The following is a 54335-nucleotide window of genomic DNA, read 5'->3' as shown; positions in this document are numbered from 1 at the left end:
CATAGATATGGCTCATATCAAACGGCATGCCGTTAGCGTTTACCGGCAGCGCAGCCAGACCGGAGGAGAGAATGTGGCGTGGGTTCATCCCGCCCATAATGGCATTCACTACCGGATCCTTAGCCGACGCTTCCTGATAAGAAAGCGGCGCTCCCTCAAGGTTCAGCGCAACTGCATAAGCAAGCATTTCGATATGACCCAGCTCTTCCGTAGCGGTTGACATCAGCAGATCCCTGATACGTGCATCGCCGCGTGCGCCCATCGCCTGGAAAAAATATTGCATCGCTACGCGGATTTCGCCTTCAACGCCGCCGATAGCCTGTTGCAATAACATCGCAAACTCAGGATCGGGCTTCTCTACCCGTACCGGAAACTGCATCTTTGATGAGTGATGGAACATATAATCCTCCTCTCTCGCTTGTCAGGTTGAAATACCCGATCAAGCCTGGAAGGTGTTTATATATAAATCAAATAAGGATAATAAACATTATCATTTAAATGCTAATGCCCCGTCATTAATCCCTCTTTTACAACGGATTTATACTTTCTCTTTTTTTTCTGCTAATTGCCGATGTTCGCGTCTTATCGTCACTTTTTTTTGCTTTCCACCTCTTTTGATCACGGCTCCATCGGTTGATTACCCGGCGCAAAAAATTAAGGAATATCCTGGTAAATGGTCTGGCTTAGCTGATGCTTTTGCGCATAAAAATTAGCGAAACGGCCTGCCTGCACCTGGTACTCTTTGCGGTTCGTTCTATGCTCGAAGAGAGGCTGTTATTCACGCCCGCTAAATCAGGACAACGACATTGACGCAGGATATAACAAGATGAATATCGCATGTTTAGGATGGGGTTCGCTGCTGTGGAAACCGGGAGCGCTGCCTGTCAGCGGTGACTGGCACGCTGATGGCCCCGCTTTACCCATTGAGTTTTCCCGCGTAGGCGACAACGGCGAACTGGCTACGGCGGTTTGCCTTAACGCACCCCTGGTTCCGGTTTTTTGGGCATGGCTGGCCGTTGATACGCTGGAACAGGCCTGTGAGGCGCTACGCCAGCGTGAACAGATCCCGCAGGAGCGAAAAGATGGCGTCGGCGTCCTGCTTATTCAGGCTTCCGCCATGGGACCACTGGCAGAATGGGCGCGGGCTCGCCAGACAGACGCCCTTATCTGGACAGCACTTCCACCGCGTATCGCCCAGTGCGAAGGGTTGATTCCCGGCATCGACGATGCCATTGCTTATCTTAGCGAACTGGAAGGCGAAAAGCGGGAACATGCACGCCACTATCTCGAACAGGTGCCGGCACAGCTGGATACGCCCTATCGTCGGGCGATAAAACAGCGTCTGGGCTGGGGACGATAAGCCGCACCTGCCGCCCGTAACTTAACCGCAGGCACCCGCATACAGACCGCCGCCCGACGGCAGTTTGCCGGTGCCGTGGAAGCGGCCTCATACCACAGGGAGCGTGCTCATCGTTGAAAATCAAACAAAACCATCGATCCGCTACCTTCTGCTTGACCTGTTGCGCCGTCTTTGCACAATAGCGCGGCTTTGGGCGACTGCGCCTGCATAATAAAAATAACTGGAAGGAAGCTAATATGGGCATCACACGTCGCGATTTTCTCAATGGCGTCGCCATTACCGTTGCTGCCGGGCTAACGCCGATGCAAATTCTGCGTGCATCGCCACTAACGGCGCAAAAAACGCTTTATTATCCACCTGCCCTGACCGGCCTGCGCGGTAACCATCCCGGCTCCTTTGAACATGCGCATCAGCTGGGGCGCGATGGCAAAGGCTTCGATTTTGCTAACGTGTCGGTAGAGGAAAAATACGATCTGGTAGTGGTCGGTGCCGGGATCAGCGGTCTGGCCGCCGCCTGTTTCTGGCAGCAGCTGAAAGGTAAGGATCAGCGGATCCTGCTGATTGATAACCACGATGATTTTGGCGGTCACGCCAAACGTAACGAGCTGGACAGCGGCAATGCTACCCTGCTCGGCTACGGCGGCAGCGAATCGCTACAGTCGCCGCGATCTAACTTTAGCGCGGTCGCGATGGGCCTGCTGAAATCACTCGGCGTCAGCGTTGACGGGCTGGAACAGGCGTTTGATAAAACATTTTATCCCGATTTGAACCTGAGCCGCGGCGTCTATTTTGATAAACGAAACTTCGGCGTCGATAAGCTGGTCAGCGGCGATCCGGGCCGGATGGTGGCGGATGACATTCCACGCGATCGGCTGAACGGGCGCTCTTATCAGGCCTTTATCAACGATTTTCCGCTGCCGGAAAGCGATCGCCAGGCGCTGATTGCGCTACACACCATCGATAAAGACTATCTGCCCGATCTTAGCGTGGAAGAAAAAGTTGAGTGGCTCGATACCCACAGCTATAGCCAGTTTCTGCGCGATAAGGTTGGCCTGAGTGAAATGGCGATCCGCTATTTTCAGCAGACCACCAGCGATTTTCAGGCGGTTGGCATTGACGCCACCTCATGCAGCGACGCGCGCATTTGCGATCTGCCGGGCCTGAACGGTATGAAGCTGCCGCCGCTGGATGCGGAATCGCTGGCGGATCTGGAAGATCCCTACGTTTTTCACTTCCCGGACGGCAACGCTTCGCTGGCGCGTCTGATGGTGCGCCATTTGATCCCGCAGGTCGCCCCGGCAGGCAAAGATATGCAGGATATCGTGCTGGCGACGTTCGATTACTCGCAGCTCGATCGTCCCTCCTGGCCGGTCAGACTGCGCCTGAGCAGCACCGGGCTGCACGTTGCTAACGTCAGCGATGGCGTAGAGGTGTGCTATATGACCGGCGACAGGCTGCACAAAGTCCATGCCGGTCAGGTAGTAATGGCGGGATACAATATGATGATCCCCTACCTGGTGCCGGAAATGTCGCAGCAGCAACAGGAGGCGCTGAAGCAAAACGTCAAGGCACCGCTGGTCTACAGCAAAGTACTGATCCGTAACTGGCAGCCGTTTATTCAGCTCGGCGTGCATGAGGTCTACTGCCCAACCGCACCCTACTGCCGCGTGAAGCTCGATTATCCGGTCGATCTGGGCGGCTATCGACATCCACGCGATCCGAGCCAGCCGATAGGCCTGCATATGGTTTCCGTACCGACGCTGCCCGGCAGCGGCCTGAGCCCGCGCGAACAGGCACGAAAAGGTCGCGCGCAGCTACTCGGCACCTCTTTTGAGCAGCACGAACGGCTGATCCGGGAACAGTTACAGGGCATGCTGGGCGCGGCCGGCTTCAATCACCAGCGCGATATCCTGGCGATTACCGTTAACCGCTGGTCACATGGCTACTCTTACTTCCTCAACGGGTTGTTTGACGATGAGGATGAGGCGCAAAAAATTATCACTACCGCACGTCAGCCGATAGGCAATATCACTATCGCTAATTCCGATTCTGACTGGAGCCCCTACGCTAACTCCGCTATCGATCAGGCCTGGCGTGCGGTTAACGAACTGGTAAATAGTCATGCGAAGGAGGAAGCATGAGGCTGCGTTTATCCTCCCTCGGCCTGCTGCTGGCGTTAGCCGGCAGCGCCCAGGCCATGTCGCAGGGCGAATATGTTGCACGCGCCGCCGACTGCGTTGCCTGCCACAGCGCGGAAAATGGCGCGCCGCTGGCGGGTGGCGTAGCGTTTTCCACGCCCGTTGGCGCGGTCTATGCCACCAATATCACCCCGGACAGGGAATATGGCATCGGCAATTACAGCTTTGAAGATTTCGATCGCGCCATGCGCCAGGGCATAGCAAAGGATGGGCATCATCTCTACCCCGCTATGCCTTATACCGCCTATGCCAAAATGAGCGAGACGGATATGCGCGCGCTTTATCAATGGCTGATGCATGAGGTGCCTGCGCAGCCGGTTGCCAACCGTGACAGCGACATTCCCTGGCCGCTGTCGATGCGCTGGCCGCTGGCGCTGTGGAAGCAGTTGTTCCATCGTGATGAGGGCTGGCAACCGCAGACGCAGCAGAGCGAACGGTGGAACCGCGGCGCTTATCTGGTGGAAGGGCCGGGCCACTGCGGTAGCTGCCATACGCCGCGCGGCTGGGCCATGCAGGAGCAGGCGCTGGATAACGGTGACGCACGTTACCTGAGCGGCGCCGAACTTGACGGCTGGTATGCCCCTTCGCTGCGCGGCCTGCCGCCTGAAGAGACGGTAAGCCTGTTGAAAACCGGCCACAGCGCGCACAGCGCCATTGCCGGGCCAATGGGCGAAGTAGTGCAGCACAGTACGCAATATCTTACCGATGAGGATTTGCAGGCGATCGCCGTTTATCTGCGCAGCCTGCCCGCCACCGCACCGGGAGTTGCTGGCGCACCGGCGGCCAGCGTGATGCAGGCGGGCCAGCAAACCTATGCAATGTACTGCTCTACCTGCCACGGCGCTAAAGGCGAAGGTGTACCGAACGTGATCCCGGCGCTTTCCGGTAATATCGCGCTGACGGCGGACAATCCGCTGACCGCGCTGCGCGTGGTACTGGACGGAGCGCAGACGCCAGTCACCGCTGAACATATGACGCAGACGATGCCGGGTTACGGCTGGACGTTAAGCGACCGGCAGGCTGCTGATTTAATGAGCTACCTGCGCGGTAGCTGGGGCAATCAGGCAGCGCCGGTTACGGCGCAGCAGGTTGAGCAAGCACGACAGCTAAACGTGCAGCATCGCTAAGCTGCCGCTAAAAAACGCCTCCGGGGATAGCATAAGCTATCCCCATTTTTGCGATCACTGGCTTATAGCAACGCTATACCGTAGCCGATCAGAAGCGCAGCGTGAGGCCGGCATAGGCACCGTAGTTATCCCGGTCTCCCTTGCGCAGCTGGTGGTTCAGGGTGCTGTTCAGCTCAGCCCTCTCGCCCACCTTCAGCTGCACGCCGAACTTGCTTTCAAGGCTGTTTTTCGCCTGGTTGTCCGCCAGCGCCGCGCCGTCAAAATCGAGCGAGTTGTTCAGCCCGCTCCTGACGAAGTGGCTTTCCACGAACGCGTTGAGCCGCACGTTTTTGCCCGGCAACGCCTCTTTTTTACCGCTGGCCACACGCAGCCCCACCCGGCTCACCGCGCCACCCTTACTTCCCGCGCTTACCTCCATGCCGTTGCTGTCCCGCACGTTGCCCGCTGAGAGGCGGTGATAGGTCAGCTGCGCCTGCGGCGTGACGGTAAAGCCGCCGTCTTCCAGGTTGCCGCCGTTAAACGCAAAGGTGTAGCCACTTTCCACCGAGCTGCTCACGATGCGGCTGTGGTACTTCTCGCTGGCCTGCGCCTGCCCTTTTATTTCACTGGTAAAGTAGCCTGCCTGCACCCATACGTCGGTGTATAAGCCATGGCCTGACTCCGCATCGCTGAACCAGGTGCCGTACAGCCCGCTGCTGTAGCCCGATACCTCGCCGCGCGCCTTCGTTCCCGTCGCCCTGCTGGCGATATCGGCGCGGCTGTTGCCCATGGTGTTCATAAAGCCGAGGTGCACGTCGCCGGAGAGCCATTGCGTGCGCTTCAGATCGCCGCCAATGCGCATCACGTCGCTGCGCGTCTTGTTATTCAGCGTGCCAAAAACCGGATTGGAATAGCGCGTGCTGCCGGAGTACTGCACCCAGACCGGGGAGTAGAGCGCGTCCTGCTGCCAGGCGAGGTTGTTCAGCATGGCGAACGCCTGCGCTTTCTTCGCGATGTTCTGCGAGGTGGCCAGTTTGCGCGTCAGCCCGTTCGTCATGCTGCCCGCCTGCGCCGGAGAGCTTTGCCGGTCAGCCAACGAGTGCGACATCATCGCCGTCATCGCCGCCTGGTTTGCCAGCCAGGCCCCCGTCGCCGGGTTGTAGAGCTTCTTCTCGTTGCTGCCGTAGCAGGTCATGCCGCCGGTGCAGCTGCTGGTCAGGTACCAGTCGCCCTCTTTTATACCCAGGATATATTCATATTTCGAGGCGACAACCGGATGGAGCAGCCGGAAGGCGTCTTTGCTGGAATATTTTTTATCGTTCACCTGTACCAGCAGGAAGCCGTCTCCAGCGGTCTGCTTCGCCTGCAAACGGCTCCTGGCCGTGGGTACGATATCAATCCAGGTAGGTAAACCATGCGATAACTGTGTTCTATCCACAACAAGCCGGTCGGTCAGGCGATCGAACACATTAGCGGCGCTGGCGGTGGTTAAGTCGGTATTTAAGCGTAAAATTCCGCCCCCAGATTTATACTCTGTCTTTTTATCCGGGAAAAAATACGTGGCACCGGTAATGCGCAGCACGTCACCGGCACCAACGTTATTGCGACCAAATCCGTTGGCAGACGCCGGGTTATTAGTGGTTAAGTCAATTACGCTGTCGGCCTCCGCATAAAAATAATTTAATCCCCGGAAGATCCCGTCACTGCTATCACGCATATTGTCAGAAAAACGAATGGTGCCATAATTCTGAAAGGTTGAGTAACCTTCCGTTGCCCTTATATAACTCCAGTCTTCATTTTCGTCAATACTGTTAATTTCATGGGTGGCATTGGGATAAAAATCCATCCAGGCCTGTTGCTGCTTACCCAATGCATTAATACTCTCCAGCTCAAAAACTCCGTTTTTTAGATTATAAAATTTAGTTCCAACAGCGCTAACCGAGATATTCCCAGTAATAATCCCCGCATTTTGCAAGTTAAACCATATTCTATTGTAAACGTAGGGGGAAATTTTTGTCAAAACATCCGCATAGTTTACTCCATCAACCGGCTCCCAGGGTTTTCCAATACTTTCATGCTGGACATTAGTAACAGTAATCGCCTGGTTATTTAAAGCAGAAATCGCCCCTGAGTTACTAATAGAAAAATAACTGTCATTTTCTGCAAGCGCGTATCTGCCGTTTATTATCTTGATGCCAGCTCCATCCTTCAGGCCGCCAATAACTTCTGATTTATCGCCTAAATGAATATTCATCCATGCCATATCAATCGATGTTCTCCCCGCAAAGTCATCGATATTAATTGCTGATGCACCATCTCCAATTGCTATTATTTCACCTTCATTCTTAACATCATAATTAATAGCTGACAAAGTCAACTTTACACCATCAGAACTATCACCTGATGTATAAATAGATCCTTTATTCTCAATAAGAAAATCCCCATACGCATAACCTTCTCGCCCCTTATAATAAATACCGTGCGAAGTATTTCCATTGGTTCTAATCAAATTATTATTTTTTACACTAGAAAACCCATCCTGTTTTAACTTATATAAGTATATAGCTGCAAAATCAGATTGTTGACTAGAAATTTCCCCATCATTAACAATCTCCACGTTACCACCTGATTCCGCCTGAATTGCAAACCCACCCTGATTAATTAAAACCTTTCCGTTATTAACAATCGAAGCCTGGCTACTCGATGTATCACTTTCATAAGAAATCCCCACCACATGCCCCCAACGTCTGGCTGCATCAATATTATCCAGGATCACTCCGTTATTAGTAATAGTAGTGATTTTATTTTTACTAAGATAACTAACGATTCCTTTGCCACCTGATTCTACCATTATAGTTCCGTCATTAATTATGGAAACCTCTCCAGATTCAGGATAATAGTTCGCCCAATCGCTCTTTATGCCCGAAGCTTCATTACGGGCAATGATACTCCCTTTATTTTCAATGAAAATATTTTTATCGCCGGTATTTTTCACTAAAATCGCTGATGATGTCATACCAGAAACATCAATTAAACCATCGTTTCCTATATATGAATAACAGTCTTGTTCTTTACAGGAAATTCTATTTTTAGAAGGCCCCGCTAATGTTATGCCGTTTGATATCAATCCTGCTCCTGAAATGATCACTCCATTATTAATAATAGATTCAATGCCATATCCTATATTAGAAAAAATACCTGTTCCGCCACCACTTTTGATAAGTATCTTTACGTTATTCCCGGTTGTTATGGTAGTGTTACCTTTACCTTCATTCAAAACAGCCAATCCCGCCGACAAATCTTGATATCCATTTACAAATCGATTCAACACTTTACTTTCAATCTCTACAAGACTATTACCGGTTACTGAAATCGACAGGTTCTTATCTTTTAAATCACTCCCATTAATCACTCCATATGCTAAATAATCTTGGTAATTATCATGGTATTCTGAGTCATCATATAATTTAAGATTTGATGTTTTAATATTAATATCATGAAGTTTGATATTGTTTCCTACAGAACTATTAGACTTATCATAGTAAAGTATACCAGCCGTCGGCTTATCCTCAGATGCGGAATTTAGCGTCATATAACTCAGCGAGAGATCGCCGCTGCCGTTATAAATGATATTGGCCCGCCAGTTATCCGGATCAAACAGGTTATCGCTAATGCTTGCGTGTGCAAGCGTTGAGTGGATGACAGTCGCCAGAATAGTAAGAGGTACTGGATTAACGCGCTTTTTCATAATAATTTCCCTATTCCACTTGATAAGTGAAACTTAACATTACCATGCAAAAAACGACATATTCGATCAATAAACAGCCAATAGCAGATCTAAATCACATAATAACCAAAAAGAAGATAAAATTTATTTAATAAAATATATTGCTAGCTTTTAATTAATTAGCAGGATTAGTTAAGATTCAATACTAATTACAAAGGATAGTGTTTGTTGCTCAGAAGAGATGTTCTGCGCCAATAAAACCAACAACAGCAGGCTGTTATAAATTACGGATAAGTGATGATTCTGCAGCAGATTTTTATAATTACACGATTTATATACAGATAGTTTGCTTTTTCCCCTCTATTTATTATCGCCGCCGTGCCCTCGCTTTCCATTTTATCTATATTGCCTTGTAGCCTTTGATTCATACTGCCAACAAAGCGAATGCGTATCCCCGGAAGGCATTAGCAGTAGATATTATTTTTTGTCGTTTCCTGGCAATTTTATGCTGCAACCCTCGTGAATTGGCTAACAAAAAGCTCCCCAATTTCAGCAATAAAATTTTATAATCGGCTGAAACGAGGAGAAGTTATGCACCGTAATGTTACATCTGAAAGCCGTTTGTTTGATGAGATTCAGCGAGGAGCGCTGATATCTATTCCCATTGTTATTGGATTTATCCCGTTTGGCCTGTTGCTTGGCGCCCAGGCAGCGCAAAAGAGTTTTTCTTTTTTCTCGCTGACCATGATGACCGGCCTGAATTTTGCCGGTGGCTCAGAGTTTGCGGCTATTGCACTCTGGACCTCGCCGCCGCATATCCTCACCATCGTGCTGATTAGCCTGCTGATTAACAGCCGCCATTTATTGATGGGCGCGGCGATGACGCCGCTGCTTGCCCCGCTTCCGCCACGTAAAGCGTTATTAGCGCTGTTCTTTATGTGCGATGAGTGTTGGGCAATGAGCATGAATGATGCGGCCCGCCGCCGTGAACAGGGTAAGCCCGCGTTCAGCGGCGGCTTCTATGCTGGCGTGGCAGCAACGCTATGGTTCTGTTGGGTGCTCTCTACCGGCATTGGCGTTATTATCGGGCCGGTATTGGGAGATATCACGCGCTGGGGCTTCGATATGGCTTTCCCCGCCGTGTTTCTGGTGCTGCTGAAAGGGATGTGGAAAGGTGCACGGGCGGCGCTGCCGTGGCTGGTCAGCCTGATCTGCGCAGCCACCACCTGGCACTTTGTTCCGGGCGCTGCCTACGTACCGGCAGGCGCGCTTTCCGGCGTCGCGGCAATTCTTTTACTTAACAGGAAAGCATCATGAGCCTGACCGTTTTGACCATTGTGCTGATGGCGCTGACCACTTACCTGACGCGCATTGCCGGTTATCTGCTGCTGCGCGATCGCACGCTAAGCCCGCGCATTAAAGCGGTAATGGAGGCGGCTCCCGGCTGTGTGTTAATTACCGTTATCGCCCCGCATTTCGCCAGCGGTAATCCAGCCGATCTGCTGGCAATGGCCATTTCCCTGCTGGCCGCTATGCGTTTTTCATTGCTGCCGGTAGTGGCGATCAGCGTCATTTCTGCCGCCCTGCTACGCCACCTGCTCTGAACATAGCGGGCCAATGTAGCCCGCTGCGCCCGTTATCCCAGCGGAAGCTCCGATGTTTGCTTGATAGTCTGCATCGGCAGCTCCGTTTTCAGGCTTTGTACGCCGCTGATACGCGCCAGATGATCGATCTGAAACTGGCGATAGGCGTTCAGATCGGCGGCAACCACACGCAGCAGAAAATCACAGTCGCCAACCATCAGATGACACTCCACCACCTGCGGCAACGCACTCACTTTACGGGCAAAATTATCGACGGTTTCCGCATCCTGGCTACGCAGCCAGACGCGCACAAATACCGTCATGTCCAACCCCATCGCCACTGGATTAAGGATGGCGACGTAACGCGCAATCGCTCCGCTTTCCTCCAGCTGCTTTACCCGGCGCAGGCAGGGCGACGGCGACAGGCCCACCTTTTCCGCCAGCACATTATTGGGAATGCGCCCATCTTTTTGCAGCTCCCGCAGTATCCGAAAATCCAGTTCGTCCATCTTGATCATCCAGTATTACGCTTTCTTAAAGGCTGAATAAATTATGCCCGGAAAATCTCAGGTTGCACATGAATCTGACCTTATTTTCCCGCCGCTTCCATCGGCGTATAGGAATAAGCTGTGCTTTACTTAACATCATGTCTCAGCCACGAAAATAATAATGAATATTAGCAAAAAAATTTCCGGCGCTTTTGTACTGCAATCCTCACTCGGCAAGACGATGGCTATCTTTATGCTGCTGTTGCTGACGGCGGTGCTGATTGTCAGCGCCTGGACGCTGGATCGCTCATGGCAGCGAAAACTGCACGATACCGAAAGCGATGCGGTTAACCTGTCGGTATCGCAGGCGCGCCAGGCTGAAGATACGTTTCTGCAAACGGAACTTGTGCTGCGCGCCATGCAGCGAGAAATTCCTGACGGTGGTCCGAATAGCCTCGATAAAAATACAGTTAACGCGATACTGGCAGAGATGAAAAGTAACCTGCCGCAACTGAACGGCCTGTTTATTTATGACGCACAGGGCAACTGGATCGCCACCTCGGCATCGCACGTGCCTGGCGCAATGAATAACAGTGACCGGGAATACTTTATCTATCATCGCCAGAATCGGCACGGCGGCGTACACATTGGTCATGTTATTCGTAGCCGCACCACCGGCGATCTGGTCATTCCGGTTTCGCTGCGCCTGAATGACGCCGCCGGAGGGTTCACCGGCGTGGCGCTGGCTACGGTACGCGTCGATTCTTTTCGTCGCTTCTACAGCTATTTTGAGTTAGGCGATGGCGATCTGCTGGCGCTGCTGCTGGATGACGGCACTACGCTTTACGTGCGCCCTTTCCCCGATGCCTTTATTAATCGCAGTCTCTCCGCCAGCCCGCTGTTTACCACGCAGCTGATGCGTTCGGATCGTGGGAAAGGTACATGGCGCTCGGCGCTGGATAATAAAGAGCGCATTTTCGGCTATGCACGCTCCGGCCAGTATCCGCTGATTGTGGCGGCGGGCTTTGATAAATCAGAGCTGTGGACGCAGTGGCTGCATGACAGTCTGCCCGATCTGGTATTAAACGGTACGCTACTGCTGATTATTATTCTGATTGGTACTGTGGTACTGCGTCAGGTACGTACTAATGTAGAGAACCAGATTGAGCTTACCGCGCTGCGCGATGAGCTGACCACTATCAATCAGACGTTACAGGCGATGGCCCTGCTGGATGGCCTGACCGGCCTGGCGAATCGGCGACAGTTTGATATTTTCCTGATGCAAAGCCTGAAACGTTCAGCGCTCAGCGGTAAATCAATGGCGCTGATTATGCTGGATATCGATTACTTCAAGCTTTACAACGATACCTACGGTCACGTTGCCGGTGATAACTGTCTGCGGCGTGTCGGGGAAACGTTAAAAAATATTCCGGTACGACAAACGGATTTGATCGCCCGCTACGGCGGCGAAGAGTTTGCCATTATTCTGCCGGACGCCACACTGGAAGTGGCACAACGTATAGCTGAAAGTGCCGTTGATGCAGTGCGCGCTATTGCCATGCCCCATGGGAGTACCCGCCTGGCGACGGGAACCGTTACTATCAGCGCGGGAGGCTTTGCTCTGATCGCCAACGGCGAGGCGCAGGACGCCCAGCAGCTTAAGGAAGGAGCAGACCGGGCGCTTTATCAGGCTAAAAATAACGGCCGTAACCAGGCAGTGGTGATGCCTCCCGGCTGAGTCGGAGCGCTAAATGTTTTTACGCCGCGCTCCAAACCAAATTTTACACCATCGCGTAAAGCAGCGCTGACAGCGTGGCGAGGCCGCCAAGCAGAATACTCAATGCCCGCCCACCGCGTAAAAACGCAAGTGCGGGTTTGTTGTAAATCAGCCAGGCTGGAATCAGGAACAGAATAATCGCGATAAGTGGGCCGCAGAATGCTTCAATCAGCGTAATCACGTTTGGATTGGTATAAACGATTAGCGAGGTAACCACATACATCGACAGTACCGCCGCTGCCTGGCTAAGCTTGCGCCCTCTTTCACTGCGACAGTTAAACAGCCGCACGGTAAAGTCGCTAAAGGTTTCCGTTACCGACAGCGAAACGCCCAGAAAAGACTTCGTCATCCCGACAATAGCGATAAACGGCGCGATATAAAACAATATTCCGCTGTTATCTGGCGAGGAGATAATCGACAGCACGTTCAGGTTTTTCTCTTTTGCCTCGGCAAAAATATCGTGCGGCATACTAAGTACGCAGCTCAACACAAAGAAAATAATGCTAAGAAAAATAGCCAGATAAGCAATGCGGATAACGCGAAATGCACGCGGCGCGTCACCTTGTTCCTGATAGTGCGCGGCCAGCGGCGAAATAATCGGCGCACAGCAGAAAGAGAAGGTAATAAGCGGCAGCGTTAGCCAGATATTTTTAAACGTGGTCGCAGCGGGCGTATTTGGCAAAGCATGCAGCGCGTCGGCAACATTTTCCCAGCGCCAGTGTGGGATCTGCACTACAGCAATAGCAATAATGGCAATGGCAAACGGCAGTGCCAGTACACTCATGGTGCCAACCACCCTGTCACGTCCTTTGCTCAGGATACCGAACAACACCACCATACAGATTAACGTCAGCAATCCCTGATTGACGCTGGCAAAATGTAGCCGCTCAATTAAGAAATTATCCAGCGCGCTGACCAGCGAAATACCGTAAACCAGCATCACCGGATAAAAGGCGATGCAGTAAAGCAACGTCATGATGCGATCGCCGCGTGGTCCAAACCAGGTGCTTAACGCCGGTAGCCGCTGACGATCGGGCTCGCTCATATAAATTCGCCCCAGCACCAGATGCGGTAACAGCGAGAGCGGCAGCCCCAGCAACAGCATAATGATAAAAATAATCGGCCCACGGGCACCGATCTCAATCGGCAGGAAAAGCGTCCCCGCACCAACCGTCGTGCCATACAAACCCAGCGTCCAGATAGTATCCTGGAGCTTCCAACCCTGCTGTTTCATAAAAATCCTACAAATAAAAAATCAGTCACTTATTAACATTTACAGGTCATGCCTCTCTGATTTACGCCTTCCATCGGGACACAGCCGGATGAATCAGCCCAACACCACAACAACGGCAGAAACAATCGAGGTAGAGAAACGTCTGTACGGGGATTTTATCAGAAAAAACGGTACGGAACCGGAGACGATGAATAGCCGCCGGGTAAAGAGATTAACTGATTCGACAAATTTGAAACGGGCAGCAGGATTCGAACCCGCATCTTCAGCCGGTACGGCTGGCGTAATCACCGCTTATACCACGCCCGTATCGATACATTACACCCTGCCCAGAGAGGTGATTAACGGGTTTTAGCCTATAAGCCAGCAAAGCAGGATGCGCGCGTTAAAGGCAGGCGACAGCTGGCGCAGATAGCGCCATGATGTGTTTTGCAGGTACGTGAAAATCGGGTGAAGATAAATTTATGGTTGCCACAGCCGGGACAGCAGAATTTAAGGGGTTGCATAGTTACCTCATGGTGAAAAGCCTCGTAAAAAAATCTGATGTGCTTTAAGCCTACCCCAGCCCTCAGCTTTAACAAGCACAGACGCTAATTAAACCTTTTCCATACTGGCAAATAGCGGACAGCCTTCTGGCATCAGCCAACGGTGCCTGTCTATACCGCTCTGGCTGTTTAGGATTTATCTTAATAAATAAGAGATTTATGCAGCTGCTGTGGCAAACTTATTAACTGTGCGTAGGCTGATAGTTCGGTTTACTGCAATCGGGAGGCTTCATGCCCTCTGTTCAACTGCATATTAAAGATCATCCGGAGTATGCCTTTACCGGCAACTATTCCACGACGCAGGCCAATACTGAAGGCACACAACCATGCAGCCAGTTTGAAATTCAAAAGGCAACACAGCCCGTAGAAGCTTTTCAGGATCTCATTCAGGGCGATACCGTCACTTTTGTCTCTGCCAGCGGCGAAGCGGAGGAGATGGTGCTAAGCGAAGAAACGGCTGCGCATATTGTTTTTATCTCACGCCGTTAGCAGCCAGGTTTGCTGGCGTAGTGAAAGAACCTCCGCAACCTTTATTAGCGTTGCGGATAAAACTATCGGCACTGTCCGGTTATGCCATCGCGCCCGTTGGGGCAGACATCTGTTGCAGGAATGAGAGAGGTAATGCCCCATGAGCAACCCGACAGCATCAAACACATCGCTACTATTACAACCTTTTTCATACGCCCCCTTCTGATGCGCTTGCTCACCGCTATTACCTGGCATCCATTATAGGCGTTGTTGCCACCGCAGCTATTGAGCATTTGCATTTATGCAGGTTAACGCATTTTTTTGAAAATCCACCAGCAGCTATCAACGAGCTGATACCCTGTGCTGTGGCAATAAGGGTAACCACAGCCCTCCCTTTATCGGTACGAAAAGAATAACCAGGGTCAGTACCTCTTTTCCAAAAGGATGAAAAAGAAATTTAAAATAAGGGCATTTACCGATAGTTAAAAAACCTATAGCTAAATAATGTAACATAACGCAAAACAGCCTGACATATATTATGTCAGGCTGTTTTATTTAATTTTAGCTCAGTGCTTATGCTGATTTAGCTGCCAGACGCTCAGAAATCGCAGTCAGGATAGAGCTGGCAATGCTCAGGCCAATGGTTTTATAGGTCAGGCCAATCTGCTCGCCGGGCTGCGTAGCATTTTCCAGGGCCTTATTAGCGCTATCGAGTTTAGCATTAATATTTGTTAACGCCGTATTTATCCCTTTAAGCGCATCTGCAATTCCGGCACCACTTACCATGTGAACTTCTTGAGCGTTAAGCGTTTTCATATGTCATCCTTAATGATTAGCGATTTAACTTCGTCTTTTCCCAAATGGGAGACCAGATAGTAATTTTAATAATCTCACCGTGTCAAATCACTATATTATTAAATAGCATAAAATGCACAAAAACCACGAAAAGAAAAAACAGGCTTTTCAACTATATAAAGTTGCTCAGAGATTATTCCAACTGTCAATTACCCCCAACAGAATGGAATTATTAATTTACCCGATAAAGGACTGCACAAAAAATATCCCTCTCGTCAAGTATCATATTATGTCCTTCCTGTGTAATATCACCATCATTTTATCATTACATTAATAGTTAACTATCTGATAAAAGCAATAACCGTTAATTAGTGATGTTATAAATACACCCAATACCGCTATTTATTAGTACAAAAATAATACGCAACTGGAAATTTAACAACACACTCATTATTTATATATTAATAAATTAACGCCAGAGAGTGAGCGACGTAACCAAAGCAACCTTACAGTACTGGTTGATTCGCTTTATGCTGGTTTCCTGTAATCGCCTCAGGACGCCCATATTTTTGTTGTTGAGTAAAACCCCAGTAAGCGGCTTTACTGCTAAGCTTGTGAAGATACAGGTTTGAGTTACTTTCGTCAGTTAGCAGGGCAGCGCCCCTGTACTTGATTAAGGGCTAAACATGCTTACTTTATTAAAAAGTGGTAGCAAATTAAGTGCTTTTATACTGGTTGGTGTACTGGCTGGCTGCTCATCAAAAGTCACTGAAAAGAGCCAATATTCCGGTTTCCTCGACGACTACTCTACATTAAGGCCAGAGAAAACATCCCAGGGCCAGCAGACGCTGCGTTGGGTTTCACCCGCCTGGCGGCAGAATAGCTATCACAACGTCTATTTTGCTCCCGTTGTTTATTATCCCAACCCAGAGCCCAACGAGCGGGTCAGTGCAGCTACGCTGGAACAAATTCGGGCATATACGGAGCAACAGCTTAAAAATGCCGTCGGGCAAAAATTTACTCTGCTGCCACAGCCGCAGCCAGGCAGCCTTATCATTAAAGCGGCCATCACGGCAGTAACGGCAGAAAATAAAAGTATGCAGTTTTATGAGGTAGTGCCGGTGGCCGCCGTTGTCGCCAGCACGATGGCCGCTACCGGGCATCGTACACAAAATGCCGTGCTGTTTCTTGAAGCTGAAGCTATTGATGCAACAACGCATGAACCGGTTATTAAAGTTGTACGTAAAGGGTATGGCAAAAGTGTGCCTAACAGTACGACGCCCGTCACTTTAGCAGAGGTAAAACAGGCAATTGATGAGATGGTTACTGATACGATAGCGTTTCCAACATATTAGTTTTTTCTTACCCACATCAGAGCGCTAACGACCGTAATCAACAACATCCGGATTGAGCGACATAACGTTTCTGTAGTCCTTATCGGTACAGAGATAAGGACGTTCAGGAATTATCCCAGCGCATATGTTGTATTACTATGCGATAACCGTCCAGGCTGAGGTTTTGGTGCTTCCTGGTGGCATTTCTTTAGCACCAGCCGCCTGCATAAAGCATAAAAAACTCAAAAAATGCGGAACCAATAGCGTTCCGCTCATTATTTTACTTCAGACGTTTTTTATTCCCGAAAACCCCTTAATAAAGCAATGATAAATTATTGTATTAACTCAGCTAATTTATTATACTCTTTGCCTGGAAGATTAACTTTCGTGACTGGTTACTGAAATAATCATGAAAATATTCGTTATTAACCTGGAAGGATCATCCGAAAGGCGACTAAAAATGCAGAGACAGATGGATGCTCTCAATTTGTCTTTTGAATTTATTAAAGCGGTTGACGGTAGGTTGATGTCCGATAAGGAGATTACGCAGGTAACCAGTATCCCTAACTACGCTTTTTTGCCGGGTGAAATAGGCTGCGCGCTGAGTCATCAGCTCATATATAAAAAAATGACACATGAGAATATTGATACTGCTTTAATTTTAGAAGATGATGTTGTCCTGAGTGAGGATATCTGCGCGATCCTGAAAAACCTCAATTTAAGTAATTATCGTCCTGAGGTAATTTTACTTAGCCGAGTTAATAAGCATCTGCAAAAATCCATCAGGCCTATAACCAAAGAATATTCACTACATAAAACGCATCAGGCAACAACAGCGCACAGTTACTTAATTAATAAATCAGCGGCGGAATCGTTACTCAATAATCTTTATCCCGTCTGGATGACAGCAGATAAGTGGACACTTTTTGAAGAACTGTCTTTCTTACGCGTTTACTCGGTTATTCCTCATCCAGTGGCCCTTTCTGATGAATCAAATGATTCGACGATAAATATGAACAAGGGTAACTCTGATTTTAATAAAAAGAAGAGAGAAATATGGCAGCAATTAATGTCGAAGCGCCCGATCAAAGCAAAGATAAAACATCGTTATCGACGAGCTATTGTTCCCCTGTTCAATAAAATCGTCGATCAGGGCAAAGGATAATCATACGATTTTGTGTTAGTACCAGCGCCAGAGAAAGCGCCTTTTGCACCTGCCGCACTGTTTAACACGCACCGTATAACGTTGTGATAGCCCCTAACCATCCAGCGCATCAAAACATGGCTGAGTACGATTGCTGCTGGTTTGCAGTTACTGGCAGATAAGCAATGAAAAAATCTGATAAAACCCGTCGTTCAAAATGCGGCAATAAAAAAGCGGAACCAAACGCGTTCCGCTTATCCTTTCGCAACAGCTATTACATATTGCTGATAATCGCGTCGCCAAACTCTGAACATTTCAGCAGCTTAGCGCCTTCCATCAGACGTTCGAAGTCATAGGTCACGGTTTTGTTAGCGATAGCGCCTTCCATGCCTTTAACAATCAGGTCTGCGGCTTCGAACCACTGCATATGGCGCAGCAGTATTCATGCAATTTAAAGTTAACGACCTGAATTTTAATCATTTTTCATTCAAACCTCGTGGATAAACAGACACCAACAAGCATCTAAATACCCCAATGATTACACATAGTTAGCTTTAGTTTTGGGGAAGCGGCTGATAAAGTGCTTGTGTGGAAAAAGGTTGAACCCCGTGAGGGGTTTCATTAATAAAAGGCGATTTGATGCGTTACCGTTCAGACATTGATGGATTAAGGGCAGTTGCAGTGTTGTTCGTTCTCATGTTCCACGGGGGACTGAGTGTTTTCCCATCTGGTTTTATTGGTGTTGATATATTTTTTGTTATTTCTGGATTTTTAATAACATCAATAATCAGCACATCTTTAAAAAACCAATCGTTTTCTCTATCTGAATTTTATGTTCGCCGTTTGTGGAGGCTACAACCAGCATTAATTACTGTTGTGATTTTCACTTTAGTACTGACAACGATATTCTACTTACCTACCGATTTCATTGATTATATAAGGAGCGCAAAATACACTACCTTATTCACTTCAAATCAGTATTTTGCTCGCTCAACCACCGGGTATGCAGCACCAGACACTGCAAATCTGTTACTACTGCATACCTGGTCGTTATCCATCGAATGGCAATGGTATCTACTGTTACCTGCTGGGGTGTTACTTCTCAATCGCTATTTTTCAGATAAAACGCTAAAAATAGCAACGGTTGCCATTACCATCGGTATGCTGGGGTTATCACTTTACCTTTCTGATAAGTATCCAAATAAAAGCTATTATTTTTTAAGTCCTCGTATTTTTGAATTTATGATCGGTAGCTGTCTTGTCGTGTTAAATCATGAGCGATTAAAATTAACGCAAAGCATCGCTTCTGTTTTGGGCGTTCTGTCTTTAGCCACTATAATCTATTGCGCAACCAGAACAAACATCGTACTTGGATATCCTGATTATCACGCAGTGATTGTTAGTATAGCCAGCGCGTTACTAATTTTAGTCGGCACTTCGACTAATGGTATCGCATCACGTATATTATCTCTTTCCCCATTGGTTTTTATAGGCTCAATCTCATACTCTTTATACCTTTGGCATTGGCCTATCTTCGCCACTGGACGATACTTAGGGCTAACAGAAAACACCATTTTTAAGATTTCCTGCTACGCGGTAACGTTCATTGCTGCATATCTCTCCTATATATTCATTGAGAAACCATGCAGAAAAATACGCTGGACATTAACTAAATCCCTTTCAATACTGGCACTCGTACCAGCAGGGTTTTTCTTGGTTTTATACCCTGTCAGTGAAAAATACAAAGGTTTTAATATCCGCTTCGGTTCGGAGTACGCCCGTATCGAATCCACTTTGCAAAAATATGCATCTCCTTATAGAGAGTCGTGCCTCAATGGGAATACTGATGGCACAGATAAAAATTGCATCGTGGGAGATATTAGTTCCAACAAGCGAGCATTATTAATTGGTGATTCTAACTCTAATCATTTCTGGAGTTTTTTCGATGTTCTCGCAAAAGATGCTCACATGTCAGTTACAGTTCAAGGGACATCTTCGTGCCTAACACTACCCGGTATTTATCAGTTTGACTGGTGGTATTTTAAAAACACAGTTTACCAAGAGTGCCACGATAACACCGAAAGATATTACGACAATATCAAGAAAGGCAAGTTTGATTATGTGATCATCGGCGAGGTGTGGATGAACTATGCTGGTAACAATATTATTAATCGCATAGGTGACAAACGTTCTGTTGATTTGTCACGGGAAAGAATTGAAGTCGCCATGAGAAAAGCATTGGATATCATCGTAAAATCTGGAGCACGCCCGGTCATCATTAAAACAATCTACACCATGCCACCAAACTACATGAATTGTTTTTACCAGCACATTAAGACGAGGAAGGATTACATCTCTAACAGTTGTAACCCTACTCTATGGGGAGGGGACAATAATGAATGGTTTACTCAGATATTCAATAAAATGAAGAAAGATTATCCCTCATTGATCGTGATAGATCCTAAAGATGTACAGTGTTCGGGTAAAACCTGCAAAACAGATATTGATGGCGTTCCTGTTTATCGTGATGTAGGCCATTTCACCGATTACGCATCTTATAAGTTTGGTGAAGAATACCTAATTCAATCAGGTAACCCATTTCGATAAAACTTACCGGCCTTTAAGGCCGGTTTATCTTATGCACTTCGATACCAGCCCATCAATTTAATAAATGAGTTAGCTACAGTAAAAGCTGTTCCAGAACCTGTATTTGCTGTATTCCCTGAAACAGAATGTGAGTGAGCACCAATCCCAACAGTATGGCTATGAGCACCTATAGCAACTGTATGTGAATGTGCCCCGATAGCTACCGTATGAGCATGGTTCCCCGCAGCGCCAGTATTTGTACTGGCAGGGCCTGACCAGTCAAGATTTGCAGACCGGATACTCCCCCCGCCAGACAATGCTGGCGATATCGTATGGGTATGGTTACCTGTTGTATTCGTAGTTTTAGTACCGTAATCGAATGAACTTGTGGTTTTATTCCCATGATTAAAGCTACTCGACGTTTTCGTACCGTAATCAAACGCACTGGTAGTAGCCGAAAACGTATGGCCGTGTGCAGGGATATTCCCTACTGCCAGCGTAACCGAATCGGAACCACCCGTTGTCATCACATCGCTGCCGTTAGCGCTGGCCAGACGCACCGTGCGGTTCTCCCCTATATATTTCCACGTAGTGCCGGGGAAAAGCGCGTTAGGATCTTTGTTCTGCGCAAACCACGTCACAATCCCGACCGGGTACAGCATATCGACAGGGTTTACATCGGCTTTGAATTCTATCCATCCGCTACCCTTGCCCGGTTCTTCATTGTTGTTTTCAATCTTCGATTGCCACAATTTTTTACCGTAGTAAGCCTGTGACCGAATTGCGTAAGGTTTTCCATCCTCAGACCAAACGGCGGCACCGAATGACTGAACTTCCCCCACGGCTTCAGTAACATCGTGAAAAAGCGCATTCATCTTCTCACGTTCAATATCCTTCGCTGCCGGATCTGTCGTCTGATCGCGCTCATAGTCATAGCCGTAGCCCTGAGTGTAAGACACCGAACCGTCAGCCTGCGTTTCTACAGGCACAGCAGTCCTGTCACCCTGCGCAGCGAAGGGCGTTTTAAACATTTTTGTCATGGTTTAGTTTCCGAAGTTATTTGTGAAGTTTTTACGGTTTTCGCCAAAGCCGAATGCCTGACGGGTGACAATACGGTATTTAGCCCCTACTCCCGAAGGTCGGGGTAGCAGGTCAAAGTTATCAAGCAGCAGGCGCAATCTTTCATCGGGGTTGAAATTAAACACGTACCAGATGTAAGACATATCGAGGGGATCGAGAACAAATACTTTGCCGTTCTCATCGCTGAAAAAACGCTGAAGAAAGGCGTTGATATTAGTAATTGTCGGGCTTTCCGTCAGGGTGAAATAGCGCATTCTCACCAGCAGACGCTTTTGCGCTGTGGTTAATGTCAGCGTGTAATCGGCGTTGCGCCTGAAATTGGATTTAAAATTGTGCTTATTAGCGCCGAAACCATAACCGATTTTATTTTTGTCGCTGGGTGGAACATCAATACCCAGCGGCACATCCAGAATACGCCCCCATACCGCCAGACCAAAATCATTCGCGGTATCGATATTAAACACATCGCGATACCAGTTACGCCAGAACTCCACCGTCGCCCGGTTGAACCAGGCTGATTTATAGTGTGCCAGTGCTTTAATATTATCCGAATTTTCATACTGCCACAGAATGGCTTTCAGCAAGTCGGAATGAAAATCAAGGGACTGTATTGTCATACGATAACCACCTGCACGGCGTTGCGCCGGAGTCTGGCAACGGCGTTTATCTGCACGGGGATCACGTCTGTTGACCAGGTCACGCCATCGGTTGATAACTCGACCTTCAGCACAAACAATCGCGGTTCAGCCGTATTGACCGCCGCCGCAATTTCAAACGGCGAAACGTCTCGCCCGACCGCCAGACCATCATCGGTATCGGTTTCACCGGCTACCCATTTTTCAATCGCATCGGGGATCAGGGTCTGTGCATCAAAGGGACTTTTGCGCACCGTCACCCGACAAAACACGGTAATTTCCTTTGGCCTGTCAAATTTGACGTTATACACCTGACCACTGGACGGCTCTGTTACCTCAACCGTTTCACTGCCGTTGTACGCGGCCCCTACTGTTTTAGTACGTAGCAGAGCAACAGCGATTTCCTCACGCGGCCCGCCATCGACACAAACATAGATACTGTGTTTGACCAGCGGAACACCATCAATAAACTGATCCGCATCCGTATAGTTTTCACGATACGACAGGGATTCCACACCTTCGATATCGTACAACGCCGAGGTGATCGCCTCTCCGACACTCACCGTGTTTTTGGCAAGCGTATTTCTGCGACGACGCCGGGTACGTATATCGGATTCCGCTACCCTCCCCAGCACCGCATCAGTCGGGTTGTTAACCGTTTCCCAACCCAGAACTGAACTGGCAACGCGCACAAGTTCACTGGCCCTACAGCCTACCGGCCCGGTTTCAACCGAGCGCATATCGCCTTTTGTTACCCCATCATTCCCGATAATCAGTACGCTGGTCGTTTCAAACGCATCCCCTGCCTGCGTTTCGGCCAGAGAGCCTTTCGGGATAAGAGTCTGTGGTACACCAGCAAACTCAACATTCGTCAAAAAAGAATGCGTTGCGGACAGTCGCTGCCCGCCCATCAACGCCCAGATAGCATCGAGAAAGATCCCCCCGGCAATATCCGGGTTAATCTGGTTCGCCAGTTCTGCGTTATTGCGGGCGATGGCGTCCCGATTTTCCACTTCCATTGTGACAAGTGCGCCCTGCGGTGTTTCCGGCGACAGGTCAATTTCCTGACCAAAGACATCCCGGAACTCATTTTCAACCTGCTCCCGCAACGTTGAAGTGTCAGGGATGATCACTCCTGTGCTTGCTATAAACTGATAATCAGACATTAAGCGTTATCCTCCCGTAGAGGGTGCTGATCACGGCGGTGTAATGAAGCTCGTTGTTTTCAATCGATGCAGAAAAGGAATCGACTGCCAGAACTTGAGAAATTTCCCGCATACGGTCGCGGAACGCCGCCTCAAACATTGGCAAATCAGCATCGCGGCCAAAGGTGGTTTTCCAGTAAGGTATTCCCTTGTCCATCCTGTGCAGCATTTCACCCCGTAACGCTCTGGCATAGTGCATGCAGCAATTTTTCACCGCCGCTTCATCATGAACCAAAGCCAGGTTGCCATCGTTTCCGAGGTAAATATCATTACCTTCAGTAACATCAAACGTCATCATACCGGCACCCCACTGTTGCCCGATCCTGGCTGAACACCGCTATGCTGGTGATCAGCGCCAATATTTTTACCGTTATGCCGCATCGTCCCGCCGTTTGACTCACTGTTACCGTTGGTCTGGTGATTGCCGTTCACCATCACGTTGCCGTTAAAAATGCTCTCAGCGGCGTTAACTTCAAACACTGGCGTATCCAGTACGCACTTATCGTTATGCAACGCCAGACACACGCTGCCATCCAGCGACTGGATCACCAGCGCATCGATATTTTTGCCATCCACCATCCAGCCTTTAACGCTGTCTGGAAAAAACATCGCATCACTGAATGATTTCAGCCGGTGAGTATTAGGCTCATCCTCCAGACCGCCGCGCTGAAAAATCAGACTGATATCGCGATCATTGGCTTTCAGCCAGCCAAAATCCCCCGGTTTTAGCGGCACCCGGATAAAGAACCCGCCGCCGCCAAAGCGGAAAACAGGAATATTATGAACAGGGGCGCGGGGTATTCTCTGCCCTTCGGTCGACACCATCATCACCAGCGGTTTAATCACCGCGCGGTTCGTGGCGTCGTCATAACTGACCACCGTTGCGGGTAACATATCGTCGGTGTTCATCATCAGGTTACGAAAAGCGCCCATAAGCTGCCCTGCCAGACTGGATTCACTGGCAATATCGGCATTCGGTTTATTCATTGGTTAAGCCCGTTTACAGGTGGCCTGATAAAAGAAGGGATCGTCGTGTGACGCAACATCGAACTTAAGCTGCTCGATGATGTAATCACCATTTAAAGAAGGGTTAAATTTACTCTCCAGCCGTAACGTACCGCCCAGGCTGGATTCACCGTCGATAAGCCAGGTCACGTCCAGGCCTTTTTCGGTGGCTTTGGGTAGCCCGACCATACCGGTATTCTGGTTAACGATTTTGATACGCCCTTTGACCGCTTGCGCAGAATCCTTCACATACAGAACATCATCATCGATAAAGGCTTTAACGCCACCACCATCCTGCAACCGTTCGACCTGTTTCAGCTTTGAGCCGCAAAAATACCAGTTAGCGATATTTTTATCCGTGGCCTGAAAATCCAGACGTACACCGCAGTCCCGCGCAATCCCTGCGGATATCTCACTCAGCTTACTCATCGCGCCGGAGGACGTTGCCACAATATCCCGCGCACTACCGTTACCCGTTTTTGCTTTCAGCGTTAATGTCACGTCAGGCGGGCTGGAGGGTTCAGCGCTGACAATATCACCCACGAAAAGGCGAAATACGCCGGTACTCGCCCTCCCGGCTTCAAGTATAAGTCGAGAGGGCTGCTTGCTTTTGTTATAAGGGCTGGTTTCCGTCAACAGCATATTTCGGGTGGTTGCATTCAGGCCATCAATGCTGACCGTGCATTCATTCTGCAACGGATTAGCATATTTGGTACCGCTGGCTTTCACCCGCATCCCCTCGTACCACTGTATACGCCCGCTGACTTCTACCCCCACCCTGATCCGCCTTAAATCAATCATCCGGCCCCCAGAATACCAGGCTTTGCGTTTTGCTGAATTCCTCATACCAGGGCAGAGCATCCCGTTCTGTAATAAATGCAAAATTACCGGCTGAGGCCAGATAGTTATAAGTTATTAAGGGCGCATCTGTTGTCGCCCTGGTTGCCAGCATGACAACCTCATCATTAAGGCGTATGTCACACACCATCATATTTCGCGCGACTTTGATCGTCAGATCCCAGCGGTTAACATCAATGGTAATTTGCAGGCGCTGGTTCGGCACCGGGTTTAACGGTATTTCACGCATCGTGTTTATCCTCCCAATACCCTGACCAGAACCGATTTTTTCCGTTCTTCGGATACCGATTTTGTCTGTGCACCGCCCCTTTTAACGGTACTGGACTGCGATGGCTTCTGAACTTTTTTGGGCGGTAGATCTCCGTATTCGGGTGTCACACTGCGCCACTCGGTGAACCGTAAAGACAACTGGATAGCATCGGCCATCTCAGCGGTCTCATCGTGGTAGAAATTGACCAGCAGCATGGGCTGGTAGGTTTTAACTCTGGTCTGAATACCTACCAGCTTGTTCTGTTCCCAGGCTTGTTGCATCAGGCCAAAAGCATTTTTAAGCTCACCGGATAAAATCAGATCCATGCCGATTTCCACGGCCTGCACAACAACATGATCGCTGCGGGTTTCCCCTGACTCGACCTGAAAAGTGGTGGCCTTGTGCTCGTCGCGGACATTGATTTTTATCGGGCTGGCGGTTTCAAACAGCGTGGTAAAACTGTCGGTATCGAAGATTTTTACGTCAGTGATCATATTGCCAGCCCCGTTTGCGTTTGCTGCCCCAGATCCTGCAACTGCTCCTGCAATGCGTCTTTCGTGCCCGCCGCCATGCCTTTAGCATCGGTTGCTTTGGTTTCAACCTTCACTTCCCCAATATTCAGGGTGGTTTCATTCTTCACGCTGGATCGATTGCTGATCGCCTGGCTGGTCACAGGGTTAAGAGGGTGATTATTCGCCGCTGCAATCTGGGCTTTTCCCTGCTCGACCATATTCTGTGTATCCTGCTGTGGTGAGGGATGTTCAGCTTCGGGAATGCGGTGCGTCACCTCTCCCTCAGCGCTGATTTTGCGCTCTACGGTGAGTTCTTTTTCATCATCAGCACCGAACCAGCCCTTCACTTTTGACCAGCCTTTCTGGATTGTATCCAGACCGCCGCTTATCCAGCCAATCACCTTCTGCACCTGCTCCCACATCCAGGTAAATATGCCGACAACGGCATCCGCCACGTTATCGAAGACGCCCCCAAACTGTGATCCCCATTTAACCAGACTTTTTATTGACTCCAGCAACCAGCCAATAAACTGGTTCAGGGCGTTATTCATTGTGTTGTAAGCATCAACTACCACATCAGCAACGAATTTAGCGGCTATTTTCAGGTACTCAAACAGGGTCTTAAATGCTTCCCACAGCGTCATAATGACCTGTTTAAGTTCAGGATAGGCATCAAGAATTCGCCCGATCATCGAATCATTACCGTCGATAAAATTCATGATGTCGTCGTAAACCAGCGCGAACGCTGCGGCAAGCGCCGCAATGATGGCGATAATCGCAAGTATTGGCCAGGTTGCCGCCAGCGTGGCAGCAGCGGCGGCAAGCATCGGAGGAACGTAGTACGCTGCAACAGCCACACCGATCGCGAGGAAAAAACCGATGATCAGGTTCTTATTTTCCCGGCAGAAACCAACAAACTTACTCAGCCATTCCATACCCTTAGTCAGATAAGGCAATACCATTTCGAGGAAGCTGTTTTTTAACAGGCCGGATGATTGCCTGAACCCCTGCATGGCCTGATTAAAGCGCCGGGACTGTTCGATACTCTCTTTGGTAATGCCAGAGTATTCTTTTTGCAGGCCCATCATGCGTTCCATCTCATGACGGCCTTTCATCATCAACTCAATCGTTTTGTCGTCCGTCACCCCAAGGTTTGCAAGGTGCGCTTTGGCTTTGTCAAAGCTCATCCCCTTTACTTTATCCGCTGTAGTGAGGATTTTTTCCATCGAGTCCGTTGTGCCGCCAAAAGCTTTTGCCATTGCCGACAAATCAGCCTGGGCACTTTCCCTCGCTCCGCCAAGCTCGGCAACTGAACCCGCAAAAGCATCCACATCCGCCGTTGCCACATTGATCTTCTTACCCAGCTTATCAAGCGCCTCCACTTCTTCCGCGCGTGAAACAGTCTCGCTGAAGATGGAAGACACCCCCAAAAATAAGCCAAGTATTCCAAGCGTTTTTTGAGCTAACGAAGCAACACTGGTTTCCGTTCCACTGGCAAAATCACTGACGCTTTTTGCCGCTTTATCGGCCTCATGCTGCGCCTGTTTCATACCATCAATAATATCGTCGGTAGAGCGCTGAACATTTTCAAATGCAGCATCGGCCTGCCGGGTGTCGAATTCAAACACCTGCACAAAGGTATCTAACAGAGACATTATCGGTTTCCTGCGGCGGCGAGCGCCTCGTTATAGCGGTTGGTCACAGCGATTTCCCATAAGTCCATCGCCTCTTCCAGGTCTATTGAGGTTTTGAGTTCTGTGAAGCTGGCGAGTTTTTCTGAGATGATGACTGCAAAGAATCCATCAGCGTTTTTATAATCGACGGGAGTGAATCGCTGATTTTGCCCAGCAGGTAAGGCAGGAAACCTTTGCTCCCGGCGTTGCCGAAAAAACTGGTGTTGTACCTCAGCATTTCCAGTTCGAGGCGGATCAGCGCTTCACCGTCCGGTACATGGTTATCAATCAGCGTCTGGGTTTTCAGGCAGATTTCAGCGCCATCCCGCACGACTGCAACATGTGCCATCATTTTCAGCATGGCTTCTTTACTGATTTCGTAGTCGCCAATTTTGGGAGCGTTTGACAGCGGGTATTTTGCCAGGATTTCACGCCCCAGCGTGGCTGGCAGACGGCTGATCACAAAGGTGTGCATCTCACCATCAACATCTTTAATTTCAATCTCTTTCGGTTTAATGAGCATAATGGCCCCAATAAAAAAGGCGGGATGTTCCCGCCTGATAGTTAACGAACACGCGTACTGTCAAAGTCCTGAAACACAAAGGTATAAGCCTTTGATTTAAGACGCCCACCGCTGGCAGCGGAGTTACCTCGACTACCGTTGGTGATTTTTCCGTTTCGCGCAGTAGTGGTCGCGCCGTCACCGTAGGACGCCACGAGCGTAATAATATCTCCGGCGTGTCTGCGGCCACGTTTCGCCGTGTTGGCTTCCAGCAGGATCGCCAGATTCTGATCTTCTTCACTCCCCGGTAGCACATTTATCGTCACGGTCTGTGGGGTAGGCGTTGACCAGGACACCAGATTGCCGTTGATATCCATACCGGTCTGGGCGATATCGACAGCAGGCAGATCGAATGGGTCAGCATCATCGGCGAAAGCCGTTACCATTATCCCTGCCGGAAAGGTTGTACTGGCCTGAACCAACAGGCTGAGACCAGTTGCAGATACATCATTCATCATTTAGTCCTTATACCAGGTTGTGCGAGCCTTCGACCTTACGTACCCAGTCGCCTTTACCGTAAATCAGTACGTATTTCATCACGTATTCCGGCAAGCCAGATGGCCCGGTACTTTCAACAATCTGCGCGTTGTACCAGTAGCCCTTGTCCTGAATATCGTGCCACGCTAAATCGTCACCAGACGCATCGGCCACCGCGAGTTTCTGTACATCCGAGAGCGTTTTGCCGGGAAGGATGGTGCCGTTATTGACTGCTTTGGTCACAGCTCCGGCAATAATCATCATTGCCCTGGACTCGCCATCGCGGTTTGCAGGTACGCCGCGCGTCGCCAGCAGTAAGGAAAACCATTGCTGTGCAATGTATGCCTTTAACCACTGCTCATTGGCATGAACGCTCATGTCCAGCGGTGCAGTACCCGGCCCGCACAGAAAACCACGCTGGTAAAACGCAATATGTGAACCGGCCACCGCCGTTTCGCCGTAATAGTTGACACGCAACTTATCCAGCTTGTCGGCATCCAGATCAGCGGTTACCTGTGCCGGGAACGTCACGCCAAACTGACGAAACATATAGTTGGTGGTGGCATTTGTGCGGTCATAGTCCGTTGCCGCCATAACCGCCATTGGTAACGCCTGAGCATAATAATTATCCTCGGTTTTCAGATTCAACGCCGTTGACGCAGTGCCTATCAACGCCGCGCTAAAATCTTCCGCATCCGCTGCGGAAAAATTCAGATGTAGCTGATATTTAACGTTTTCACCTGCCACATACTGAGCCAGAGCAACAGCCTGATTGAGCGTCAGCGGATCAATAAAAGTCGCACTGCCAAATGAATCAGAAATTTTTTCTGCCGCCATAAACGCTTCAAGCGGGGTTTGCGCGGTATCCCCTGGCGAACTTTGCCCACCGGAAAGACCCATTGCGTCTGAGAGAGCACCGCTTTCAACGCTGATACTCCCCCGTTCCGATACGCCACCCGTCAGATAAAAGTTGCTGCTGATAGCAACAAAAGTCACCTGGGCTGAAGCGAAAGCGGGTTCAGATTCAGCGTTTAGCTTTTGCTGCACCAGGGAGGCAACATCGGCATATGAGGTTGCACCGGAAAGATCAATGCCGGAGATATTTTTAGTGATATCACCAATAGTTATCGCAATATCCCCTGTCTCAATGGCCTTAAGTTCGTCCAGACTGGCAACCTCTGTACCGGAAAGAGTGGGTGCCCGGCCAACAGATACATAAGGCGCGATCTGCAATTCTCTCGGTTTGTTGACGGGAGCCGGGCTGGTATAGCTGAAATATTGCCGGGCGAAATTCGCTTCGGGAGAGTCCGCCCCCAAAAACTCATCGATCTGGCCGCTGGCGAATTCCAGCACATCACCGGATGGAATTTTTGCGTTTTGAGAGAATATGCGGCCCGTCAGTTTGCGCATCGGTACAGCAGACGCGCCAATGACCGCACTCGCAATGCTGACATAGCGTGTTTGTTTGATTGGCATGGTTAAACCTTAATTAAATGCGGTGAATATCAGGATAAAGCGCTTTTACTGCCGTGGTGTTTGGGAATATTTCGCGGTGGAATGTGACGTTAAAATCAAACGAGGGGTTCTGTTCATAATCCCCCTGGTCATTGATAAAATAAGGTGTTCGAATACCGGAAGCACGTTGTACCCCCATACCCTGTTTTTTTAGCGCATCAACAAAAGGTAGTGAGTTCACTATCATTCGAACCGTGGCTGTCAGGTCTGTCGCTGTAAGTTCACTGGCATCTGATACCAGCCCCTGAACCTGCAACGTTTTTTCCACCAACTGAGTTTCTTTGTGATTCGCATCAGTGCCAGCGACATGATAGTTTCGCGTCTGCCATCCGTGGCCTGCCTCGTTGATGGGAAAGAACATCACAAAGCTATCTTCCCTCCCCTGCTTTGTTGACTGGAAACCGGCAACAACAGGTATCGAAAGCCCTGCATTATTCATTTGCGCCAGCATCTGGTGTCGGATGGCGATATAAACTTCGTTATCCGTCATAGCTTCCAGCCTCAATGCAAAGAACAGACTTCCAGCCGTCCTGCGCGTACCAGTCTGCATCGCCGGTAACGTCATAGCGCTTGCCGTTGAACACCAGATAATCCGGTGCATCCCCCCGCTGGATGGCGTGAATATCGTGCGAAGTGTAGAGCCGTCGATAAACTTTGCTGGTATCCAGCCCCATCTCCTGTACATCCTGCGTATCCACCGCCTGCCAGCTACCCGTGACCGGTTCGGGCGGATGGTATTGCGCTACCCATTTGCCAAGGTCGTCTGTAGTACGCGAGTTAAACCGATACCAGAGGGCCGTCTGCTGTGGGATCACCCGTGCGGCCACGTTGTAGAGATTGCCAAACATTATTTGTCCTCCACAGCATAAGTGACCGCCTGCAACATCTGTCCGGTATCCACCAGCGGTTTTGTTGAGGCTTTACCTTTGCTGTGTCTTCTGGCTCTGCCCCGGATGGTGGATGTATCCAGCGGAGGCGTTGTCAGGGTACGGATGGCATTCTGTACATCCCCCGCAGCTTTGGCTCCGATCTGATTCAACCCATCGTTAAGCGCAATACTGCCTGCACCAGAAGCGTTAACGGCTTGCGAGATGAGATTTTTGTAACCAGCGGCATTCTCTGCCATTGCCGGGCGCAGGAAAGGCCGGGGCGGGATGCCGCCAGCCGGATACCCAAGTTCCTGAATGGCCGCGACATAAGCAATCGGCGTACCGTCAGGGTATTTACTGTGCTCAAAAAATCCGATCTTCAACTGCTTTTTGTTCAGTTCATCGTAGACCGCTTTCAGCCTGGCAAAATTACTCATCGTCTTAGCCTCCCGCGCATCGGGAACCGGCCACCCACGCTACGAAAGGCGGCACGTTCTCCCATGCCACCGATATAGCGCGGTACACTACAGCGTTTAATCAGCGCCAGATATTGCTGGCCGAATGGCGTCAGGTTGTACCAGTGTGACCAGTTTGAACTCGTCGGCGGGGCAGCAAATGATACGCTCACTTTATCGATCGTGGCGCTGGTCACCGCCCCTGAAGGAGATTCTCCTTTAGCCGCCATCTGGCGCAGCATTAACATATGTGCAACCACCAGCATCCACAGTTCACTGGTGCAGATCCCCTGACATTCCGAGAAATAACAGGTTGCTGATTTTGCAATAATAAAAAGGTCATCAGCAGGCACATCGTTAAACTGCGGGTAAAGAACACGAAACGCTTCGAGGGGAAAGGTGCCAGCATCCATAATCATTTACCTTTTTTGTTGTTTTTCGGAACCTCTTTATTTTCGGCTTCAAGAGATTCAGGCGTATCTGGCGCTGACAGGTCGCTGGCTTCCATATTGGTCGCCACTTTTTCGGGATCGGCTTTTATTTCTTCAACCGCGATAAAACCGTTTTTTTCATGTAACTGAAAAACATGATTCTTTCTAAGTAGGACGTACTGCTCGTCGGTAATATCGGTAACACGACCACGCGGGGTGTACATTTGCTTGGTCATGATATTGGCTTTTCCGGCAATAAATACCGTTCCACCCGCTTCCAGTGCGTAATTCTGATCATTGGAGAGCGTGGAATAAACGTAGATAGGCATGGGGAATCCTTAAAGATTAAGCCCTCAAATTGAGGGCTGTTATCAAAGACCGGTCAGGCGGGTGATCGCCCAGGGGCGGGTGACAATGACACCAGCAGTGGCGTTGGTGGCATCTTCCAGATAGCCCTTGATCTGATTCTCAGACCCCAGCAACTGGTATTTCACCGGCACAACCTGCAAAATTGTTGCACTGGTTGCGGTAGAACCATCATCCACGCTATCGGCAAACATATAGGCAATATTTGCCCCGCCATTCGCACCTTTGAATTCAGGTGAAAAGACCTGGCGCATATTGGGATAGTTGTTGTTGATCCACTCTTTGACGGTTTCACCTTTGGCGACCGGATTAGAGATGTTCAGCGCAGAACGGAACCCCAGCGGCAACGTCAACGTGATCGGTGTATCATCGCGAATAATTCCGCCTGAATTTGCTTCCAGACGTGAAAACATCGCGGTGATGTCACCAGTGATCTGCGCAAACGTTGCGCCCAGCCACGGTGCTGTCGCAGTTTCATAGGATGGCAGGTTTGGGTCATTTAACAGCCCAAAAACACGGGTCGTCGGGCTGTTAAAACCCTGATAGCCGACTCGCTCCCGCCCCTGCTCCAGTGACTCAGTAGCCGCGTTGCGTTTTTCTGCTGCCGCCTCAAAACCCGCCGCCGACTGGCGAGCCTCCTCCAGCTTACCGACCTGAAAACCTTGCTCAAAACGTACAATACCGCGACGTTCCTGATCCTGCGCATAGGAAGCCAGCGGGATATTGGTGTGGTCACCGTACAGTTCTGGTTTGCCTACCGGCGTTGCCACGTTCAGGATGATCTCTTCATCGTGCCACTCACCCGCGTTCATTACCCCGGTGATTTCATCCAGAACACGAACACGGGTCGCCGTGCGGATAAGACCCGGTAAAACATGTTGCAGCATTTCACGATGAATAAGACCACCGCTTACCGCAGGGCCGGTTAACGCGGAGTCCATCGCCGCCAGACCACCGAAGCCAAGTTGCCCCAGCTCGTTGTACGTCCATTTCTGATCAGGTTTAATATTTAGCGGCCCGCGTCTGCGGATCTCACGGCCCGACATATAAAATTTTTCTTTGCTCAGGGCCATATCAGGCATCTCCAGTTGGTGCAGGGGTTGGGTAAGGGATCTCGGTCAGACGTAATACACACAAGTTAGGTGTTTCAGCAGAAGGCAAATGGCGTGAGACAAAACCGATCACGCGGTCACCCGTCGCTGGTTTTTCTTTGACCGATAGTTTTCCGTCTGTCTCGCTAAAAATGACCGGCGCATTAACCGTGCCTGACTCTTCAAGCTGTACGTTTAATTCACCCATTGTGAGAAACTCACCCTGAGTTCCGTTGCGGGCATATTCGGTCTCAATACGATACGCTTTCGGGTTAATCATGATCCCCGCAAACGCCCCATTACCGCCTGGCTGCACAGACTCAACACTGTCGTCTTTGTAGGTATAGGCCAGACCAAACAGATTCTTTTTTTCGTCGGCTGAGTCCAGAACGGCACTGGTGGCGCGAAGTGGGCCAAAGTGGCTGACTTCACCGACTACGCCGGAGATCATGCCGTTTGCTACAGATTTCGGGATTGCCATTATTTATCGCCCCATTTATCTAAAATTGACTGGTTGCTGACGGCCTTATCCATCGCAACAGACGGCTTTTGGGAATCCGGTACTCGCCCCTGCATCCACGCATCAAGCGCGATAGCCTCAGTGCCTTTACCACACTGGATACTCAGCTTTTCAACGCCATATTCTGCGACCTGCTGCGCAGTCATGGGCGCATGATCGAACACACCAACGAATGGCGTTAACTTACGCGCCAGTTCATCACGGGCACCGATTTGTTTCAGCAATGCACCGGTATCCATTGTCGGTTTATTTTTCTCCAGCTTTGCCACCTTGCGTTTCAGCGCGGCGATGGTGTCAACCGTGCCAATACTTCTGCGCAGGCGTTTAAGCCGACGGCTGAGACTGTCAGTAGTCGCCTGGTCGAGATGCTCTTTCGCCTCCTCGATAGCCGATTCTGCCGACTCGATAGCCGTTTCAGCATTTTCGATAGCGGTAGGCTCCCCGGTTTCTGCTGCCTCCGATGCCGCCTCAGCCGCTTCTACCGCCGCCTCCGCACCTTCTTCTGCCGCTGCTGCCCCTTCGGCTGCTGCTGCCGGATCAACGGGGTCAGCAGGGTCTGCGGGTGCAGTAGGATCGGGATCGTCCGTAGTTGGCTTACCCGCCGCCAGCGCTGCCACAACAATCTGTTTGATTTGCTCAACCTGTTCGGGGGTAAAACCACCGTCATCAGTTGTGGGCTTGTTTTTGTCATCATCTGGATTCATGCGAATGAGTTCCTTGGTATCTATGGTTATAACGTGATCCTGCACGGAGACATCGGGGCCGGTTCGCCCCTCGTCCACCAGTGCAAGGTGGTTTGCTCTGATATGCCGCTGAACAGCGTCATAGGGCTGGCCGTTGAAATTGCCAGGGGTGAAGTCATAGCGGCATCGATATCCGGGGGATAAATCTATTTTTCCGCTGCTGATATTGCTCAGTGCGGAGTTGGAGAGAATTTTGATGTTTCCCCGTAAGTAGGGGTAATCGAACCAGATATTTTCACCAATGACGCCCTGTATCCCTTTTTTCTCAGCAGGGGTGGCGTCTTTACCCAGCATTTCGTGCTCATCAATGAAGGGCATCAGCCGGAAAGAGTTAATCGTTTCTTCGCTACGTAGCTCCTCCTCTGGTCGATAGACACGATAGATACGGCTGGGGTCAGGAGCATTAATTTCAGCCCCCAGATAATCAAAAACCCCAACTTTTGAGATGGGGTTGTCTTTTACTTCCAGCCAGCCATTGAGGTCATACGTTCGTTTAGTTTCGTTCATGAGGTGTCACCAAAATCCACAACCGGCGTCCAGAAACATTTGCAGTTGGGCAACGTACCGGGTAGGCCACGCTGACCGGTTTTTTCATCAATAACAGGGGGGTTATCCAGATCGAACGTCTGGCCGTCTAACCTGAGATGCAGTTCCCTGGGTTCGGCGCTACCGGCTGAGTGATGCCAGACCGCTTTACGGATACCGGCTGATTTCATCCGCTCATAGTTAGATGCTGTGGTGATTTTCCGGCTCTGATCCACAGCGATAAACTGCGCCCGTTTTTCTGTCACTGTGCCGGTTTGCCTGATTTCATCGAGAAGGGTTTTGGCTCCCTCTCCTGGGTGGCTGACGGATCGCAGCGCAGCGCTTTCAATCCTGCGATGAAACTGTTCAGGAATGGTTTTAATCAGCGCGACGTTCTCTGCGGTGGCAGCAGTTAGACGCTCTTTCATCTCACCCGGCATATCAGGCGTTTTTATTGTCAGCCCCCCGGATAGCGTTTTTAGTGAATCGCCCAGGTTGCGTTGCGCGGCCAGATCGGTTTGGGAAATAAACTTATCCGCTATTTCTGCCGCTTTTTTGTTGAAAATACCGTCCCATTTACGTTTCAGGCGGTTCAGCCAGATACGGGTCTGGCTGGCAACGCTGGCATCCATACCAACCGGCACAAAGTCGTCATTCAGTTGGGTAAAGGTTGCCTGATAGTCAGCTATCATCTGGCGCACCAGTTGCGACATAGCCTGGCTGTAGCGTGTTGCCGGGGCGGCTGGATAAGCCAGCGGTTTCCCCTTCATTACCGCCTGTCGGGATGCCGCCCATCGCGCCCGTTTTTCCCGGAATCTGATTTTCTTCTTCATCGGTCATATCCAGCCCGTAGTAACTCGACTCTTTATCCGCCGCCAGCTTTTTACGAATGTCGTAGCCGTCAATGGCTCCGGCTGTAGCATATGCAGAGGCTGTTTGTGCCTGCTTCAGTTCAATATCGGCATATTCTGCTGCGGTCGGGCTATCAAGCGGTTTCCAGTTGATACTGAACTCATCGGCTGCAATTCCGGTATTTTTCAGGCGTAACTCAAAGTGACGCTGAAGCATTTCCTCCAGGTCATTCGACTGAATGCTCTCCAGTTCCTCGCGATAGCTGGCTTCCTCATACTCCCCCGTGGCGTTAAAGCCTTTCGGTGTAGTGCCAAGAAGTTTTGTGGCCGGAACATTCGCACCCGCCGCGACCAGTTGATATTGCGTCATAATGGTGGCATCGAGATCGGCCAGTGAGGTATCAAACTGCTGCACGGTATCGGTACTGCCGGTAACGTGAACGCCGTAGTTGTCACGCATTTCAATGAAATAGGACATATTCTCGCTGACGGTCGCTTTATCTGCGCTTTCAAGATCGCTGATACCCATCGTCAACAAACGCTTGGTCATCGCCAGTTCAGGGGATTCGTTAGCTGTACGTTCTGAGGCGTAAACGCGCTCGTAGATGCGCTCAGGCACGGATACGCCAAAATAGTTGTAGGTTGGCTTGAGAACATTCGATACCGGAAAAGGCACGAACTTAACAAAGTGCGATTTATGGTACCGACGACCGGCGATCACGTAATACGTGGGTTCGTAAAAATCCAGTCCTGCCGGATCTTGCAGATTGGCCTCCGTCAGTTCAGGCGTCACCCATTGTGGGTCGATCTGCTTGATACCCTTGTAACTACCTCTGACCACGCCATCGATGTTAAAGGGGTTTTCATACCACTCTTTGGGGTTTGAAGTTTCAACGACAAACAACGCCAGACGACCACCAAATACACGACCAAAATGCACTAACTCGCGCATAGCCGCATTGATGTACAATTTTTGCCTGCGGTTGGTCATAAAGTCTTTCAGACGCTTATCACAGTCGATGTCATAGCCCTGCCGGATAGCATCGCGCGCAGGCATGTTACACGCCTTATCCACCAGCCAGTGTTTGGCTATCACCGCGCACATATTGTTGCCGATAAAGCCCTGGCTGGCATACCACATGGCCTGCGCTTCGGGAACACCATAAACATTCCCACCTTTGAATGCAGGCACGGAACCATCGATGGAGTCCATCGCCACACCGCTAATAACAGGTTGTGGTAAGTCCAGACCGTTAAATCCCTCCGAACGCGCCAGTGCGGGGTAAAGCTGAGTAGTGAACGCCGACCGTTTAACCGGCGCTACCTGATTTTTACGCCTCTTAAACGGCCACATAGTTACCTCTTGGTTGTAAAGAATCCGCCACGCTTCACTGGCGCAAACGCTTCTATAAAGGCATCGGCAATATTCGGAGATGGCACATCACGCTTCGCCAAATCTTTTTTGCTTTCTACCTTCACACGTCCGTTATTATCAAAATCACGCTTTGGCGTTGACAACTCAAATTTAAGCTGCTCAAGAAAAGGGCAACCAGAGGAAATACTGATCAATTCATCATCAGTAAATCTTTCGCCTTTCTCGCCCCGCTTAACTGCATTCACCGCATTGTAAGTATTGCGGAAACGGTCAGCCACCAACCACCAAGATTGCGCTTTCAAATTAGAAAAAAAATCTTTGTTCTTTATCTTTGGCTGATACTCACGATCCGGTTCATGCACCGCATCACCAGCGTTAAATTTATGATAAATAACTTTCGCTTTATGCTCAGTATTCAACTCAGCAAACTTTGCTCCGGCACTGGCACCAACACCAATGCTATCGTAAGTAATTTCCGCATCGTGATTTCTCGCCACCTGCCAGGTTCTGGAGCAGCTTTTTAATAATTCGTCTTCCTTCCCTTTCCACTCATCAGCCCACAATGCCACTGAACCATGCGCGTACACGTTGGCACACTTATCAGCACCATCATCAGCAATATCGAAGCCAACACGGTGCTTACCGGCTGGCGCGAAGCCCAGCACATTGTGCGCGTCAATCGCGGCCTCAATCCACGACAGTTTGATCACCGCCGCATCATCATCCATACGCGGCACACCGAGATACACATGTTCAAAGGCATCTTCATCACGCGCTTTAGCTGCGGCGATAATCTTTTTAATCGTTTCACTGAGAAACGGGTTTTCGTCGAAATTTATTTTCCGTACCAGAGTGTCTTCCGGTGGATTAACTACAAAATTACGCCAGACAAAATCAGTCACCAGTCCAGGGTTAAAAATAAACCAGCATTCTGAACCCTCTTTACGAATGGTTGGCTCTAACACCTCCCATTGTGCAGGCGTCATAGCGTGGGCCTCTTCATTCCAGAGGACATCTACCGATTCCAGGGATTTTATTTCACTGATATGTCGCCATAAGCCATAGAAAATAAACTCACTGCCAGTGAATCGGTTGACGATTTTATTTTCCAGAACGCGAAAGCGATGGCGTAAACCAAAACGCTCTATCTGAATTTTCAGCAGCGCATAAACCGATTCTTCAATTTTATTCTGGATCTGACGGGTACACAGAAAACGCAGACGGTAATTATCCGCAAGGAATATAGCGAACCCGGCAGCGTCCCAGGATTTAGAAGACGTGCGACCACCGTAAAGAACCTTATTCCTCGCTTTCGTCGTCCAGAACGGCCTCAGTGCCGGATTGAGGCTTGGTTTTTCCAAGGTCGGCATAAAAATCTCCCATCCCTTTCGGGGTGTTGTCGTCCTGGTTATTCAAATCAAGTTTTGTGATCAACTGAATAAGCATTTGCCGCGCCGCTTTTTTATCTTCTGTGATCACTTCTATACCGTTCTTGGTTTGCTTCACGCCAAGCAGGAATTGACGATCTGGCCCATCAAGATCGCGTGTGTCAGAAATAAAAATATCGCCGCTACCTTCGCCGTAGCACCTTGGACAATCAGGGTTAGGGTCAGCATTCTCAATGAAACCCAGCCCGCCATACTCTGGTTCGGCCTTTCCATCCTTCATGTTTTTTTCAGCCGCACGGTCAAATTCCTGAATATCACGCCACTGATACAGGTGGTTCTCACCCCAGCAGTAACGACAGTTAAGACGGCGATATTGCGTCAGCGCGTTAGGGTCGGCTTTAGTAATCGCCACTAACTGATCGACAATTTCATCCAGGTCAGCGGTGTAGCGCTTTCTTATCCGGTTTTTTAGTTCGCGGATAGCGCGGGCAATATTGGGTTTTCTATACAGACGACTCGCTTCAACATAGGCCGTTTTTTTGTTGTCGCTGTAACCGGCAAATCGGTATCCCCCTATCCTGCTATTGGTCTTGACACAACCCCAGGCAAAGAGCGCCTCTTTCTCGGTTAACCCGAACTCATCAGGATCCAGCGCCAGATCGATATCATCATGGTGCATTATTCCAGCGGTTGAAATTTGCTCATCTTTAGGTGACCGTTCATCCGTATTCTGTGATTGTTTTGGGGCTGATTTTTTTTGGGGCATAACTTTTTTTGCCCCGTTTTTTTGCCCCGCTTTTGTCCCTGCCCCTTTTGCCCTTATCCAGCCTTTTTTACCGGCCATATAGCGCAGGGCTTTTATCGTGATTCCGTACTTATCCGCCACAGCCTGGAGGGAAAGCACACCAGCACAGAAATCACGCTCGATTGCTTTCTCATCCGGCTTGCTCATCAATCACTGTCCTGTTGTTTCTCCCGCCTCAGCAATTCGCTGTAAGCCTGTATGTCACCGTTTCTGGCCCGCTTGTATAACGCGCCGCGTATAACGGTAACTTGTTGTCAGCCAGGCGATATGCTTTTTTCTGCTGTTCACTTAGCCCGTACAGGGTGATGGTTGGCACTTCATCAACAAAAAGCTGCTCGGCGGCCAGCAACCTGCCATGACCGGCGATCACTTCTTCGTTCTCGTCAATCAGCACCGGATTCGTCCAGCCGTACTCATTGATACTGGCGACAATCTGGCTCACCTGTTCATCGGAGTGCGTCCGGGCATTTCTGGCATAGGCAATCAGTGAGTTGAGCGATTTATAAACAATCGCAAGGGTTGATTGATTTTTTGCTTTGGTCATGTGGGTTGATCCAATACTATGACCCGGCTTGTACAAGCAAGTGGGCCTTGGTTCGTACTCATCATGACAGCTTGTGGGTATGAATGACTGCCGGTAGCTACAACTACCGGTGGTCGCCCACCTTCCTGAATAAAAATGGAACTACGGCGTGAGGGAGTATTTTAATATGCATGCATATAGTATCTATCCGATTGATTATGATTGGGATATGTTAAATACAGTGAATGAAACTGTTTCTCGCTTGGTTGAAAATTCCGAGTGTGATTCAGATCAAGACAACCCTAAAGCGTATGGTCGGTTAACCCAATTCCTGGCATCTTGGGAATCAGCGAAAGAACTTGCCAAAAAGGTGGGCTGGGAGGGTGATTTCCGTCACGAACCATACGTATTGTGGTTTCCCTATGAAGGATGCTTTCACTGCGGTTTCGTCTTTAAACAAGAAAATAATGGCAATACTTACGTTATAAGCCCGATTGAATTACCGCATCTGAAGCCCATTGCGTGCGAGTATATAAACAATAATTGATATGGGATGGTCTACCGGCGTAATGCTTCTATCTTCCTTATGCCGGACTTATCCAGGTTGCATTGACCGATAGTATTTAGCAGTTGTTCATTCCATTCCAGGCTGGCCCGCCAGTTAAATGGCTGTGGCGGTGATGGCGGTATGCTGTCCGCCATCAGTTCAGTGGGGATCGGCACCATCGGCAACGGAACGTATTTTATCTGCGTGCACCCGGAGAGCATTAGCAGCGGCAACAGGAACAAGCTGATCAGCACATGAATCCCTCCGAACCGCTTCACGAATGTAAACCACGCGAGTTTCACTCTCCTGCTCAACTTGTTGTTTTTCATAACGTACGTCCCTGGAAACTTCGCTAAATAATTGCGTGGTAGCAGCATAGTTTTTGAATACCGCGATAGCCTCGTCCCGTTCACTGACCAGCGTTTGTTTTTCACGCTCCAATATCCGCTTATCAGCAGACTGAAACCTTATCGTTACCGCCATACCGACAATTAAAATAAGTGCTGCACCACTGAGAGCTATACGCCAGTTTTTAATCAGCCAGATCATGCCGGGTAATCTCGGTGTGGTAATTGGAAGTGAGGGCCATCTTTCAGGGTTTTCCAGTCACCGCCCCACTCAATAGGAATGTTGAGTTCAGCCGCTGCCCTTTTAAAGGCCGTGGCGATCTGCTCGTAGTATTTCCACTCCCAGCTAATCTGACTGCCAAGATACGCCACCACATCCACAGCATGTCCGGTCAGATGCCGACTGTTCATCGTCTGACTTTTCCCTTCTGCCAGTAGTTGCTTTTGACGATCCTTGCTGCGTACCCCCTCTGTGATACCAAAATCAACAGTGGATAATTCAAGAGCGAAACGTACTATTTTCACCAGGTCAGCATTTACACCAACCAGATTATTTTCACTGCGTTTGCTGAATTTATAACCAGACATGGGATCACCTTAATGGTTTGGCAAAACGCATGACGTTTCCACGAGCAGCGAGAACGGCAGCACAGAATGCCAGATTGATAAATGTCTCTGACCAGTCAGCACAAACGTACTCGCCGGTCATAATGCGGATAGGTACCGATGCGGAAGCAATGATCAGGAAATAGGCGCACCACGCGGCGAGGGGACGGTGTGTCCCACCTAACCGGCGAAATGTCATCAGGCGCAACGCAATTACCGCGCAGGCCAGCGCATTAACAATGAGAATGATTTCATTGACCATCACCGCCACCCCCTCGCAGCTTTTTAAACCACTGCCCCGGATTCTCTGACTGTTTGCTGATATACATGAACACGCGCACAGCAATAGCCGAGGCAACCACAGCCCCCAGAGGGCGCTCCGCATGAATAACTTCTGGTGTCACATAGTTGATAACATCGGTCACAAACCCCGCCGTCTGTCCCCCGATAAGGAACGAGGCAAGAAACGACAGCAGGCGTTGCCAGATAGACAAATCAGACGCCGACAAGACATAAATGACTGCGCCCGAAAATGCACCGATGATCACTCCTGTATCACCACCAGCGAATAAACTCGCGATAGTGATACCGCCGATCATGTAGGTCGCCGCACTAGTGCCCGTGGTTAACGGTTCCGGCATTATTCTTCTCCTTTGTTCGCCTCAGAGCAGAACGCCGGGCGCTAGATGTGAAAAAGCCCCGGCATCTGCCAGGGCTAAAGTGGTATTTCGGAAACAAAAAAACCCGCTCATTTTGGCGGGTTGTGTATTCGTTCAGTGTTGAGAGTATTAATCTCCCACTATGGGTGTCAATTTAGGGCAAATTGTCTCATTTTGCAATGATTTCTTTATTCAATTCAGACATCCCGGTGATGTGCTGATACTCCGATTCTGCGATTGATTCCTGCGAATAGCACCACGCCAGTAACGCTTCGTAAAAGCGCGACCATACTCTGTACCAGGTTGCCCTGGATACGCCGGGGATCAGCGCTACTATAGCGTGGTGCGCCCGCGTTTGGGATATTGGCCTTAATCCGGTACCGTGGCATTTCTTACAGGGGATAATAACCAATCTTCCCGTGCGATCAGTTTCTTTCCGATCACAAACTTCACCACTGCCACCACAGCGACACTTGGCACCAGGAGTATCGGCGGTTCGACAGTATTCTTCCAGCGCCAACATAGCTAGTGTGCGAATCGTAATAGCGCCACGCCTGCCGGGAATTTTTCCAACATACTTCCGTGCCTGAGTCCGGGCGTATTTGGTCAGTTCGATCAATGCGGTGCGACCGGCATCAGCATCTTTCGTATATTTTGCGTACAGCAGACATAGCCCTCCCCGGTGCCTTGCCTGAGTCATACCCAGTGCCGTCATCACATCAACTTTGGTTAAATGGCTGTTGCCGGTTGATCGCGCCTGATATGCCACAATTTGGGCTGATTTGGGATCCGCGATTGTCAGTGCATATTTGAGCCTCATAGTTTTCCCTCAGCAATGAGAATATATTGCGTACGCATCACGCCCTCGGCATGAAACAGACGAGCAGTTTCGTTATCGATATAGTGTGTGCGGCGATCACATTCGTCATGGCACCCGCTACAGCCCCATGCAGCCTGTATATCTGGCGGCTTGATCCCGGTACCGCACGTACCCGCAAGTCTGAAATGGGTCAGAACTACGGTTTCCGGGTTGCCGTTACAAACCCCAGGGATCCGAATCTGGCATTCACGCCCACGGGCTTCCTTTCGAAAATTCACAGATCGAGACATTGCTGACCTCCCCCCTGGATAATTCGCTGGCGTTTCTGGTACTCAGTCGGGGCACTCAGCCAATGAGCGGCACGGATCGTTCGAGCCTGCTCTGGCGTGTGAATAATGCGGCGGTTGGTGCGCGGTAACACGGCACATGCAGGGCAATAATCAGTCGTGTCGTGGATGCAACCGCGTTTATGTCCACGTATACAAATGTGGTAACACCCGGCGTTTGTGGCACAGCCAGAACACATCGGAGCATCGCAGGTATAGGGTTCAAAGGGGGAGATCAACTCCGGTTCTGATTTATGCGGGGGATAACCGAGATGTCCGTCGCAAAGCAACGTGGACGGTGCACCGCAGAACATGCAGGGTTCGTTTTTCATACTGCCACCCCACACATTTCTTTCTGTTCGAGGAAAACTTTTCCACGCTGTATTAACTCGTCACGATCAATATATTTTGTGATTCCTGCAACACGCCGCGCTGGATGCCACACAAGCAGCATCGACCCCTTGTTATTGCCATTGACAACCTGACAGGTATCGGCTCGGACAAAAGAAATTCTGCCACCGGTAATAAACCGGATCTCGCTGACATCGGTTAGCGCTATGCGGAACCAACCTACTGACGTATCAGCCGGAACCAGCATCACTACGCCAATACCGCCCTTTACAGCCTCTTGGGATTTATTTACCCACGGTGTTATATCGCTATACGGTGGATTACAAAACAAATATCCAGGGGAAAATAACCCCCGCCAGTCCAGCGAAAGCGCGTCATCTTCACTGGTCAGATAACATTCATGCAGATTGTTTTCATCACTGGCAGCGACATCCCCGACAAAGTTGAATTCCTCATTGAGAGCTGCAAATAATTCAGCCGGAGTCCGCCACAAATCCTTAATATCAACCGGAGTGTTACTTCCACCAAAATCAGCCATAGCCCACCTCACGCATAACTCAGCAACTGACTGGCGGCATTCTCTGCCGCAGCCGGGGTGCTGAATGTTTTGTTGAGGATAAAGTGCCAAAGGGTATTCAGCGTGGCTTTGTAGAGTTCAGCGAATTCCGTATCGTCCATGTTCGCGAATGAGATCGACTTGGGTTCCTTGATGATTGCGCCATCAGGCATTTGCAAAAGTTGAAAATAACCCGCCTGGATGGTCGTCCAACGTCGAAAGGCATCAAAGGATTTAAGCAGGGTCACGCGATCAGCCCGCTGCTCCATAACTGATTTTAGATAATCAGTTTCGCACTCAAGAATGATGCTATCGTGTGCTACCAGATTGATCAGGTATCTCGAATAACCACGGATCAGGCTTTTCTCGTCGGGGGAAATTGTGCCGCCTGTCGGTGTCCAGTATTCGAAGCCAAGATTGAGAAGTGAAAAGTAAAGACGGTGAAATTTGGGGTTGCGTACTTTTTTAAAATCCGCGTGTAACACTGCGCCGATCTTGATTTTATGATGCAAAAAATCGCCGGTATCGGGCGATGCCGGTATCAGTGTTGTGTTGCTCGATTTGATAAATGCTAACTGTGCCATCTTCGCCTCTCGGGTTGATGGCACAACAGTACTGATTCAGGGTTGCCAGTTGTTCATGCTGGCGAACGTAGTATAGCGCTATTCCGGGCGGTGCTCTACTCTTCTGCTGGTGGATCTACTGGAAAACATGCTGCTTTAGCCAGCTCAAAGAACTCATCAACCGTTGCCACATACTGATCGGGACGTTTCACCACAGCAGCGGTTACCACCCCGTTATCGGTGTAAACCAACGTACAACCTTTTGCTGGTAACTTTATCGGCAACTCATACAAATATTTATCCATAACAGCAACCTCTTGCGGTTGAATCTCCCCTTGCGGGGGCCGATCCTTGTTTTGGCTTCCATGCCTACGCGCTACCTCATTGTTAACGAGATAACCCTCTGCCGCAAAAAGGTTTTTGCCTTTTCCTTAATTGATAATTTTACTATTTGGCTAATTATCAACCAAAATTCTTGTATCTATAAAAAGAGACGAGCTTTGGATCCTCTGGAAGAACAGGTCTGTTAATTGAAAACATCTCTTTAACAAATTCAGACTTAATCATAGATTTATTCAATACTTCCGTCCATGTGTGTTCATCGAGCATATGAACCGCCTGATTAATAACACCTGGTTCCTCTGATGGAATAAGCTCATCCCCACGCTCACGAGAAACATGGCCTTTTGAATTAAGATAAATGAAACCTTTCCTCATTTTTTCAGGTGTGATCAATCCTAAAACAGATGCGCGATACAGACACATTCTTAGACTTATCCGCCAGCGAACCTTAAACTCTTCAAGAGCATTCCAGTCAAAATGACTTCCTCGCATTTTAGGAAATTCATTCATAAAAGAAACCCTTGGAACCATAAATGCGCTGGAAAAATGGTCGGCCTGATGTTCAGTCAACTTGTCTCCAGTAACAATTCCCTCATGCAAAACAAGGTGTCCTAACTCATGGCCGATATCAGAACGAAATCTACATACGCTAGATTTTGCACTATTTCGAATTATAAGAGGCCGAACATTATTAACTGTAAATGCATCCACCCTGTCGTCAACATCAGAAACATGAGCAACTACAATTCCGATACTTTCAACAAGGTTGACCATAGATAAAATTGGGCCAAGCCCCAATCCCCAATAACGGCGGCACTCTTCAGCAACACGCTCAATATCATCATCATTATTTATTGGAAAATGAGAGATATCAGGCAGGTTTAGTGTCGGAAGAACAACCTCTTGCTCCAAAACACCGATAAACTCATCCAAAATTTCTGCTCGAGCCAAAATACTATTCGTCAACGTTTGGGTTCGCGAACGTCTGCTCCTGAAATGGCAATGATCACTATCCATAGGCTGAGGGCGTGGAGTGAAAAAAAAGTCTGACTCCACGTCTAAAATTTCAGCAAGCTCAGATATATTACTTTCGCTAGGTGGATAACCTCGCTCTAATTTACTAATAAATTGTTTAGTTACGTTTAAAGCAGAAGCAACCTCATCACCTGACATACCTTTAGCCAGACGAGCCAGTTTCAGCCGATCACCTCGATACTGTTTATGTAAATCAAACAGTCCCATTTTTTCCACTATCATGCTTCTTATCGTTTTTAACACGACGTTGTAATTGAGTTGGTGGAGTTTCAACAGGCGCAGGTAAATGTTCAGTATTCACAGACTGAATCGGTGTTGTCACTCTAGATTGTAATTCAAATTTGCTTACCTGGCGGTTTGATAAATCAAACCCAACCAATGTCAAAACCCAAGTCGGTGGTTCATTCTCATCGTCCGTGGCAAAAAATTTGTCAGCATACACCCGCCAGGTAACATCCTGCGCATGTGGATGATGTTGCTCGGCAGATTCTTGCTCAAACAAGAAAGATAGCTGCCTTGATTCAACATCATTTATTAAAAGACGATGGCGCTTCCTGGGTGTATCGAGGCGATCAGTGACAAACTGAAGCGGCGCATCGTTTAAGGTGAAAACGAAGTCCATCGATGTACTGATCATTTTAACCCCTGGGATCTTACCTTGATTGATATCAAGGTAATTTTTTACCCACCCATAAGCCCGACACCCGGTAATCCAACGATCATCAAGCTCATGCATGTTAAACCAAAGGCCACCCAGAACATCAGCGATGGACTGCAACAATCTTTTTACAGAAGGTACATCCAAGTTGGGTTGAATTTCATAGCAAGGTATAAGTTTTGTGGATTCGGTCATTATCTTTTCGCCAATTTCTGGATTAGTAAACCCAATCTTTTCGTTTTTATTGGTTTTTGTCAACCCCATATTTCTCTTTGCCATATTTAATACCAGCCTATGTGTTATGAGACTATACCTCTCTAGTGGCAGTCAAAATCACTACTGAAACGCTGGTATTGGCGAACTCATTGGTGATGATTTCCGACCAGTCAATGCTCCATCCTGGCAACAGATCCTTACCTTTCATGCTCGAAAGCAGAATCGCCACCAGCCTACTACCGGTTTTGGTTAGTGATGCTGCCGCGTTCAGATGCGCCAATGCTCGTCCTTCGCTGAACGGAGGGTTCATTACTATCCGATCAAAACAACCACCCTGCTCCGACCATTTAAGAAAATCAGCGTTAAATACCCGGTGCCCTTTGCTTTCCAGCACCTTGCAATTCAGGGGGGATATTTCTACGCACGTTGTTTTCCCCTCGGTAAGAAGATCAGCAATAGCACCATGCCCGGCGCTCGGTTCCAGGCAAGAGTGGTGAGATTCTATCCCTGCCAAATCTATGCAACGCTGCGCCAGATGATCTGGTGTTGGGTAAAACTGGTGTGATTTATGCTCAGGAATACAACCAGAAGCGACTATCTCGGAAATAACATCATCGGGGTCATAGTCGAATTCGAACCAGAAGTGTCCATTCTTCGACATTTTGACACCGCCTATAAATGCCAGCACCTTTTCAACTTCGCTCTGAACGGCATTATCACGGTGGGAATAATCCAGATACCTGCTGTGCGGGTTATCGGTGACACCTTCACGCCGTTGGCCAGAACTATCCATCCATGCAATACGCTCTTTTTTCATTCCTACGAGTACGTTGATAACGGCGAACGGTAACGGGCGTTCCATCATCGTGAACTCTTTTAATCGCTTTTTCGGTTTCTGGCGAAATTCAGCGGGGATCGCAGCCGGGTACAAGCTGGCAAGCACACAATTAAGACGCCAAGCCATATCAGGATGCACTTCAAGATGAGCAGTGCCTTTGAGGTAACAACGAATACGTAAAGCGCCGCCATCAATCGTTAGCCATTGCCCTGTTTTCCTGTAAGCGGCTTTAATTATCGGGTCAGTGCTTGAATAGACCGGTTGGTCACGTCCCATAAATTTAGCTATTACCGTACGCAGATCGTTCAGATACCCTACGTTGCTGTGCGTCAGGCCAAAATTACCTATGACGTAGAGGATCATTCTCTTACTAAAACCCTCCGGGCGGTTGGTTACGTGCTCCCCGGATAAGGCTCTGAAAATACCGTCAACGCGCTCACTAAAGAATTTCTGTCGGGAATTAAGCAGTGACATGATTGTCGGTCGAACGGTTTCTTCTTCAAATTCCGGCGTTTTCATTTCACGTATCTGATCGTTCCACTCATCCCGTCGCTTTTGCGGCATATATTCGTAAACATCAGTAAGAGATAATGCCTGCTGCCAGTAAGAAGCGTTTAAATTAGCAATAGCCCCTTCGAGTTTAAATATATCTGCTACGGGTCTGATATAACGTTCATTGCTACCCTGATTACCGCGCAAGAAATAAGGGAGCACTTCTGAACCGTCTGAGCCGTTAAGCACACCAGCAAGACTTTCTATTTTTACCCTGGTAGATTTATATCGGCCAATCAGATTATCAACCAGATCGGAAGGTGCAGAGGCAAAAAAATCATCACCTAAAATTAAATTACTCATACTTACCTCACGCCTTAGATTCTGCGGCGAGGCAACGCATAATTTCAGCCTCGGTCGGGAGTGGTTGGGTCGAAACCTGCCGGAAAATCTCGCGGCGCACACTGGTTCCTCGTTTGAGTAAGTGCTCAACCCTGTAAACCGGCATTTTCAACATGTGAGCAATTTGGACTGCTGACCGGCCAGAATGGTGAAGCTGGTAAACACTCGTTATAACCTTGCGACCGTAGACATTGCGGTTGCCTATCTTCACAACAGCACCCGTTTCTGTTTTCGGGCTGCAAACCACAGGCGGTTTAACTGGTGGTTGATAACAGGCCCCTGACCGCGCCCGCGCAGCCGCATTCCAGTTATCGATAAACGTTGCACAATAGTCGCAGCCATCATCGCTAACGTAACGGCGCTCTTTGATTAATGTATTAATTTCTAAGGACATTGGTCATACCTCGATTACAACAGTGAATTTTTATAGTCCGTTGCTACCTTCTGCACTTGACGGCATTGATCTACGTCAAACATACCGATGTGGCACTTTGCTCCTGGGATGCCAAGTTGTTCAGCCAGCCACGAATAGGCATCCCCGCGCCTCATGCCAAACTCTTTCCAAAGCGGATCAAACGCTGCATGTGCAATTCGTTTTGCTGCTCGTAATTCCGCGTTAGCAAGGCGTCCCAGTGGAAGCGCATCACTATCCCGGTGACAGCCAACATGTGCACGGCACGGCTCACATTCCCAAAAAAACTTGTCAGCAAGATCTCTACGCTGTGGATATATTTTCCGACCAGTTACCAGCCGGGCATATTCACCGCAGTAATCACAAAAGACCTCACGATTAATATTCATCGTGTTTGATTTAACGTTTAAAGACATTGGTAATTCCTCACATAATTATTTAATTAAAAAATATTATTTACTCTTCAGACGGCTTCGATAACTCTCCCAATTAAAATTTATCCAAACACCACTATCCATCATCAGGCGATCCATTACGCGAGGGCCAAGCACCCCGGATAAATCAGCATGGTTAAGATTGGTGAGAACACCTACTGGTTTCATCATGGCGGTGCGTCGGTCAATAATTTGATGCAAAACGACAAATTCATTTTTTGTGTCACGCTGCACCCCAACTTCATCAAGTACCAGTAAATCAACGCGGCATAGTTCAGTTAATAATTCATCTTCACTCTTACCACCGTTATAACTAGCTCGAACCTCAAGCATAAGATCCGCCACCGTTATAATTAATACTGTTTTTTCCTGCTCCAGTAGTGCGTTCCCGATAGCAGCCGATAAATGATTTTTTCCTGTACCTGTTGAACCACTAAAAACAAAGCTGACACAGCCAGAGCCAAAATTTGCCAACCACGATTTAGCCAGAGTAAGCGCTCGTCTTTGCCCATCATTCTCAACATGGTAATTTTTGAACGTACATTTTTGATAACGCTCGCGGATCCCTGATCTACCGAATATTTTTTCCATACGTGTCCGATGATTTTCGCGCATCAGGTTTTCACTGTACTTTCGCCCTTCCTCAAGGTGCCAGGCCATAAGATCTTCCGCGCTGGTAAATTTGGGGCTTACGCCTGACGGGATGATATTCTGCAATCGTTTAAAAACTGCCGAAATGTCGCGCATAGTTACCCCCTGAAACCAGGTGGAATGGAAACATCTGGCGATGAAATTTTATTAACATCCCTGCCACCATTCGCTATGACCCGTCCTCCGGGGGCATACAACCCTTGATATTCGTTGGCGATGCTATGCCGAATGACCACCTCAGGCGAAATGCCTTGTCCCCTGAATTTATCAAGCTCACGAATGGCCCCGTTCGCTCCCTGGGATGTCTTAATCGGCTTACGCAATGCCCTGCGAAACTCGACCCATTCAGCCCATAGTTCAGGGAATAGCCAGTCCGGTAAATCAATTTCCAGCGGATTAAATTTCTTCGTGGCTACTTTCCCCTTGGGGGGATTTAAGGGGGGATCTTTTATATCTATCTCTTCCTCTTCCTCTGGTAACGCTTTTTGATCTCCCCCTGTAACGCCATGAACGTTACTGTTTGCGTTTTCATTGCGTTTCATTTCGCGCATTTTTGTAACACGATCATTTGTAAGTGCTCGTTTTTTCGAGGAATTACCATTATGCCGTTCAAATTTAGGGAAAATTAACGTATCACCCTCAACCGCCAACCATCCAACTCGAATTAGCGCATCAGCAAACCCACGCACAAATGTGATCCGGTCAACGGCATTTTTGGTAACGCTTGCTGCGTTACACTTTGCGTTACCATCAATTGTTTGTTGATCAGCCCATGCCCAAAGGCGCACCAGTTTGCCCAATGCAGCATCTGGATCTATGTCCAACAATTCGGCAAGTTGGTACACCTCGGGTTTATCCGGAGTTATCACCTCAATTTTTATCCAACTGGACGCCATAGAAGCCTCAGTGTTTTAATTCTGTAACGCTAACAGCGTTACTATTTGCGCGAATTGACGTTGCAACCTTGCTTCCCTTTAACCCGTTTCAGCGGTCTGGCATATGTTTTAGCGATAGCAATACAGCTTGCTATTGTTGCGTTGGGTCTGCTCATATAATGATCTGCCCCGCGAAATGCTGCTGAACGAGCAATATCGACAGAGAATCCATCACGAACCAGGTGATCGCGGATCTGCGTCTCGACCTGTTCTCTCGTAAAATTAGCCATTGGTCATACCTCGTTGTCACCAGCAGTAAATACCGCCAGATGGTCTCTTTCTCAGCACATGCAATGCCTCAATTGCATCGCTGATTTCCTTATCAACATCCGGTAGTTCCAGCAATGCCGCGCTAATCGCCTCAGCGCATTCTTTTTGCGCCAGTGCTACCTGATATTGGATCGTCCCGTTCCTGCGGTGCTCCAGTGCTTTAAGGATCGCGGGCTTCAACTCATCAATCTTCGCCCTCGCCTTCCGGCTATCGCCATCAAGCCAACGGAAGATGTTCTGCATGTTGTTGTGTGTTGCACCAGGGGCTTCTACCGGATACAGAGGTAAATCCCCACCGCCGAGATCGAAATAACACTGGGTTATCTCAGCCGCTACCGTTTCCCGTTTTGTTGCACTGGCCCAACGGCGTAGCTCAATGCAAATGGCTTCATGATTGATTTCCATAAGTCAGTTTTTATGCTCCTGCTGGTGTACTCTGATGATCTGGTGGTAGGCCATCAGTTGGATTTGGGTACAGATCGGGACGAAGCTCATGTGGAGTAATACCGGAAATACGGTACACCTCTAATACACGGCCAGGTGGTACATTGCCTTTGTACTTGTTCTTCCATCTACCAACTGACTGCTCGGTAATGTTCAATCTCTCAGCAAATAACCGAGCGGATCCTGCGGAATCAATGGCTCGTTCTAAAGCATTCTTGGTCATATCTAAACCTCTGTATTAAACGACACTCAAATTAAGCCATAAGCTTAATAAAAAATCAAGCCTGTGGGTTATTTTTATTACTAAGCCTTTGGTTTATACTTTTGATATGAAAAAAGAAATAGATGAAAAGACCCCGCCCTTAGCAGCGCGGCTCCATCAACTGATGAAAAAGACAGGGGTAAACAAATCTGCCCTTGCTCGTATTTGTGGTGTGACGCCTCAGTCCGCAGGAAAGTGGTTTAAGAACGGTAGTATCAGTAAAGAATCAGCTAAAAAAATTGCTGAGGCATTCGGCGTATCACTATCCTGGCTGTTAGGTGATGAAGTAGATGTCGGAGAGGTTTTGCTTGATGATGATTTTCAACCGTTAGTATTAACAGAGCGTCAAAAGCTACTTATAACTCTTTTTGAAAGGCTTCCAGAAAGCGCTAAAGATAACCAAATCGCAGCCTTGCAAGAGATGGTTAAAAATTATGACAGTCTTTTCAATGAGTTATTGAAAAACAGAAAGCTTGATGAAATCATACAGGCCAAAAAAGAAAAATAACTAGCTTTTATCAACATGAACGACCGGCTTATGCCGGTTTTTTTTCGCCTAAATATCATTGAGTTAACCCTATAGCTTAAAATTTATTAACCCAATGACTTGATAGACCATTAAGCCTATGGTTTAATTCAACCCATCAACGGCAAGCAGCCAACGCGATAAGGCAAGGAAAGCCCACGAAGTAGCTACCGGCGAGCGTATGAAACACCGGGTGAATCGCGAGAAATACGGCACAGCAGGCTGATATGGGTAAAAGTTCTGACACCCCGGAAAGACGGGCGAGGTATGACCAATGTTAAAAATGTGCGGAGGATTTATGAGTAATGAAGAACTGAAACACGTTATCGCACTTCTTCTGGAAGACGCAAAGCGCCTACAGAAAATTGAACCAAATGCAGGCACCGAAGCCCGCATCTGGATTGCTAAAGAGGCTCTTAGTTCAGAAAATGTACTTCTTCTGGAGAGTAAATCAAATCTGATCAATGAGATCCAGTTGCGTCTGGAATCGGTAGACCGCGCAATAGCCGATAAACTATCTCTTCAACCTGCTGGCTATAATCGTACATTTCCTGAGACTGTTCAGTAACAGGAATTGAGAAATCATTCAGTAACTTTTCCGTCATGGTGAGGGCTGAAGTACGCTGAACCGGGGAAAGTGAAATAAAGATACCTGAAAATACAAGTTTCACTGCTGTTTCAAGCGGAGTTGGCATTGCAGACTGATTCATGACTTTTCCTTATCTGGTTTGAACTCCGATAAGGATACCACGCGCCGGGCGTGGCTAAAATTCCCGGCATATTCTATACAAATTTAGCCGACTGTGGTGACGGAGAACCGACCGCTTATCGCTGTGTGCATAAAGTCCATGATTACCGCCCACAGTTAGCTAAATACCCAGGCAACGAGGTATGACCAATGGCAAGTATTATTCCTAACAGTGGTAAACAGGTTCAATTACGTAACAACCGTACTGGATCCGTGTGGCTCGGATCTTATAACTACATAAATCAGCGTTATCACTTTCAGCCTGTAGGCAATGTAAAAGCTGTAAGGCGTGAATTTGAATCAATGCATATTCCCAAAGAATTTGAGCTTGCAGGAACACATTAAAATCCCAACACCAGGGGAATATATGCAACAACTATTATTCGCATTAGTTGTAACAGTATGTCCTGCGCATGAAACATGCAAAGACGTTATTTATGAAATTTATGATTCTAAGCAGGAGTGTGAAAAGGTTATTTATGAGAGGCGTATTTTTAACGGCAACTGTTACGAAGTAGAAAGCATCATCCATCAGAAATAAACCCCTCTTACATTTTCATGGGCGTTAATGTGTGAGGCTTTATAAACACGAATACATACAGGAATAAAGATATGTTTGAACTTGATGAATTTCAATCAACTGTATTACGTCAATTTATCGATTCCCAATGGAGTGATTTTGTCAAACATTGTGATGAGGTAGGCAACGATGGGCTATCACTCGCTAACGAAATTAGCGTAGCGATTGGCGGCGAGGAAGAGTAGCCGTAAAAAGGCCCGCACAAAGCGGGCCAGTCTACCGGCTTAACGTCCCGGTGACGGCGGAGTCAGCGACCAAA

66 protein-coding genes, 1 tRNA gene and 2 pseudogenes (1 of these 69 running past the window's edge) are annotated in these 54335 nt (G+C 48.8%); 17 read left to right on the top strand and 52 right to left on the bottom strand.

The genetic code is table 11. The features are described from left to right. A protein-coding gene (locus tag C7M51_RS05115) for a manganese catalase family protein (RefSeq protein ID WP_160620795.1) crosses the window boundary here: on the bottom strand, positions 1–400 show its 5' portion. The gene continues 458 nt to the left of window position 1, outside the view; 400 of the gene's 858 nt are visible here — the first part of the coding sequence; its start codon is at positions 398–400; its stop codon lies off the left edge, out of view. Between the two features lie 426 nt (positions 401–826). Between C7M51_RS05115 and C7M51_RS05110 the strand changes: the two genes are divergently transcribed. The 3 genes from C7M51_RS05110 to C7M51_RS05100 all read left to right on the top strand — a co-directional run bounded on the left by C7M51_RS05110 (position 827) and on the right by C7M51_RS05100 (position 4685). Then, on the top strand, positions 827–1360 hold the full coding sequence (locus C7M51_RS05110; protein ID WP_160620794.1) for a hypothetical protein: 534 nt from the start codon (positions 827–829) through the stop codon (positions 1358–1360). Positions 1361–1596: 236 nt separating this feature from the next. Continuing rightward, the gene (locus tag C7M51_RS05105; RefSeq protein ID WP_160620793.1) at positions 1597–3501 is read left to right on the top strand and encodes an NAD(P)-binding protein; all 1905 of its coding nucleotides are present in this window, start codon (positions 1597–1599) and stop codon (positions 3499–3501) included. Beyond that, positions 3498–4685 carry a c-type cytochrome gene (locus tag C7M51_RS05100; protein WP_160620792.1) on the top strand — a complete coding sequence of 396 codons (1188 nt, stop codon included), beginning with the start codon at positions 3498–3500 and terminating at the stop codon, positions 4683–4685. The genes C7M51_RS05105 and C7M51_RS05100 overlap by 4 nt, the downstream gene beginning before the upstream one ends. 88 nt (positions 4686–4773) lie before the next feature. On the opposite strand, the gene C7M51_RS05095 is transcribed toward C7M51_RS05100, so the two are convergent. Next, a complete protein-coding gene (locus tag C7M51_RS05095) occupies positions 4774–8412 on the bottom strand; it encodes an autotransporter outer membrane beta-barrel domain-containing protein (protein ID WP_160620791.1) in 3639 nt (1212 codons plus the stop codon). 570 nt (positions 8413–8982) lie between these two features. On the opposite strand from C7M51_RS05095, the gene C7M51_RS05090 reads away from it, so the two are divergent. After that, the gene (locus tag C7M51_RS05090; protein ID WP_160620790.1) at positions 8983–9708 is read left to right on the top strand and encodes an AzlC family ABC transporter permease; all 726 of its coding nucleotides are present in this window, start codon (positions 8983–8985) and stop codon (positions 9706–9708) included. Then, entirely contained in the window at positions 9705–9995 is a 291-nt protein-coding gene (locus tag C7M51_RS05085; protein WP_160620789.1) for an AzlD family protein, read from the top strand. Before C7M51_RS05090 ends, C7M51_RS05085 begins: the two co-directional genes overlap by 4 nt. Positions 9996–10027: 32 nt before the next feature. Here C7M51_RS05085 and C7M51_RS05080 read toward each other — a convergent pair whose 3' ends face one another. Then, positions 10028–10483, bottom strand: a complete 456-nt coding sequence (locus C7M51_RS05080) for an Lrp/AsnC family transcriptional regulator (protein ID WP_341874755.1) — start codon at positions 10481–10483, stop codon at positions 10028–10030. Between the two features lie 160 nt (positions 10484–10643). Here C7M51_RS05080 and C7M51_RS05075 point away from each other — a divergent pair, with 160 nt between their 5' ends. Further along, complete coding sequence (locus C7M51_RS05075) at positions 10644–12200, top strand: sensor domain-containing diguanylate cyclase (RefSeq protein WP_160620787.1); 1557 nt, start codon at positions 10644–10646, stop codon at positions 12198–12200. A 43-nt stretch (positions 12201–12243) separates the two neighbouring features. Here the strand turns inward: C7M51_RS05075 and C7M51_RS05070 are convergent, their stop codons facing one another. Then, entirely contained in the window at positions 12244–13473 is a 1230-nt protein-coding gene (locus C7M51_RS05070) for an amino acid permease (RefSeq protein WP_160620786.1), read from the bottom strand. A gap of 233 nt (positions 13474–13706) precedes the next feature. Beyond that, positions 13707–13779 (bottom strand) — tRNA-Val (locus C7M51_RS05065). Between the two features lie 467 nt (positions 13780–14246). Between C7M51_RS05065 and C7M51_RS05060 the strand changes: the two genes are divergently transcribed. After that, entirely contained in the window at positions 14247–14504 is a 258-nt protein-coding gene (locus C7M51_RS05060; protein WP_160620785.1) for a hypothetical protein, read from the top strand. Positions 14505–15056: 552 nt separating this feature from the next. Here the strand turns inward: C7M51_RS05060 and C7M51_RS05055 are convergent. Next, positions 15057–15299, bottom strand: coding sequence for a hypothetical protein (locus C7M51_RS05055; RefSeq protein WP_160620784.1), 243 nt, complete (start codon positions 15297–15299; stop codon positions 15057–15059). 665 nt (positions 15300–15964) lie between these two features. On the opposite strand from C7M51_RS05055, the gene C7M51_RS05050 reads away from it, so the two are divergent. Then, positions 15965–16633, top strand: a complete 669-nt coding sequence (locus C7M51_RS05050) for a DUF3313 domain-containing protein (protein WP_160620783.1) — start codon at positions 15965–15967, stop codon at positions 16631–16633. A gap of 388 nt (positions 16634–17021) precedes the next feature. Then, positions 17022–17777 (top strand): glycosyltransferase family 25 protein, encoded by a 756-nt coding sequence (locus C7M51_RS05045; protein ID WP_160620782.1) that lies wholly within the window; start codon positions 17022–17024, stop codon positions 17775–17777. A gap of 253 nt (positions 17778–18030) precedes the next feature. Here C7M51_RS05045 and C7M51_RS05040 read toward each other — a convergent pair. Further along, positions 18031–18198: pseudogene (locus C7M51_RS05040) on the bottom strand (NADP-dependent isocitrate dehydrogenase); the annotation flags it as partial. Between the two features lie 197 nt (positions 18199–18395). On the opposite strand from C7M51_RS05040, the gene C7M51_RS05035 reads away from it, so the two are divergent. After that, a complete protein-coding gene (locus C7M51_RS05035; protein ID WP_160620780.1) occupies positions 18396–20363 on the top strand; it encodes an acyltransferase family protein in 1968 nt (655 codons plus the stop codon). 29 nt (positions 20364–20392) lie between these two features. Here the strand turns inward: C7M51_RS05035 and C7M51_RS05030 are convergent, their stop codons facing one another. The 7 genes from C7M51_RS05030 to C7M51_RS22420 are packed head-to-tail and all read right to left on the bottom strand — an operon-like array spanning position 20393 to position 25303. Continuing rightward, the gene (locus C7M51_RS05030) at positions 20393–21382 is read right to left on the bottom strand and encodes a phage baseplate protein (RefSeq protein WP_160620779.1); all 990 of its coding nucleotides are present in this window, start codon (positions 21380–21382) and stop codon (positions 20393–20395) included. Between the two features lie 3 nt (positions 21383–21385). Beyond that, a complete protein-coding gene (locus C7M51_RS05025; protein WP_160620778.1) occupies positions 21386–22039 on the bottom strand; it encodes a DUF2612 domain-containing protein in 654 nt (217 codons plus the stop codon). Beyond that, positions 22036–23223 (bottom strand): baseplate J/gp47 family protein, encoded by a 1188-nt coding sequence (locus C7M51_RS05020; RefSeq protein WP_160620777.1) that lies wholly within the window; start codon positions 23221–23223, stop codon positions 22036–22038. Before C7M51_RS05020 ends, C7M51_RS05025 begins: the two co-directional genes overlap by 4 nt. Next, complete coding sequence (locus tag C7M51_RS05015) at positions 23216–23560, bottom strand: contractile injection system sheath initiator (protein ID WP_160620776.1); 345 nt, start codon at positions 23558–23560, stop codon at positions 23216–23218. Before C7M51_RS05015 ends, C7M51_RS05020 begins: the two co-directional genes overlap by 8 nt. Continuing rightward, positions 23557–24249 (bottom strand): Gp138 family membrane-puncturing spike protein, encoded by a 693-nt coding sequence (locus C7M51_RS05010; RefSeq protein ID WP_160620775.1) that lies wholly within the window; start codon positions 24247–24249, stop codon positions 23557–23559. Before C7M51_RS05010 ends, C7M51_RS05015 begins: the two co-directional genes overlap by 4 nt. 3 nt (positions 24250–24252) lie before the next feature. After that, complete coding sequence (locus tag C7M51_RS05005; protein WP_160620774.1) at positions 24253–25068, bottom strand: baseplate hub protein; 816 nt, start codon at positions 25066–25068, stop codon at positions 24253–24255. Next, positions 25061–25303 carry a phage baseplate plug family protein gene (locus tag C7M51_RS22420; protein ID WP_399199804.1) on the bottom strand — a complete coding sequence of 81 codons (243 nt, stop codon included), beginning with the start codon at positions 25301–25303 and terminating at the stop codon, positions 25061–25063. Before C7M51_RS22420 ends, C7M51_RS05005 begins: the two co-directional genes overlap by 8 nt. Between C7M51_RS22420 and C7M51_RS22715 the strand changes: the two genes are divergently transcribed. Continuing rightward, positions 25242–25379 (top strand): hypothetical protein, encoded by a 138-nt coding sequence (locus C7M51_RS22715; RefSeq protein ID WP_399199776.1) that lies wholly within the window; start codon positions 25242–25244, stop codon positions 25377–25379. The genes C7M51_RS22420 and C7M51_RS22715 overlap by 62 nt on opposite strands. Here C7M51_RS22715 and C7M51_RS04995 read toward each other — a convergent pair. From C7M51_RS04995 to C7M51_RS04910, 18 genes and pseudogenes are all read right to left on the bottom strand, one after another. Then, on the bottom strand, positions 25360–25869 hold the full coding sequence (locus tag C7M51_RS04995) for a phage baseplate protein (RefSeq protein ID WP_016191117.1): 510 nt from the start codon (positions 25867–25869) through the stop codon (positions 25360–25362). The genes C7M51_RS22715 and C7M51_RS04995 overlap by 20 nt on opposite strands. After that, positions 25866–27542, bottom strand: a complete 1677-nt coding sequence (locus C7M51_RS04990) for a hypothetical protein (protein ID WP_160620772.1) — start codon at positions 27540–27542, stop codon at positions 25866–25868. The genes C7M51_RS04995 and C7M51_RS04990 overlap by 4 nt, the downstream gene beginning before the upstream one ends. An 82-nt stretch (positions 27543–27624) precedes the next feature. After that, positions 27625–28083: a hypothetical protein gene (locus C7M51_RS04985; RefSeq protein WP_160620771.1), complete on the bottom strand. Its 459-nt coding sequence runs from the start codon at positions 28081–28083 to the stop codon at positions 27625–27627. Between the two features lie 41 nt (positions 28084–28124). Beyond that, positions 28125–28577 carry a phage tail fiber protein gene (locus tag C7M51_RS04980; RefSeq protein WP_160623572.1) on the bottom strand — a complete coding sequence of 151 codons (453 nt, stop codon included), beginning with the start codon at positions 28575–28577 and terminating at the stop codon, positions 28125–28127. A 10-nt stretch (positions 28578–28587) separates the two neighbouring features. After that, the gene (locus C7M51_RS04975) at positions 28588–30075 is read right to left on the bottom strand and encodes a DUF3383 domain-containing protein (protein ID WP_160620770.1); all 1488 of its coding nucleotides are present in this window, start codon (positions 30073–30075) and stop codon (positions 28588–28590) included. Between the two features lie 13 nt (positions 30076–30088). Continuing rightward, a complete protein-coding gene (locus C7M51_RS04970) occupies positions 30089–30604 on the bottom strand; it encodes a phage gateway protein (protein ID WP_160620769.1) in 516 nt (171 codons plus the stop codon). Continuing rightward, positions 30594–30962, bottom strand: coding sequence for a phage collar protein (locus C7M51_RS04965; protein WP_160620768.1), 369 nt, complete (start codon positions 30960–30962; stop codon positions 30594–30596). Before C7M51_RS04965 ends, C7M51_RS04970 begins: the two co-directional genes overlap by 11 nt. Beyond that, complete coding sequence (locus C7M51_RS04960; RefSeq protein WP_160620767.1) at positions 30962–31420, bottom strand: hypothetical protein; 459 nt, start codon at positions 31418–31420, stop codon at positions 30962–30964. The genes C7M51_RS04965 and C7M51_RS04960 overlap by 1 nt, the downstream gene beginning before the upstream one ends. After that, the gene (locus C7M51_RS04955; RefSeq protein WP_160620766.1) at positions 31417–31857 is read right to left on the bottom strand and encodes a DUF4054 domain-containing protein; all 441 of its coding nucleotides are present in this window, start codon (positions 31855–31857) and stop codon (positions 31417–31419) included. The genes C7M51_RS04960 and C7M51_RS04955 overlap by 4 nt, the downstream gene beginning before the upstream one ends. Next, a complete protein-coding gene (locus C7M51_RS04950) occupies positions 31854–32198 on the bottom strand; it encodes a hypothetical protein (RefSeq protein WP_099706821.1) in 345 nt (114 codons plus the stop codon). Before C7M51_RS04950 ends, C7M51_RS04955 begins: the two co-directional genes overlap by 4 nt. A gap of 42 nt (positions 32199–32240) precedes the next feature. Then, positions 32241–33308, bottom strand: coding sequence for a major capsid family protein (locus C7M51_RS04945; RefSeq protein WP_160620765.1), 1068 nt, complete (start codon positions 33306–33308; stop codon positions 32241–32243). A gap of 1 nt (position 33309) precedes the next feature. Next, positions 33310–33807, bottom strand: a complete 498-nt coding sequence (locus C7M51_RS04940; RefSeq protein WP_160620764.1) for a structural cement protein Gp24 — start codon at positions 33805–33807, stop codon at positions 33310–33312. Continuing rightward, positions 33807–35096, bottom strand: a complete 1290-nt coding sequence (locus C7M51_RS04935; protein ID WP_160620763.1) for a DUF2213 domain-containing protein — start codon at positions 35094–35096, stop codon at positions 33807–33809. Before C7M51_RS04935 ends, C7M51_RS04940 begins: the two co-directional genes overlap by 1 nt. After that, complete coding sequence (locus C7M51_RS04930; RefSeq protein WP_160620762.1) at positions 35093–35806, bottom strand: phage head morphogenesis protein; 714 nt, start codon at positions 35804–35806, stop codon at positions 35093–35095. The genes C7M51_RS04935 and C7M51_RS04930 overlap by 4 nt, the downstream gene beginning before the upstream one ends. Next, positions 35796–37319 carry a phage portal protein gene (locus tag C7M51_RS04925; protein ID WP_160620761.1) on the bottom strand — a complete coding sequence of 508 codons (1524 nt, stop codon included), beginning with the start codon at positions 37317–37319 and terminating at the stop codon, positions 35796–35798. Before C7M51_RS04925 ends, C7M51_RS04930 begins: the two co-directional genes overlap by 11 nt. 2 nt (positions 37320–37321) lie before the next feature. Beyond that, positions 37322–38710: a PBSX family phage terminase large subunit gene (locus tag C7M51_RS04920; RefSeq protein ID WP_160620760.1), complete on the bottom strand. Its 1389-nt coding sequence runs from the start codon at positions 38708–38710 to the stop codon at positions 37322–37324. Beyond that, the gene (locus tag C7M51_RS04915) at positions 38640–39680 is read right to left on the bottom strand and encodes a terminase small subunit (RefSeq protein ID WP_160620759.1); all 1041 of its coding nucleotides are present in this window, start codon (positions 39678–39680) and stop codon (positions 38640–38642) included. Before C7M51_RS04915 ends, C7M51_RS04920 begins: the two co-directional genes overlap by 71 nt. Before the next feature lie 85 nt (positions 39681–39765). Continuing rightward, positions 39766–40077: pseudogene (locus C7M51_RS04910) on the bottom strand (ParB/Srx family N-terminal domain-containing protein); the annotation flags it as partial. A gap of 166 nt (positions 40078–40243) precedes the next feature. Here C7M51_RS04910 and C7M51_RS04905 point away from each other — a divergent pair. After that, complete coding sequence (locus C7M51_RS04905; RefSeq protein ID WP_160620757.1) at positions 40244–40603, top strand: hypothetical protein; 360 nt, start codon at positions 40244–40246, stop codon at positions 40601–40603. A gap of 11 nt (positions 40604–40614) precedes the next feature. Here the strand turns inward: C7M51_RS04905 and lysC are convergent, their stop codons facing one another. From lysC to C7M51_RS04810, 20 genes are all read right to left on the bottom strand, one after another. Then, positions 40615–40782, bottom strand: a complete 168-nt coding sequence (gene lysC, locus C7M51_RS22710) for an Rz1-like lysis system protein LysC (RefSeq protein ID WP_425280995.1) — start codon at positions 40780–40782, stop codon at positions 40615–40617. Beyond that, positions 40763–41152, bottom strand: coding sequence for a hypothetical protein (locus tag C7M51_RS04900; RefSeq protein WP_160620756.1), 390 nt, complete (start codon positions 41150–41152; stop codon positions 40763–40765). The genes lysC and C7M51_RS04900 overlap by 20 nt, the downstream gene beginning before the upstream one ends. Beyond that, positions 41149–41538, bottom strand: coding sequence for a M15 family metallopeptidase (locus C7M51_RS04895; protein ID WP_160620755.1), 390 nt, complete (start codon positions 41536–41538; stop codon positions 41149–41151). Before C7M51_RS04895 ends, C7M51_RS04900 begins: the two co-directional genes overlap by 4 nt. A gap of 4 nt (positions 41539–41542) precedes the next feature. Then, the gene (locus C7M51_RS04890) at positions 41543–41818 is read right to left on the bottom strand and encodes a phage holin family protein (protein ID WP_160623571.1); all 276 of its coding nucleotides are present in this window, start codon (positions 41816–41818) and stop codon (positions 41543–41545) included. Then, complete coding sequence (locus C7M51_RS04885; RefSeq protein WP_160620754.1) at positions 41808–42197, bottom strand: putative holin; 390 nt, start codon at positions 42195–42197, stop codon at positions 41808–41810. Before C7M51_RS04885 ends, C7M51_RS04890 begins: the two co-directional genes overlap by 11 nt. 187 nt (positions 42198–42384) lie before the next feature. Beyond that, a complete protein-coding gene (locus tag C7M51_RS04880; protein WP_160620753.1) occupies positions 42385–43035 on the bottom strand; it encodes an antitermination protein in 651 nt (216 codons plus the stop codon). After that, the gene (locus C7M51_RS04875) at positions 43032–43325 is read right to left on the bottom strand and encodes a DUF1364 domain-containing protein (protein ID WP_160620752.1); all 294 of its coding nucleotides are present in this window, start codon (positions 43323–43325) and stop codon (positions 43032–43034) included. The genes C7M51_RS04880 and C7M51_RS04875 overlap by 4 nt, the downstream gene beginning before the upstream one ends. A 364-nt stretch (positions 43326–43689) precedes the next feature. Further along, entirely contained in the window at positions 43690–44250 is a 561-nt protein-coding gene (locus C7M51_RS04870) for a phage N-6-adenine-methyltransferase (RefSeq protein WP_160620751.1), read from the bottom strand. A gap of 8 nt (positions 44251–44258) precedes the next feature. Beyond that, on the bottom strand, positions 44259–44852 hold the full coding sequence (locus C7M51_RS04865) for a DUF1367 family protein (protein WP_160620750.1): 594 nt from the start codon (positions 44850–44852) through the stop codon (positions 44259–44261). A 95-nt stretch (positions 44853–44947) separates the two neighbouring features. Next, positions 44948–45136 (bottom strand): hypothetical protein, encoded by a 189-nt coding sequence (locus C7M51_RS04860; RefSeq protein ID WP_160620749.1) that lies wholly within the window; start codon positions 45134–45136, stop codon positions 44948–44950. Positions 45137–45293: 157 nt separating this feature from the next. Beyond that, complete coding sequence (locus tag C7M51_RS04855; RefSeq protein ID WP_160623569.1) at positions 45294–46415, bottom strand: helix-turn-helix domain-containing protein; 1122 nt, start codon at positions 46413–46415, stop codon at positions 45294–45296. Next, a complete protein-coding gene (locus C7M51_RS04850; protein WP_244323796.1) occupies positions 46402–47145 on the bottom strand; it encodes a hypothetical protein in 744 nt (247 codons plus the stop codon). The genes C7M51_RS04855 and C7M51_RS04850 overlap by 14 nt, the downstream gene beginning before the upstream one ends. A 28-nt stretch (positions 47146–47173) precedes the next feature. Continuing rightward, positions 47174–48775, bottom strand: a complete 1602-nt coding sequence (locus tag C7M51_RS04845) for a class I SAM-dependent methyltransferase (protein WP_160620748.1) — start codon at positions 48773–48775, stop codon at positions 47174–47176. Between the two features lie 7 nt (positions 48776–48782). Then, positions 48783–49208, bottom strand: a complete 426-nt coding sequence (locus C7M51_RS04840) for a hypothetical protein (protein ID WP_160620747.1) — start codon at positions 49206–49208, stop codon at positions 48783–48785. 14 nt (positions 49209–49222) lie between these two features. Beyond that, positions 49223–49642 carry a zinc-finger-containing protein gene (locus C7M51_RS04835; RefSeq protein ID WP_244323795.1) on the bottom strand — a complete coding sequence of 140 codons (420 nt, stop codon included), beginning with the start codon at positions 49640–49642 and terminating at the stop codon, positions 49223–49225. A 36-nt stretch (positions 49643–49678) separates the two neighbouring features. Further along, on the bottom strand, positions 49679–50407 hold the full coding sequence (locus C7M51_RS04830) for an ATP-binding protein (protein ID WP_160620746.1): 729 nt from the start codon (positions 50405–50407) through the stop codon (positions 49679–49681). 2 nt (positions 50408–50409) lie between these two features. Continuing rightward, the gene (locus C7M51_RS04825; RefSeq protein WP_160620745.1) at positions 50410–51207 is read right to left on the bottom strand and encodes a hypothetical protein; all 798 of its coding nucleotides are present in this window, start codon (positions 51205–51207) and stop codon (positions 50410–50412) included. 41 nt (positions 51208–51248) lie between these two features. Beyond that, positions 51249–51476: a cell envelope biogenesis protein OmpA gene (locus C7M51_RS04820; RefSeq protein WP_099707667.1), complete on the bottom strand. Its 228-nt coding sequence runs from the start codon at positions 51474–51476 to the stop codon at positions 51249–51251. A gap of 16 nt (positions 51477–51492) precedes the next feature. Next, entirely contained in the window at positions 51493–51921 is a 429-nt protein-coding gene (locus tag C7M51_RS04815) for a toxin YdaT family protein (RefSeq protein WP_160620744.1), read from the bottom strand. A gap of 10 nt (positions 51922–51931) precedes the next feature. Next, complete coding sequence (locus C7M51_RS04810; protein ID WP_160620743.1) at positions 51932–52183, bottom strand: transcriptional regulator; 252 nt, start codon at positions 52181–52183, stop codon at positions 51932–51934. A 106-nt stretch (positions 52184–52289) separates the two neighbouring features. Here C7M51_RS04810 and C7M51_RS04805 point away from each other — a divergent pair, with 106 nt between their 5' ends. The 5 genes from C7M51_RS04805 to C7M51_RS04785 all read left to right on the top strand — a co-directional run bounded on the left by C7M51_RS04805 (position 52290) and on the right by C7M51_RS04785 (position 54261). Beyond that, positions 52290–52730 carry a helix-turn-helix domain-containing protein gene (locus C7M51_RS04805; protein ID WP_160620742.1) on the top strand — a complete coding sequence of 147 codons (441 nt, stop codon included), beginning with the start codon at positions 52290–52292 and terminating at the stop codon, positions 52728–52730. Positions 52731–53046: 316 nt separating this feature from the next. Then, entirely contained in the window at positions 53047–53316 is a 270-nt protein-coding gene (locus C7M51_RS04800; RefSeq protein WP_160620741.1) for a hypothetical protein, read from the top strand. 330 nt (positions 53317–53646) lie between these two features. Continuing rightward, complete coding sequence (locus C7M51_RS04795; RefSeq protein WP_160620740.1) at positions 53647–53841, top strand: hypothetical protein; 195 nt, start codon at positions 53647–53649, stop codon at positions 53839–53841. Positions 53842–53863: 22 nt separating this feature from the next. Continuing rightward, positions 53864–54037, top strand: coding sequence for a DUF1482 family protein (locus C7M51_RS04790; RefSeq protein WP_160620739.1), 174 nt, complete (start codon positions 53864–53866; stop codon positions 54035–54037). 71 nt (positions 54038–54108) lie between these two features. Beyond that, positions 54109–54261: a hypothetical protein gene (locus C7M51_RS04785; RefSeq protein ID WP_158233136.1), complete on the top strand. Its 153-nt coding sequence runs from the start codon at positions 54109–54111 to the stop codon at positions 54259–54261. Positions 54262–54335 lie beyond the last annotated feature (74 nt).

This window comes from Mixta intestinalis, from assembly GCF_009914055.1.
Classification (GTDB): domain Bacteria; phylum Pseudomonadota; class Gammaproteobacteria; order Enterobacterales; family Enterobacteriaceae; genus Mixta; species Mixta intestinalis.
The sequence above is the reverse complement of the archived record's forward strand: the minus strand, read 5'-3'. Positions and strand labels throughout refer to the sequence as shown.

Excerpts from the sequence above, each read along its gene's own strand:
- C7M51_RS04880 (WP_160620753.1), bottom strand. The coding sequence starts at position 43,035 with ATGAGGCTCAAATATGCACTGACAATCGCGGATCCCAAATCAGCCCAA.
- C7M51_RS05080 (WP_341874755.1), bottom strand. The coding sequence starts at position 10,483 with ATGGACGAACTGGATTTTCGGATACTGCGGGAGCTGCAAAAAGATGGG.
- C7M51_RS04790 (WP_160620739.1), top strand. The coding sequence starts at position 53,864 with ATGCAACAACTATTATTCGCATTAGTTGTAACAGTATGTCCTGCGCAT.
- C7M51_RS05030 (WP_160620779.1), bottom strand. The coding sequence starts at position 21,382 with ATGACAAAAATGTTTAAAACGCCCTTCGCTGCGCAGGGTGACAGGACT.
- C7M51_RS04950 (WP_099706821.1), bottom strand. The coding sequence starts at position 32,198 with ATGCCTATCTACGTTTATTCCACGCTCTCCAATGATCAGAATTACGCA.
- C7M51_RS05010 (WP_160620775.1), bottom strand. The coding sequence starts at position 24,249 with ATGAATAAACCGAATGCCGATATTGCCAGTGAATCCAGTCTGGCAGGG.
- C7M51_RS05035 (WP_160620780.1), top strand. The coding sequence starts at position 18,396 with ATGCGTTACCGTTCAGACATTGATGGATTAAGGGCAGTTGCAGTGTTG.
- C7M51_RS04930 (WP_160620762.1), bottom strand. The coding sequence starts at position 35,806 with ATGATAGCTGACTATCAGGCAACCTTTACCCAACTGAATGACGACTTT.
- C7M51_RS05100 (WP_160620792.1), top strand. The coding sequence starts at position 3,498 with ATGAGGCTGCGTTTATCCTCCCTCGGCCTGCTGCTGGCGTTAGCCGGC.
- C7M51_RS05095 (WP_160620791.1), bottom strand. The coding sequence starts at position 8,412 with ATGAAAAAGCGCGTTAATCCAGTACCTCTTACTATTCTGGCGACTGTC.
- C7M51_RS04850 (WP_244323796.1), bottom strand. The coding sequence starts at position 47,145 with ATGGCAAAGAGAAATATGGGGTTGACAAAAACCAATAAAAACGAAAAG.
- C7M51_RS04940 (WP_160620764.1), bottom strand. The coding sequence starts at position 33,807 with ATGGCAATCCCGAAATCTGTAGCAAACGGCATGATCTCCGGCGTAGTC.
- C7M51_RS04935 (WP_160620763.1), bottom strand. The coding sequence starts at position 35,096 with ATGAACGAAACTAAACGAACGTATGACCTCAATGGCTGGCTGGAAGTA.
- C7M51_RS04890 (WP_160623571.1), bottom strand. The coding sequence starts at position 41,818 with ATGGTCAATGAAATCATTCTCATTGTTAATGCGCTGGCCTGCGCGGTA.
- lysC (WP_425280995.1), bottom strand. The coding sequence starts at position 40,782 with ATGGTGCCGATCCCCACTGAACTGATGGCGGACAGCATACCGCCATCA.
- C7M51_RS04975 (WP_160620770.1), bottom strand. The coding sequence starts at position 30,075 with ATGCCAATCAAACAAACACGCTATGTCAGCATTGCGAGTGCGGTCATT.
- C7M51_RS04800 (WP_160620741.1), top strand. The coding sequence starts at position 53,047 with ATGAGTAATGAAGAACTGAAACACGTTATCGCACTTCTTCTGGAAGAC.
- C7M51_RS05005 (WP_160620774.1), bottom strand. The coding sequence starts at position 25,068 with ATGATTGATTTAAGGCGGATCAGGGTGGGGGTAGAAGTCAGCGGGCGT.
- C7M51_RS04965 (WP_160620768.1), bottom strand. The coding sequence starts at position 30,962 with ATGTTTGGCAATCTCTACAACGTGGCCGCACGGGTGATCCCACAGCAG.
- C7M51_RS04920 (WP_160620760.1), bottom strand. The coding sequence starts at position 38,710 with ATGCCGACCTTGGAAAAACCAAGCCTCAATCCGGCACTGAGGCCGTTC.
- C7M51_RS04835 (WP_244323795.1), bottom strand. The coding sequence starts at position 49,642 with ATGTCTTTAAACGTTAAATCAAACACGATGAATATTAATCGTGAGGTC.
- C7M51_RS05110 (WP_160620794.1), top strand. The coding sequence starts at position 827 with ATGAATATCGCATGTTTAGGATGGGGTTCGCTGCTGTGGAAACCGGGA.
- C7M51_RS04815 (WP_160620744.1), bottom strand. The coding sequence starts at position 51,921 with ATGGAAATCAATCATGAAGCCATTTGCATTGAGCTACGCCGTTGGGCC.
- C7M51_RS04845 (WP_160620748.1), bottom strand. The coding sequence starts at position 48,775 with ATGAGTAATTTAATTTTAGGTGATGATTTTTTTGCCTCTGCACCTTCC.
- C7M51_RS05075 (WP_160620787.1), top strand. The coding sequence starts at position 10,644 with ATGAATATTAGCAAAAAAATTTCCGGCGCTTTTGTACTGCAATCCTCA.
- C7M51_RS05015 (WP_160620776.1), bottom strand. The coding sequence starts at position 23,560 with ATGATGACGTTTGATGTTACTGAAGGTAATGATATTTACCTCGGAAAC.
- C7M51_RS04960 (WP_160620767.1), bottom strand. The coding sequence starts at position 31,420 with ATGAGTAATTTTGCCAGGCTGAAAGCGGTCTACGATGAACTGAACAAA.
- C7M51_RS05020 (WP_160620777.1), bottom strand. The coding sequence starts at position 23,223 with ATGTCTGATTATCAGTTTATAGCAAGCACAGGAGTGATCATCCCTGAC.
- C7M51_RS04995 (WP_016191117.1), bottom strand. The coding sequence starts at position 25,869 with ATGATCACTGACGTAAAAATCTTCGATACCGACAGTTTTACCACGCTG.
- C7M51_RS04825 (WP_160620745.1), bottom strand. The coding sequence starts at position 51,207 with ATGGCGTCCAGTTGGATAAAAATTGAGGTGATAACTCCGGATAAACCC.
- C7M51_RS04945 (WP_160620765.1), bottom strand. The coding sequence starts at position 33,308 with ATGGCCCTGAGCAAAGAAAAATTTTATATGTCGGGCCGTGAGATCCGC.
- C7M51_RS05060 (WP_160620785.1), top strand. The coding sequence starts at position 14,247 with ATGCCCTCTGTTCAACTGCATATTAAAGATCATCCGGAGTATGCCTTT.
- C7M51_RS22715 (WP_399199776.1), top strand. The coding sequence starts at position 25,242 with ATGTCACACACCATCATATTTCGCGCGACTTTGATCGTCAGATCCCAG.
- C7M51_RS04980 (WP_160623572.1), bottom strand. The coding sequence starts at position 28,577 with ATGAATGATGTATCTGCAACTGGTCTCAGCCTGTTGGTTCAGGCCAGT.
- C7M51_RS04885 (WP_160620754.1), bottom strand. The coding sequence starts at position 42,197 with ATGCCGGAACCGTTAACCACGGGCACTAGTGCGGCGACCTACATGATC.
- C7M51_RS04970 (WP_160620769.1), bottom strand. The coding sequence starts at position 30,604 with ATGACGGATAACGAAGTTTATATCGCCATCCGACACCAGATGCTGGCG.
- C7M51_RS04870 (WP_160620751.1), bottom strand. The coding sequence starts at position 44,250 with ATGGCTGATTTTGGTGGAAGTAACACTCCGGTTGATATTAAGGATTTG.
- C7M51_RS04860 (WP_160620749.1), bottom strand. The coding sequence starts at position 45,136 with ATGGATAAATATTTGTATGAGTTGCCGATAAAGTTACCAGCAAAAGGT.
- C7M51_RS05050 (WP_160620783.1), top strand. The coding sequence starts at position 15,965 with ATGCTTACTTTATTAAAAAGTGGTAGCAAATTAAGTGCTTTTATACTG.
- C7M51_RS04955 (WP_160620766.1), bottom strand. The coding sequence starts at position 31,857 with ATGATTATGGATGCTGGCACCTTTCCCCTCGAAGCGTTTCGTGTTCTT.
- C7M51_RS04865 (WP_160620750.1), bottom strand. The coding sequence starts at position 44,852 with ATGGCACAGTTAGCATTTATCAAATCGAGCAACACAACACTGATACCG.
- C7M51_RS04895 (WP_160620755.1), bottom strand. The coding sequence starts at position 41,538 with ATGTCTGGTTATAAATTCAGCAAACGCAGTGAAAATAATCTGGTTGGT.
- C7M51_RS04905 (WP_160620757.1), top strand. The coding sequence starts at position 40,244 with ATGCATGCATATAGTATCTATCCGATTGATTATGATTGGGATATGTTA.
- C7M51_RS04805 (WP_160620742.1), top strand. The coding sequence starts at position 52,290 with ATGAAAAAAGAAATAGATGAAAAGACCCCGCCCTTAGCAGCGCGGCTC.
- C7M51_RS04795 (WP_160620740.1), top strand. The coding sequence starts at position 53,647 with ATGGCAAGTATTATTCCTAACAGTGGTAAACAGGTTCAATTACGTAAC.
- C7M51_RS05045 (WP_160620782.1), top strand. The coding sequence starts at position 17,022 with ATGAAAATATTCGTTATTAACCTGGAAGGATCATCCGAAAGGCGACTA.
- C7M51_RS05070 (WP_160620786.1), bottom strand. The coding sequence starts at position 13,473 with ATGAAACAGCAGGGTTGGAAGCTCCAGGATACTATCTGGACGCTGGGT.
- C7M51_RS04830 (WP_160620746.1), bottom strand. The coding sequence starts at position 50,407 with ATGCGCGACATTTCGGCAGTTTTTAAACGATTGCAGAATATCATCCCG.
- C7M51_RS04985 (WP_160620771.1), bottom strand. The coding sequence starts at position 28,083 with ATGCTCATTAAACCGAAAGAGATTGAAATTAAAGATGTTGATGGTGAG.
- C7M51_RS04810 (WP_160620743.1), bottom strand. The coding sequence starts at position 52,183 with ATGACCAAGAATGCTTTAGAACGAGCCATTGATTCCGCAGGATCCGCT.
- C7M51_RS04820 (WP_099707667.1), bottom strand. The coding sequence starts at position 51,476 with ATGGCTAATTTTACGAGAGAACAGGTCGAGACGCAGATCCGCGATCAC.
- C7M51_RS05085 (WP_160620789.1), top strand. The coding sequence starts at position 9,705 with ATGAGCCTGACCGTTTTGACCATTGTGCTGATGGCGCTGACCACTTAC.
- C7M51_RS04855 (WP_160623569.1), bottom strand. The coding sequence starts at position 46,415 with ATGGGACTGTTTGATTTACATAAACAGTATCGAGGTGATCGGCTGAAA.
- C7M51_RS04925 (WP_160620761.1), bottom strand. The coding sequence starts at position 37,319 with ATGTGGCCGTTTAAGAGGCGTAAAAATCAGGTAGCGCCGGTTAAACGG.
- C7M51_RS04875 (WP_160620752.1), bottom strand. The coding sequence starts at position 43,325 with ATGTCTCGATCTGTGAATTTTCGAAAGGAAGCCCGTGGGCGTGAATGC.
- C7M51_RS05055 (WP_160620784.1), bottom strand. The coding sequence starts at position 15,299 with ATGAAAACGCTTAACGCTCAAGAAGTTCACATGGTAAGTGGTGCCGGA.
- C7M51_RS04915 (WP_160620759.1), bottom strand. The coding sequence starts at position 39,680 with ATGAGCAAGCCGGATGAGAAAGCAATCGAGCGTGATTTCTGTGCTGGT.
- C7M51_RS05025 (WP_160620778.1), bottom strand. The coding sequence starts at position 22,039 with ATGACAATACAGTCCCTTGATTTTCATTCCGACTTGCTGAAAGCCATT.
- C7M51_RS04840 (WP_160620747.1), bottom strand. The coding sequence starts at position 49,208 with ATGTCCTTAGAAATTAATACATTAATCAAAGAGCGCCGTTACGTTAGC.
- C7M51_RS04900 (WP_160620756.1), bottom strand. The coding sequence starts at position 41,152 with ATGATCTGGCTGATTAAAAACTGGCGTATAGCTCTCAGTGGTGCAGCA.
- C7M51_RS04785 (WP_158233136.1), top strand. The coding sequence starts at position 54,109 with ATGTTTGAACTTGATGAATTTCAATCAACTGTATTACGTCAATTTATC.
- C7M51_RS04990 (WP_160620772.1), bottom strand. The coding sequence starts at position 27,542 with ATGTCTCTGTTAGATACCTTTGTGCAGGTGTTTGAATTCGACACCCGG.
- C7M51_RS05090 (WP_160620790.1), top strand. The coding sequence starts at position 8,983 with ATGCACCGTAATGTTACATCTGAAAGCCGTTTGTTTGATGAGATTCAG.
- C7M51_RS05105 (WP_160620793.1), top strand. The coding sequence starts at position 1,597 with ATGGGCATCACACGTCGCGATTTTCTCAATGGCGTCGCCATTACCGTT.